Genomic DNA, 57,671 nt, shown 5'->3' with positions numbered 1-57,671 from the left:
TAACTTCAGATCCGGAAATGCCGTTCCGAAAGGTGATTCGCAATGGATCATTAGGAACGGAAAGAAGATGTATGAAGAACTGTCTCCGGAAACAGGCGAATTTTTTCATTTCATGATCGACCGCCATCTGATGGACCTTCTGGCAAAAAAAGGAAAGGCAGGAGGCGGTTACTGTACCTATCTTTTCGATTATGAGTCTCCGTTTATTTTTTCTAACTTCAATGGAACATCCGGCGATGTCGATGTTCTGACTCATGAGGCGGGCCATGCGTTTCAGGTTTACTCGACACATTTCGCCAGCCCTGAATATTGCTGGCCGACTTATGAAGGAGCCGAGATCCATTCGATGAGTATGGAGTTTTTCACGTGGCCGTGGATGAATCTGTTTTTTCAGGAGGATACCGAGAAACGTAAATTCTCTCATTTGAGCGGTACACTCTTATTTCTGCCTTACGGCGTCGCTGTCGATGAATTCCAGCATGTCGTCTATGAACATCCTGAACTGACGCCGGCCGCAAGGAAACAGGCATGGAAGAAGATAGAGGAAAAATATTTGCCGCAACGGGACTACGACGGTTTTGATTTTCTTGAGCGCGGCGGCTTCTGGCAGAAGCAGGGACATATTTATGAATCTCCGTTCTATTATATTGATTATACATTGGCGCAGGTGTGCGCCCTGGAGTTCTGGATGAAACTGCAGAAAGATTACAAGGGAGCCTGGAAGGATTATCTTCATCTTTGCAAGCTGGGGGGAAGCCGCCCGTTTTTAGAGCTCGTGAAGGAGGCGGGGCTGGTCTCTCCTTTTGAAAAGGGCTGTGTGGAATCCGTGATCGATGCCGCCGCCTCATGGCTGGAGCGGATTGACGACCGTGCCTTTTAAGGTCCTCAGTCAACCGGTTTTTCAATGGCATACAGTAAAACGGCCGGTATCGGGAGCGTGTCTGCAGCTTCCCGTACCGGCTGTATTTGTGTGCGATCAGTATAAAATTAAAACGGCCGGACAGAATTGATGCGTTCCGCACCTGCAAAGGAAGCTTCGTCTGTGCAGCCCGGCGCAGCTTTTTCCTGTCTGCCGGATCATACGGACGCCTGCCGGCTTTCCGAGTTAAATCCGTTCAGCACGCGTTTGACATAGGCCTGTGTTTCGGCGAAAGGGGGAATCCCGCCGTACTTCGATACATTGCCGGCGCCGGCGTTGTATGCGGCGACGGCCAGGCTCGTGTTCCCGCCGAACTGATTCAGCAGTTTTCTTAAATATTTTGTGCCGCCTTCAACATTCTGAACAGGATCATAGGCGTTGGAAACACCGAGAGATCGGGCGGTTCCCGGCATTAACTGCATCAGGCCCTGTGCCCCGGCGGCGCTCGTTGCATTCGGATTGCCGCCGGACTCCGCCGCGATTACGGATGAAATCAGCCGTGCGTCCACCGAATATTTTTTGCTCATCGCGTCGATGATTCCGCTGTAGGAAGGCGACCCCGCCTTCGCCGTGTTTTCCGTTCCGGCGGCAGCAAGCGTCGCTGCATTCACCGTGCCGTTCTGCTGTGTCCGGCTTGCCGCAGCAGCGGCTGCCGTGCGGCCGGAAAGAGGAACGGAAGCAGCGAGCTGCCGCCACAGCTCGTCTGCCGTACCGGCGGCACTGCTGCCGGAGGAGGCCGCTGCTTCCGTCGTACCGCTCTGCCCCGTCACAGGCATTTCCATAAGAAACATCAGTTCATTCAGAATAGCCGAGAAATCATTGTTTCCTGTCTGAGACGAAAAAGTATCCGGTGCAGCGGCATTTCCGGATATCTCCAGGGACAAAAGCTGTGATAAAGTGCCTGGATCGATCGCCATCAAAGATCAGCTCCCTTTTCCCGAAGTGCCTGATAAAGACGCATCATTTTGTTCTTTGAAGGCCTGCGCGGAATCGAGCATTGCGACAGCAGTTCCTCGAAAAGAAGACAGCCTGTCCGGCGATCTTCTGCCTCAAATTCCAATTCATAATCATTGTGCTCAAAATAATAACTGTGATCGATAAATAATTGGCCGTTTTTGTAAGGAAACTGTGTGCGCAACGTCGTCAGTTCGCCGATATGGATCAGATGATCCACATTAATATCCATATCGGTGATCGCCTGCTCGACATTTCCGGCCGGTATGACGCCGAAATGAATCAGATTAAGGCTTTCTTCGTCAGAGAGCCACTGATGTGTCTCCAGAATAGCGCTCTCATGAGGCTGTTTCAGGGTCAGATCGTGCCGGCCGTCGATATGCCGGATGCGCAGCGCCGATTTTTTCTCGCGAAGTGCAAAGGTCGGCGTATCGAAATAGTCATTGACCTGTTTGAAAAAAGAAGAAGCGTCCAAACTGAACTTCCGGCAAAGAGATGAGAACTCTTCCGGAGTCAGCATGTTTTTAAATTCTATTTCCAATTCCTGAGCCATGCGTGATTACTCCTTGACGGCTGCGTTCCGTACGTTCAATTTGATAAACTCGTAAGTTCTCTTAAATTATGACATAATGGTGATGAAGAAACAACCGTTCTTAAAGTTAATTTTCGACCGGGGAGGATGCATGCCTGCCTTTTAACATAAGATGATTGTTGCGTAATTTACAGCTGGAGTGATCAGGAATGGAATGGGACGTTTTTCTTGCACCGTACAGACAGGCGGTTGATGAACTTAAGGTCAAACTGGGCGGGTATCGTGATTTTTACAGGATCGCGCTGCGGGATTCACCGATTGAAAGCGTTACCGGACGGGTGAAACCGGTAGCAAGTATTCTTGAAAAAGCCGGACGCAGAGGCATTCCGCTGAGCCAGCTGAGCACTCGGATGCAGGATCTGGCCGGCCTTCGCGTAACCTGCCAGTTTGTCGACGATATCATGAAAGTGGTCGAGATGATTCGCAGCCGAACGGATATGCATGTCGTTGAGGAAAAAGACTACATCAAAGAAAAAAAGGAGAGCGGTTACCGCTCTTATCACGTCGTTGTTCAATATCCGCTTCAGACCATCACCGGCGAGAAAAAAATTCTTGCGGAGATTCAGGTCCGGACACTGGCCATGAATTTTTGGGCGACAATCGAGCACTCATTGAACTATAAATATCAGGGCAATATTCCGGCCGATGTAAAGACCCGCCTGCTGAGGGCCGCGGAGGCGGCCTTTCGGCTCGACGAAGAAATGTCGCAGATCCGTGAGGAGATTTTGACAGCTCAGCAGCATTTTTCACAGAAAAAGACAGATGAAGAATAGAAATAAAGAAAAGAGCAAAAGCCCGGCATGAGGCATTCACGCTGCGTGCGGAAGGAGTTCGGAGAGGAATGGACGAAAAAGAAGAGACAACACTGGCGGCCGGCATCCCCGCGGGCCGGCTTAAATCATTTGCCGTGGAGACAAGAGACGACTCGTTTTCAAATGAACTCAGGAAACGGATCTGCGACTATCTGACCGATTTTCAATTAAGATATGACGAGAAAGAGCCGGACATCGTGATTTCGGTGGGCGGCGACGGGACGATGCTGCAGGCTTTTCACCGGTATGTCCACCGGCTGAACGACACCTCCTTCGTCGGCGTACATACCGGCCATCTGGGCTTCTATGCCGACTGGACGGCGGCGGAGGTCGAAAAGCTGGTCATTTCGATTGCCAGAAACAGTTTTAAAATTGTGGAATATCCGCTGCTTCAGGTCGCGGTCAGCTACACGGACGGCAATAAGGAAGCGAGCTATCTTGCCTTGAATGAATGCACAGTCAGGAGTGCCGAAGGGCTGCTCGCTGCCGAAGTGCTGATCCGGGAGGAGAAATTTGAGACTTTTAGGGGAGACGGACTCTGTTTTTCGACGCCGACCGGGTCGACTGCTTATAATAAAGGCCTTGCAGGGGCGATTATCCATCCGTCGCTTGCATCGATACAGCTTGCGGAAATTGCTTCGATCAATAACCGTGTATACCGGACGCTTGGCTCTCCGGTTATTCTGCCGAAACATCATCATTGTCAGGTCAGGCCGGTTACGGACGAGCGTTTTAATGTGACGATTGACCATTTATCGACGCTGCATCATCATGTCAGGCAGATTGAATTTGTCGTCGCAAGAGAAAAAATCCGTTTTGCCAGATTCCGTCCGTTCCCGTTCTGGCGCCGTGTCAGAGATTCATTCATCGGATGAACCCGGGGAAGCGTCCGCGATCATGACCGGCAAAAACAAAGGAAAGGCGAGTGAATCAGGATCGGACCGCCCGACGGTCCCAGAATCGTATGGAAGAACCTAGCTATCGCATTGAAAAGAGAATCGATGCATCGTATCACGGTGTGCCGATGCTGGACTTTTTAAGAAAAGAAATGAAAATATCGCACCGGACACTTTCCGCCATTAAATACAAGGGCGGCCATCTGCTGATTGACGGCGAAGACCGGACCGTTCGCCATGTGTTGAAGGAAGGGGAGGTGCTGACGATCCTGTTTCCTCCCGAAACGCCGAGCCATTTTCTGGTTGCCAGCAGCATGCCTCTGAAGATCGTGTACGAAGACGACTGCCTGCTGGTGATCGATAAGCCGGCGGGAATACCTGTGATCCCGTCACACCAATATCCATCGAAGACACTGGCCAATGGACTACTTGCCCATTTTCAAAAAGAAAATCTGCCGTCGACCGTTCACATTATTAACAGACTGGACCGCAATACATCGGGGCTGATGCTGGTCGCGAAACACCGATTCAGTCATGAACGATTCTTCAGGATGCAGAAACGGAAGGAAATTCAGCGCCGCTATCTGGCGTTTGCCGACGGGGTGCTGGAAGAGTCCGAAGGGACAATTGACGCGCCGATCGGGCGTAAAGACGGAAGTGCGATTGAACGGGCAATCGACTGGCAGTCGGGCAAGCGTTCAATCACGCACTACAAAGTACTGAAACGCTATGCCGACAGAACACTGGTTGCCGTCCGTCTGCAGACGGGGCGGACGCATCAGATCCGCGTTCACTTTTCATCGATCGGCCATCCGCTGCTTGGAGACGATTTGTACGGGGGACCGGCCGATAAAATCGGCCGACAGGCACTCCACAGTTTTGAACTGGTTTTTGTCCATCCATTAACCGGCCGGCCCTTTCATCTGCACGCACTGTATCCCGAGGATATGGCGCGTCTCGCCGGCGGGACGATTAATCTGGAAAAGATATAAACGGGCCGGCTGCAGTCGGCCCGGAAGAGGGGACAAAAATAAATCCGCTGTTCGGAAAACAGATCGCGAGCCGGGTCCGATGTTCTTTCAACCGGGTTTTTTGACCAGCCCGCCGCGGCCGCCTCAAAATGCTTTTCGGCTGCGGCAATCGAAAAGTCCGCATTCCTCGGTCCGCTCCGCCGTACAGGATCAAAAAAACACCCGGTGCTTTTTTATCATGCACCCGGTGTTTTTCATGTGAACATATAAGTCTGTGTCCGCATTCGCACGCTTTGCACAAGCCCGACGGCGATCATGCTGGAAAGCAGCGAACTGCCTCCGTAACTCAGAAAGGGGAGAGTGATTCCCGTAACCGGCATGAGCTGGATGGTCATGCCGATGTTTTCGAAAACCTGAAACATGATCATGCCGACAATGCCTGTGCAGATATAGCTTCCGAACGGATCATGCGTCCGGATCGCCGTCTGAATCATCTGGTAGATCATAATGAAGTAAAGCAGAATGACGACCACGCTGCCGATGAATCCGAAACTGCCGCCGATAATTGCGAAGATGAAGTCATTATAAGCTTCCGGCAAAGTAATGGATGTGTTAAAACTGTGATTGAAAAATTCGCCGGAACCGATCGAATTCAGAGACTGGATCAGCTGGTATCCTTCCTGGTTCTGATATTGGTAAGGATTGGTCCAGGCAAGAAAACGGTCTTTCTGGTGCGCCTTTAAAATCAGATCGATAACGGCCGGGAACTTGATCCAGCAAACGACAAAAAAAGCCAGCCCGCTTCCGATCGCGGCCACGATGCCGGCAATCCACTTCCAGCCGATTCCGCTCACTATAATCATGGAAAGGATAATGCTGAACATGACCAGCGCGGTCCCCAGATCAGGCTGGATAAAAACGAGCAGGAGCGGCGGAAAAGAAACGAGCGCCATCTTTCCGAGCAGGAGCAGGTCTTCATACCGGCCTCTGATCGGGTACAGCTCATGATGCCTGTCAATAGTTGAACCGAGAGACACGATTAAAAAAAGTTTCATAAATTCCGATGGCTGAATGGCGCCGACAGCGGGAATGTTGTACCAGCTCCATGCGCCGTTCGTCGTATTGGCAAGGGGAACCGGCACGCCGAGCTGTGCAAACGTCAGACCGAGCAGCAATATCAGCCCCAAAGCATAAAAAATCCAATGCATCTGTTTGAATTGATCGTAGTCCGCCAGCATGACAAGGAATGCGGCAACGGCGCTGAACGCATACCAGCCGATCTGCTTATAAGCGAGTTCCGTCGCGCGTCCGCCCGATTCGAGCGGAGCATTGGCAATCGAGATAAAGCTGATGCAGGCCAGTATGAAAATGATCAGCACAAGCGTATAGTCCACTTTTGAGAGAAGATTTTTGTTCATGGTGTTAACCTCTTGTTCGTATATTGCGATAAAAATAAGGAGGAGAGGACGCTATATATATAATAATATAGATTAGCGCTCTGCGGGGAAAAAGAATTCGGCGCCGCCGTGCAATGGCATGTGCGGGCCTCAGGCCGGCGGACGGCTGCGGCCCGAGTGAGGCTGGCTGTGGCGGCCCGGCCTGGCAGCAACCCGGATGAGGCTAGGCCCGGCAGCACGGCGCAGCGGGCCAGGCGCGGACCTGAAACCGAGCCGGAAATCCGGATCTGCTGCATGAGCGGCACATCCCCGGAAAGAACGGAGACTCGTCCGACTATTCATGCTATAATATTAACAGCAGCTGAACGATAAGAATTTGCAGGAGGTCTGACAATGGATTTAACTCTTGAGGGACGTACATACGTGGTCATGGGTGTGGCCAACAAGCGGAGCATTGCCTGGGGGATAGCCCGGGCTCTTGATAAAGCGGGAGCGCGCCTGATCTTCACTTATAACAATGAGCGCTTTCGCGAGAGTGTGGAAAAACTGGCCGCCACGCTCGACGGAAAGGACAGCCTCTTTTTCCCCTGTGATGTTACCAGCGACGAGGAAATTGAAGCGACTTTTTCCAAAATTAAAGAGGAAACCGGTGTGATTCACGGCATTGCGCACTGTATTGCCTTTGCCAGGAAAGAGGAACTTGAAGGCGACTATTTGAATACGACAAGAGAAGGCTTTCTTCTGGCTCAGAACGTCAGCTCTTACTCCCTCACGGCCGTGCTGAAAGCGGCCGAGGGCCTTATGACCGAGGGCGGCAGCGTTGTGACGATGACTTACCTGGGCGGTGAGCGGGTCGTAAAAAATTACAATGTCATGGGGGTCGCGAAAGCGAGCCTCGACGCCAGTGTGAAATACCTGGCCAATGATCTCGGCAAAAAAAATATTCGGGTCAACGCCATTTCTGCTGGACCGATACGGACTTTATCGGCCAAGGGAATTTCTGATTTCAATAGCGCTCTTAAAATCATTGAAGAAAAAGCGCCTCTCCGCCGCTCGATTACTCTGGAAGACGTCGGCGATACGGCGCTGTTTCTGTTCAGCGATCTATCGAGAAATATTACCGGCGAAACGATTCATGTCGATGCCGGGTTCAACATCATCAGCATTTGATGAAGAAAGGATCGGATCCGTTCTGAGACGGCTCCGATTTTTTTTATTATCAGTATCTCTTTAGCTTATTTTCCTGCTGTACCCCTCAGATGATGATCGACTTTTCCTGAGTCCGTCAATCTCTTGAAAGACAGAGAGTGTTTCCGCGATTGATAAACTTCCGCACGACCGAAAAACGGCTTCTAATGACCGATAAAACGGCCGTAACGACCGATAAACTCCCTTCGTCGACCGAAAGATCTGGCGTAACGACCGAAAAACGGCTTCTAACGACCGATAGGCTTCCGGCCACTCCGTGCCGGCCGATAAACTTCCGGCCATGGTCGATAACTCGGGCGGCCGGAAAACAGCTGCTATACCGGTCGATAAATCCAGCATCGACCGAAAAGCTGCCTCTAACGGTCGAAAACCTGGGCGCACCGACCGAAAAACTCGCTGCACCGACCGATAAATCCCCTGCGCCGGCCGAAAAACGGCTTCTAACGATCGAAAACCCGGGTACCGCGGCCCGACTGGATACATGAGCTGGGGGATACCCATTTTTTATTCATTTACCCCTGATCCGGCCGCCAGGCTGTTTTCCCGCAGGTGCCGCATTTCCCGGCTTTCCCGGCCGTGGATTCCTCGCTGTTTTGTTCGGAACCGGCCTTTCGCTGCTTTATCTGCCGATAGAGCGCCTGAAGATCCTGTTTATTCATGATTTGACTCCTTCCGATCCGGCGTCGTTCAGTTTATTCCGATTTTGTCGAAAAGGTGCACGGACCTTCCTTTTTTTGCTTTCTTCGGGACGTACGGGACGTCTGAAACTGATCCGCCGATCGTCCCCTTTACGAGTTTCCGGCTGCTGCCGTTTAAAAAAATGGGCGCGGGAGATGTGCCAATCCCTATGTCCGATCCATACAATGTAGGGAAACAACTAACCATGCTCTGATAATGGCAGGAAAGGAAGGATTTTATGGGAAATAAATCGATCTCCAAGCCGATCGGTGAGCTGCAGGACGAGTGCATCCGCGTTCCCAAAGTTTATGATTGGGTCACGGATGCGCTGAAAAAGGAAGTCGAAGTCCGCTTTACCGATGAGCAGCTTGAAAAGATTGAAGAAGCGCTCGAGGATCCTCACCGCAGGCCGCTGCGCATTACCGTAAAGACGCCGAAAATACCGCCTTTATTCCCGCTCGGCGGCGATTCGGAAGGAGCCGCAGGCGAAGGATTCTATTGTGAACAAATTGGTGAAAAGCGCCAGGTGACGGTATCGGTTTCAGGAAAACTTGTCGAAGCTGAACTTGTCGATCTCCTGTTTACTTCTGATATCAGCGTTCTCGTTCTTGACCGGCAGGGAAAGACGATCGTCCAGCAGCAGACAAACGTCAGTATCCTGGAATCTTTTGTTCTCTGCTATCCGGACGGCACCGATCTGCTGTGCCGGGTCTCGAAAATCTGGTCGCGTGTTTCCGGCGGTTCGCTTATTTTGAACGGGCCTTTTAAACCGACCGTAAAACTGGAAGTCATTCTGTGCGTTGACGTTCAGGTCGAAGCTGAAGTCAAGCTGGAAGTACTGGCGAAATACAGCGACCCGAGAGGCAATGATATCAAGCCCCCCAAAGAAGAAGAACACTGCCCGCCGCCGTCTTTCCCGGGACAGCGTCCGGCGATCTATCCGGGATACCTGAAAACGGATGAGGATGAGACAGAAGAAAGCGAAAGCTGAAGCGCGCCGGAGCTCTCCCCCGTTTTTCCCGGATGGGCTTCCCGAGTAAAACGCAAAGTGAAAGCATCAAGAGCGGAAGATGATCCTGCCTTGATGTTTTTTACTTGAGCGGCGCGTTCCGCTGCCGGCCGGCGACTGGTGTCCTTCTGAAAGGCCGCAAGCGGCGGCAGGCCGGAAAAAAATGGGCAGGCAATGATAGGAGACAGCTTTCATATAATGAATTCAGAAGAAGACACTTTAAGGGGGGCGCCGTTTTGGCTGATCATGGGAACACGCTGAGCATGGCTTCGCTGGCCGACAGACAGAAATTCTACCGGGATAAGGCGCTGAGGCTTGAACAGGAAATCATTTTTACCAGGGAAGAGGCGCTTCAGCTCCAACAGGAACTGAAGGAGCTGAAACTGAAAGAAAAGCAGTCCGGCAGCGCGCTTCAGGAAGCCGAAGGCCGCCTCGCCTCACTGAAAAACGATTACCGCGATCTTCTGCAAAAGCATCAGGAAGCACAAAAACAGCACGACGAATCGGAAAAACGGATCGCCGATCTGGAAAAAAATCAACGGTCGGACTCCGATATGTCGATCGAAACTTACCGCTATCGGGTGAAAGGATACGAACAGCTCCTTTCAGAAGTTCAAGAGCAGCTTAATGATAAAGAAAAACGGATTGCCCTGTATGAAAGACGGCTCGCCATCCTTGAAAAGCGGCTGAAAAGCGAAAGGGAGAAGCCGAAGGAACCGGAGGGGCAGGACGTAGAAAGAGCAGAGGGACGGTTTGAACATCGGGCGACCGCACTTTTGGATTATACGTGGGTTCTTGATGAAAGAAAAAGTCTCGTCCGGGGGCAGGTCCTGATTGAAAATACAGGAACAGCCTCCCTGGAATCGCCGGTGCTCTGCTTTTCTTTTCAGCCGGAAGACGCCGCTGATCTGAAAGGACGCGTTTATCGGGAAGAGGATCCGCTGACGGATGACGATGCGGGAGGCCGGATCAGATGGCTGATTATGGACGGCGACGGAACGGGCGGGGAGGAAAGAGAAGGCGAAATCTGGATCCGCCCGTCCGATCATCTTACGATCGCTCCGGGCGAGACGATCGCGTTTAACGACTTCCAGATCCCGTTTGATTATCAATATTCTGAGACACTTCACGTCGATTGTTTCGTTTTTTTCAGCGGGGGTGCCTATAAGATTAAAAGCGCTAATCAGATTCTGATTAACGCCTCATTTCATCACGGTTTGGGCGGCTGACCGCACGGTTTAAAGGGCATCAGCATATAGTGTCACGAGAAACCATCCCAGGAGGAGATAACAGTGTCAGAAGATAAGAAGAAGGAACCAAAGACCATTCACGTGGATAAATTGGTGATCAAAGCGGATGAAGTGATTTTCCAGCCGGAAAGGGAAAACCGGCCGTTTTTCGGAAGGCCCGGTTTTCAGGGCCCTGACAATGAAAGAGGCCGGGTCGCCCGCGATTTCTGGGGATTCCCGCTTCCAAGAACGGCAGAAGAAACCGAGGAGCCCAAGGAAGAAAAGCACGAAACGGAAGAATAATTGCAAAGATTAAATAAAGGGCGGGCCGGAGACTTTGGCTGCGTCCTCTTTCTTTGGGCCTTTCAGGATGGGTGCACGGTCTGGACAAAAAGCCCGTCTTCCTGCCGCCATTCGGCAATCATCACTCGTTTCGGGTCCTCTATTCCTCTGTTTTTTAATTCATCGCGCAGCCACTGTTCGGTTTTTCCCGCTTTTTTAAGATTCCTTTGAATGATGACGCCGTCGCTGATCAAGGTGGAGGGCAGAGATACCGCGCGGCCGTGAAGATGAAAATCGGCTCTTATCGTCGTCTCGAATTCCGGCTTCCTGATGACGGATATCTTTCCGTTCGGCTCAAGAACGGCATATTCAATTTCACGAAATGAAAAAATACTCCGGTCGCGAAGCAGCATCTGAAGGTGATTCATGTCCACTTTATTCTTTTTCAGGACATTCCGGTCAACAATCCCTTCGCTGATCACAATTTCCGGCCGGCTCTCAAAAAAGCCGCGTGAGCGATCGAATTTCAAAGTAATAAAATCGATCAGAAAAATCAGAATGCCCCAGAACAGGATCGCAAACAGTACTTTAAAAATGTTGGCTTTCGGATCGTAAATTGCATCGCTTACAAAATCGCCGACAACGATCATGGCGATAAAATCGAAGGGCGTGGCTTCGGACATCGATGCCCTTCCCATCACTTTTGTGAGCAGCAGCAAGCCGAATAAACCGACCGTCAGCTCGACAATGATCGATAAAAACGATTCCATTTTCCTGTTCCCTTCTTTTTCAGGCATGCCGCAAGGATCGGCTGCGCGGTTTTCAATCGTCGAATTTAGGATGAACCGCGTCATTTTTTTTATTCAGAGCGGCGTCCTTGCGTGGCAGCGCTGCTGTCGGAAAGGGCAGTCATTGATTATGGACAGAGTTTCTTTGCAATGATCGATTCTCTTTCTTGATTCATGAGAGGCTTTTGCGCTATGATAGCGATGCAATTACGCATCGGCATAAAACCTTTCAAGCAGAGCGCTGCGGACATCAGGCTTCCATGAACGCCATGTATGGCCGCCGTCCAGTTCATGAAAGGTATAGTGGTTCGGCCCGGACCGGCTCAGGGCACGATGAAGCATCCGGTTCGGGAGAAGAAAATCCTCCACCGTTCCCCGCGTGGTTTTGACAGCCGTTTCTTCTCTGCCGATGGAGTGGTAAATAGACAAAGCGCGGATGGCTTCTGTGGATCCGATTTGTTCAATGATCCGCTCATTGACGTAGGGAGATTGCATGATGACGCCGCGGAACAGATCGGGCCGTTCCAGTGCCGCCGCCAGCGAGACTGTTCCGCCGAGCGAGTCGCCGATCAATGTGCGGCTCTCGGGATCGGGGTCGATCGAAATCCGCCCGGCGATCTGCGGCACGATTTCTTCGGAAAGCGCACGTAGATAGGAGCGGTTCTTCGGGCCGTCGGGATGGTATAATTGCCGCCGTGATTCCAGATTTTCATAAGGAATGGCGATGACAATGATCGCCCGGATGATGTTCTTGCCGATCCAGTCATCCGCCGTGCTGAAAAGCCGGCCGATCTGCAGATAGTCGCGCCCGTCCTGTGCAATAAGTAAAGGATATCTGCGATCCGGATCGTAGTCCGGAGGGAGATAGCTGATTACGGGGAGTGTTTGCATCAATAACTTGCTTTCGACCGCTATGTCCGACATTTTTCCCTGAAGCTTCATCTTTTTACCCCTCCAACATTCATTTTTTCTTCCATATTAGCATAAAATGGACAACGGGGAGCCGCGCGTTGTTTTGATCATTTTGATGCGATGCGAAGGAATAAAAAACCGGACCGCATTCGAAGAATAATAATATGAGCGACACGTAACGAAAGGAGAAATCTTTTTTTATGAACAAACAAGAATTTACGAAAAGCCTGACGTATGCTCCCGGATTGCCGAAAGATGCCACCTTCTATTCGGGCGATAAAAAGCGGGTTACCTCCCGCGCTGTGGCTGAAGCAGCGGAAAATACGCTGAAGGAACGCGGTGTAACTGTTGAGGATATAGCCGAAATTGTTTTTGATCTGCAGACGCCGTTTATGGCGGGGCTGACGATGGAAGCCTGCATAGAAAATGTGAAAGGGGCCCTTGCCAAACGCGAACTTCAGCATGCCGTTCTTGTCGGTGCCGAACTCGATAAGCTGGCCGAGAAAAAAATGCTGTCCGAGCCCCTGCAGTCTCTGATCGATCAGGATGAAGGCCTGTTCGGCGTCGATGAAACGATTGCGCTGGGAGCCGTTTCCAGTTTCGGCAGTATCGCAGCAACAACGTTCGGTTATCTGGATAAAGTCAAGCCGAAAATTATCGGGCGGCTTGATCAGGCAAAGAAAGGAAAAGTGAACACATTCCTGGATGATATTGTCTGCAGCATTGCCGCCGATGCGTCGAGCAGGCTGGCTCATCGCGTCCGGGATCAAGAGGAGCGGCGCCTTCCGCGGGGAAAATAGAAATAAAAAAACGTGATCCGGAATATCGGGATCCGTTTTTTTTATGTTATAATAATTTTAAATTTATTGTAAACAGACTTGCTGAAATTTTAAAAAATGAGGTGCTGGTGATGACGAATTTCCTGATCCTGCACGGTCTGGGCGGAAGTCGGGGCGGCCACTGGCAGGAATGGCTGTTTCACGAATTGAAGGCAAGGGGGGAGCGTGTCTGTTTTCCCCAGTTTCCCGACTGGGACTGTCCCCGGAAAGCGGTCTGGCTCGCCCGGCTGAATAATATCATGGCGTCCGTCCCCGAAAATGAAAAAACGGTTGTTATCGCACACAGTCTCGGGTGCGTCCTCTGGTTTCACTATGCGGCACAGCCTCTCAGAAGAAAAGTGAGGAAAGCCATTCTTGTCTGCCCTCCCTCGCAGTTCCTGAACGAAAAAGCTATTGAGGATTTTTTCCCGCTTCCCGACAATACGGCATCTCTGGCGGAAGCCGCGGACAGAACGCTTATTGTGACCTCTTCAACTGATCCCTTTTTTCCGCAGAGCACTGTTTCCCAGTATTATAAGTACGGGGTTCCCTGCCTGACGTTTCCCGGTATGGGGCACATCAACGTTAAATCCGGATACGGACCGTGGCCATGGATCATGGATGCCTGCCTTGACGGTTCGCTGCCCTTTCCGGACGGTCCGGCCCGGATAGCGGTGCAGGAAACGCCGGCGGGAAGGACGGGCATCTGAATGAACGGACGGCTGCTTCAGGAGGAGGACCGGTTAAATGAGCAGACTTTATATTTTTGCCTATCAAACGCCCGTAGCGCCTATGGATGCCTATGCGGGGTATTTTGACGGCGTTTTTCATCCGAAACTGGGTGTACTGAATTCTTTTGAAGAACTGACGGATCAGGATTACGTTGAGTTTTTCGGCGGGGGCGGTTTTCTGGAACACATTCCCCGGCGCTTTTTCGGGGATCTCTATGAGAAAATGACGGCCGCCTATGCAAAGCTGAACGGAGGGGAAAAGCAGCTGAGTCTTTTTGAAAAATAATCCGTGCTCATGATATGAAACAAAGCGCCTCATCGTAAAATCGATCGATGAGACGTCTTTTCTGTCTGCTTAATGGGTTAATTTGTCTTGGACAGCTGCCGGTAGGCACGTTCCAGTTCACTTAAAGATAATTCATACAGCTGATGATTTTTGGTTTTATATATGCCTCTGTCCAGTAATTTTACGATTAGATCATCTTTTTTCTGCTCAAGTGCATTCTGAAAATGATTTGGCATCGCATGATCTCTCCTCTTAAATTCCTCTTGACCGGTTCGGGGACGGCAGGACGCGGAAGTGGCCCGTTTTCCGGGCGCGGTCAGTGATTTTGCACCGACCTGAGGATTTCCGCCGCGCGTTCGCCGCTGATGGCAATCAGTTCTTCATATAATTCGTCACGTTTGATATCAAGCTGAATAATTTTTTCAGCTAAACGCCGGACTTTTTCCTGATTCATGATTCTGCCTCCCGAAAAAACTGAACCGCAGTTTTTTGATTTTCCTCTTTCCCCTTTTTATTTTAATAAGAATTTCCGGAGAAGTCTAATAATGTGTCAGAATATATGACAATGTGATTGCGAAGCAGTTTTTGTAGATGTAATATTATCTTACAATGAATGATGCGATGCTTTAAAGCGGAAGCGGAATGGAAAGGGGGGGCCGTTGAATGGCCGCGCATTCTCAAAAAGACGCTTATCTGTTTAAAAAGGTGATTTCAATCGGGACAGTCTGTGAACTGACCGGTCTGAGCGAACGTCAGATCCGCTATTATGAGAAGAGGAAGCTGATATTTCCTGAACGTTCTGATCGGGGCAACCGCAAGTATTCTTTTACGGATGTTGAGACATTAATGGAAATCGCCGATAAAATGGAGGACGGCATGCAGACGTCCGAACTGCGGAGAGAAATGCTGAAGAAACAAAACAAACGGTATGACAATAAATTCAGGGAACGGATGATCCGCGGGCAGCTGAATGCCTATTTCAATAAAAGGGATTAAGCAGCTGCCGCTGTTTGCAACGCCGGGAATCCTCGATGAATGACAGACTTGTTTCCTGCCGGCCGCCGTGCCGGCTTTTTTGTACTGTTGGAAGCATAGATTATTAAGGTGTAGAACCGGCGGCCTGTCCGGCATGAAGGCGTCCCGGTCCTCCGCAACCCGGCCTCGCCGAGCCTTTGGCAGATGAGGCCGGGTTTTTTCCGGCGGGAATTCTATGGCTTTCGCCGCTTCTTGCAGTGTGACATCATTCATTTACAGTTGAGAAAAAATTATTTCTTTTGCGCAGCCGGCAGCGCACATTTTGTTTTGTTCATTGGATTTTTAATAGCGGATACCGTCCCGGTCCGGCCGCTTTATTCTCATTTACCGAATGCTCCGGATTTATTTTTCTTTGCAGCCGAAATATACAAAATGGCTTAATGAAAGGGCTTAAGAAGCGATTAAATAAGCGGAGCCGGGGCGGTGCCGCATAACAGATACGCAGATTAGAAAAAGCCGGATCATGTCCGCGGGCTTTTTTCATCATTCATACTTACGGGACCTGTTTGAATCGGCCGGTATTCATAAATCAATGAAATGGCTGCGGCGTCACAGAATAGATAGATTATAGGCACAAATCGTTCACTGAATTGCCATGATGTGGTCATAACAGATGGCTGAAGAAGTTGTAAAGTAATAAGTGGATGTGTGACATCTGTTACACCTGTAGAGGACTTTGTTATTTTAACCGCTTACAAAAATTCCGGAATCCATTTCCCGGAGAAGAAAAGAGGAAAGAGTATGGATGTATTGAGCCTGGCAAGATTTCAGTACGCGGCAACAACTATTTTCCACTTTTTATTCGTGCCCTTATCGATCGGCCTCGTACTCATCGTGTCAATCATGGAAACGCTGTATGTTGTCAAAAAGAATGAGATCTACAAAGAGATGACTCAGTTCTGGGGTAAACTGTTTCTGATCAACTTCGCCATCGGTATCGTAACAGGAATTTTGCAAGAGTTTCAGTTCGGTATGAACTGGTCGGAGTATTCACGGTTCATGGGGGACGTATTCGGCGCTCCTCTGGCCATTGAGGCGCTTCTTGCCTTCTTTATGGAATCGACGTTCATCGGCATCTGGCTCTTTGGATGGGACCGGTTGTCAAAAGGCGCTCATCTCGCCTGTATCTGGCTGGTCACTGCAGGAACCACGCTTTCGGCTCTCTGGATTCTGACGGCCAATTCCTTTATGCAGCATCCGGTCGGATTTGCTGTTCAGAACGGCCGGGCAGTGATGAATAACTTTTTCGCGCTGATTTCCAATCCGCAGCTCTGGGTAGAATATCCGCATACGGTTTTCGGTTCATTCGCAACGGGTGCGTTTGTTGTGGCCGGGATCAGTGCCATTTGTCTTCTGAGAAAGCGAAATATTGACTTTTTCAAAAGATCGTTCAAAATAGGGATCATTGTCGGCCTTATTGCCGGTCTGGCGCTTGCCTTTTTCGGCCATTTCCAGGCGCAGTACCTTGTCCGGACTCAGCCGATGAAGATGGCGGCAAGCGAGGCGCTGTGGAAGGACAGCGGCAGCCCAGCGGGATGGACGGTCGTTGCCTCGATCAACGCGCAGAAGCATCAGAATTCGGGAGAAATCCAGATCCCTTATTTACTGGACTTTCTTTCCTACGGGACTTTCAACGGCAATGTCCAGGGGATAGATACGCTGCAAAAGCAATATACGGCGAAATACGGAGCCGGTAATTATATTCCTCCTGTTGCAACTACATTCTGGAGCTTTCGCATCATGGCTCTGATGGGCATAGTGCTCTGCGTTTTTGGAATCATCGGCGCTATTCTTGCATGGAGAGACAAGTTGCTGAAAAACAGATGGTTCCTGCATGCGATGGTCGCTTCAATTTTTATTCCATACATCGGCAGCATCACCGGATGGCTGATGACCGAAATCGGACGTCAGCCGTGGACCGTCTTTGGCTTCATGCAGACGGCGGCCAGTGTGTCGCCGAACGTATCGGCAGGGGAACTGCTGTTTTCAATCATCGCTTTTCTGACAATCTATACCGCTCTTGGAGTCGTCATGGTCTATCTTTTTGCCAGGGTCATCAAACAGGGACCGGCGATCGGCAATAAGGACATAGTTGAATCAAACGATCCGTTCGATGGGGAGGGATTTCATCATGTTGCTGAGTGAATTATGGTTTCTGCTGATTGCCGTGCTGTTTATCGGATTCTTCTTTTTGGAGGGGTATGATTTCGGCGTGGGCATGGCTACCCGCTTTGTCGCTCACGGCGAGCCGGAGCGGCGCGTGATGATCAATACGATCGGACCTTTCTGGGATGCTAACGAAGTATGGCTGATTACGGCAGGAGGAGCGATGTTTGCGGCATTCCCGAACTGGTATGCCACTCTGTTCAGCGGTTTTTATGTCCCGCTTGTTGTCATGCTGCTTCTTTTAATTGCCCGCGGAACGGCCTTTGAATTCAGAGCGAAGGTCGGCAGCGTGAAATGGGTGGAGACGTGGGACTGGGCTATATTCATTCCGAGCCTGCTCGTTCCGTTTCTCTGGGGCGTCGTCTTTTCCTCTCTTGTTTACGGGCTGCCGATCGACAAAAGCATGAACATGCACGGCGTGTTCACCAGCTTTGTCAATCCTTATACAGTGCTCGGAGGGATAACGATTACACTGCTGTGTTTCTATCACGGCCTCGTCTATCTCTGCCTGAGAACGACGGCCGATCTGCAGCAGCGCGCACGTGCGCTTGCGTCTAAGGTTTTCTGGCTGCTTGCCGCCGCTTTGCTCGCCTTTGTCATTGTGACCTTCTTTGTCACCGATATCTTTACCGTTCGGGGCGCATGGCTCTATCCGATTTATATATTGGCTGTTCTGGCTCTTGTGCTTTCGCAGATTCTTCTGGTCAGGAAGCATGACGGATGGGCGTTCGGTATGAATGCGGGGCTGATTGCGCTGACCATCGCATCGCTGTTCATCGGACTGTTCCCAAGGGTTATGGTCAGCAATATCAAATCTGCCTACGACCTGACCGTGTATAATGCGTCTTCAGGCTCCTACTCGCTCGGTGTGATGACGATTGTCGCCGTGGTTTTGCTGCCGTTCGTTATCGGCTATTCCATCTGGAGCTACTATGTTTTTAGAAAAAGAGTAACGAGCAAGGAAAAACTGCAATACTAAAGAGAGGATGTGAACGCTTGGCCCTCCTGACAAAGGTCGCGAGTTTTTGCCAAGCCTGTTTATGGATCGCGAAATATTCACATACAAAGGTGCCAAGCGTCTCATTGCTTTAACGGCCTTGCTGACGATCGGGCAGGGGATCTGCACCATTTTTCAGGCGATTTTGCTTGCCGATCTTGTCTCCGGCCTGTTTGCGGGCCGGCCCGTATCGGCGATCGGCAGCGAGGCTCTTCTTTTTTTGGGCGTGCTTGTCTGCCGCTATTTCTTTGTTTTTTTGATCAAACACTTTTCTTACCGTTTCGCCGAACGCACCAGTTCGGATATGAGAAAGAAATTTCTGGCCAAGCTTTTTGAGCTTGGCCATGGATTTATCAGGGGGCAGGGAACGGGCAATCTCGTGACGCTGACGCTGGAAGGGGCGGCCCAGGTCAGACAGTATCTGGAGCTCTTTATTCCTAAGATGGCGGCCAACGGCATTCTTCCGCTGATGATTCTTATTTATGTTTTTACAGAGGACCGGATGTCGGCCCTGATTCTTTTGCTGACCATGCCGGTTTTGATTATTTTTCTGATTCTGCTCGGGCTTGCGGCGCAGAAAAAGATGGACGATCGCTGGGCATCGTACCGCGTGCTGTCGAATCACTTTATTGATTCCTTGCGCGGACTTTCAACATTATGTTATCTCGGGCTCGGCAAACGCCATCAGCAATCGATCGAACGGGTGAGCGACAAGTACCGCGTGATGACGATGAAAACGCTCCGTCTGGCGTTTCTCTCCTCATTTGCCCTCGATTTCTTTACCATGCTGTCGATCGCTTTTGTTGCGGTGTCGCTCGGTCTCAGGCTGATTGACGGTCATATTCTGCTCGACCCGGCCCTGATCGTTCTGATTCTGGCGCCCGAGTATTTTCTGCCTATCAGGGAGCTGGGCCAGGATTATCATGCGACCCTTGACGGCAAGGAAGCGGCGCACAAGCTGAACGCCCTCGCCTCCCGCCCGGAAAAGGAACGTCCGCAGACGGATTTAATCCCGGAAACCTGGTCCGATCATTCCGTACTGGCCCTTGAAGAGAGTTCCGTTTGTTATCGGGAAGGGAAAAAAGAAAAGGCGCTGGATGCCATAACGTTCACTACAGTCGGGTTTGAAAAATTCGGCATCATTGGGACGAGCGGGGCGGGGAAATCAACGCTGATCGATTTAATCGGCGGATTTCTGGCGCCGGCATCGGGTTTGATAAAAATAAACGGGCGGACAGCCGATCTGACTGATCCGAGGTGGCGGAAGCTGATTACCTACATTCCTCAGCATCCGTATCTTTTCAGTGCGTCTCTCAAGGAAAACATTGCTTTTTATGCGCCTGAAGCTACGGATCGGCAGATCGTCGGAGCCGTCCGCTCTGCCGGCCTGGAAACGCTGATCAGTCAGTTCCCGCAAGGACTGGACGAGAAAATCGGCGCCGGAGGAAGACAGCTGAGCGGCGGACAGGAGCAGCGGGTCGCTCTGGCACGCGCCTTTCTTTGCAATCGGCCGATTTTGCTGCTCGATGAACCGACGGCCCATCTCGATATCGAAACGGAGTATGATCTGAAGGAAGCGATGATTCGTCTGTTTAAGGGAAAACTGGTCTTTCTGGCAACGCACCGCCTTCACTGGATGGATCAGATGGATCGGATTGCCGTCATTCAGCAGGGAAGGCTCGCGGAGGTCGGAACACAGGAAGAACTTCTGAAGAAGAACGGTTCATACTGCAGCCTCGTCCGGTCACAATTGGAGGGGATCCAATGAAAACATGGTTTGTTCCGTACATGAAGAAACATTGGCGCGGTCTGTTCCTTGCCGCTTGTTTCAGTGTTGCCGCGCTCCTTTGTGCGGCCGGGCTGCTTTTTACATCCGGATATCTGATCTCAAGGGCGGCTCTCAGGCCGGAAAATATATTGATGATTTATGTACCGATTGTCGGCGTGAGGACCTTTGGCATATTCAGGGCCGTTTTTCAGTATGCAAGCAGGCTGTCCGGGCACGACACGATTCTCAGAATTCTGTCTGAGATGCGGACACGTCTGTATAAGATGCTTGAACCGACGGCCTTTTTTTTCCGTTCCAAGTACAGAACCGGCGATGTTCTCGGTATTCTTTCCGACGACATCGAACATCTGCAGGACATTTATCTGAGAACGGTGATTCCGGGCGTATCGGCGCTGATGATTTATGTCCTTTGGATCGGTCTGCTTGGTTACGTGGATGTTTCCTTTGCCTTTTTAACAGCTTTATACCTTCTTATTCTGCTGGTTGTCTTTCCGGCGCTGTCTCTTCTGTGGAGCGGGCGCAGCCATGAACGCCTTTCACGGACCCGGCATCTTCTTTACGAAAAACTGACGGATGCCGTTCTCGGTGCCGAAGACTGGATGATGTCGGGCCGCCAGAAATCGTTTCTCAGCAGCCACGAAGTTCTTGAAAGTCAGGTCATGGTTCTGGAGCGCCGCCTCCATGCGATGAGAAGATGGCGTGATTTGATCAGCCAGGTCGTCATCGGCGTCTGCGTGATTTCAATGGTCTATTGGACCGGCAGCATGGCTGCGGACCATCGCATGGACCGGACGCTGATCGCCGCCTTCGTCCTGGCAGTCTTCACCATAACAGAATCGCTGGTGCCCGTGTCTGAAGCGGTGGAAAGATATCCTCAATACAAAGATGCGTTCAAGAGGCTGCGGACCATCGAGACGGGCCGGCCCGCCGATCTTCAGGAAGAACCGCCGCAGGCCTGGAAGAAAACAGCGGAACGCATTGATATCCGCGCGGATCATCTCTTCTATCGGTATGGAGAAGACGGCCGCTGGGCGATCCATGACGTCTCGCTGAATATTGCCCAGGGACAGAGGGTTGCCCTGATCGGAAGAAGCGGTGCGGGCAAATCGACCTTGACTCACCTCATCTACGGCTCTCTCGTGCCGGAGCGCGGCCGCGTGACGCTGAACGGAACGCCGGCCCACCGGATCGGCAGCCTGATGCCGAAACAGATATCCGTTCTAAACCAGAATCCGCATCTCTTCGATACGTCGGTGATCAATAATCTGGCGCTCGGCAGCGAGAATGCGAGCGAGAAAGAGATTATGAATGCCGCCAGGCTGGTCGGACTGCACGACTTGATTCTCAGTCTTCCGAACGGCTACGAAACGCAGATGCATGAAACCGGCGATATATTCTCGGGCGGCGAGCAGGAACGGCTGGCCCTTGCCCGGATTCTTTTAAGGAAGGCTCCGGTGGTGATTCTTGATGAACCGACAGTCGGCCTGGACCCGACTACGGAAAAAGAACTTCTGTCGACTATTTTCCGAACGCTGGCGGGGAAAACGTTGATCTGGATTACGCACCATCTGGTCGGGGCGGAGAAGATGGATCAGGTCGTTTTTATGGAAGACGGAGAGATCGTGATGGAAGGGACTCACGACCGTCTGCTGCAAACGAACAGCCGCTACCGCCGTCTCTATCAGCTCGATGTCCCCGAACACCTGAAACAGATGCTCTAGGGACCGGCCGGATAAAGAAGGCCGCTTTATATAAACTCCTTGCAGGAGCGAAACACCGGAGGATACAGACACCCCGGTGTTTTTTTCATCCTTGTTTCCGCAGCTCTTTTTTTTTCGGCAAAGCTGTCCGGATTTTCTTCAAAAGGCGGTCAGCCGCCGGCCGGAACGTTTTCAGACATGTCCGATTCGTTTCCATAACCCGGCGGATTCCGGCGGGAAGGCCGCCCATCCCGGGTGAATATTCAGGATGGTTTTTGCTCATGCAGAGCGATCAATTTCTTAACAACGATTTTTTTTATCTGATGAGCGTCCATTTCTGCGACTTTGAAGGTGACATGGTCGTATTGGAGCGTCGATCCGACTTTGATATTGGGATCTTCCGCAAGCATCCATCCGCCGATCGTATCCAGCCCCTCTTCCTCGATATCAATCTGAAACTGCCTGTTGACGTGGGAAATCAGCAATTTTCCGTCGACCAGAGCCTGGTTTGCGTCGATACGCTTGATTAACGGTTCTTCACCTTCGTCGAATTCGTCGCGAATTTCCCCGACGATCTCTTCAAGAATGTCTTCAACCGTCACCAGTCCGGATGTTCCCCCGTATTCATCGGTCAGGATGGCCATGTGAATGCTTTCCTTCTGCATCTTTTCCAGCAGGCTCCGGATGGGCGTCGTTTCGAGAACGGAAAGGATCGGGCGGACATAGTCATCCAGAGAATGGATTTCCTTCGTTAAAATGTCTGTAAAAATATCCTTGATATTGATCATGCCGATCACGTGATCTTTGTCTTCTTCCACGACAGGAAAGCGTGTGAATTTCTCATTGTGAAGAATCTTAAGGCTTTCTTCAAACGGGTCCTCTTTATAGACGCAGACAATTTCGGTTCTCGGAACCATGACTTCTCTGGCCGTCCGTTCGTCAAAATCAAAAATACGGTCCATATAGCGCAGCTCGCCCTGGCTGATTTGACCGCTTTTATAGCTGTCGGAGAGAGTCAGTCTCAGTTCTCCTTCAGTCAGCGCCCGATCATGTCCCGAATCCGGACGGATTCCAAAAAGGCGGATAACGCCCGAAGAAAGTGTATTAAGAAGCCAGACAAACGGGAAAAGGATTCTGTGAAACCAGATCAGCGGAAAAGCAAGGGCGAGAACAATCTGTTCCGCTTTTTGAATGGCAATACCTTTTGGGGCCAATTCGCCGAGGACGACGCTAAGAAGCGTCACGATAAAAAAACCGGAAAGCGTGGAACAGGTCGCCGACAGAGTCCCGCTCAGGCCGATCCATGTGTAAAACGGCTGAAGCAGATGGGAAACGGCAGGTTCTCCGATCCATCCTAAAATAAGCGCGGTAACTGAGATGCCAAGCTGAGTCGTCGACAGATAAGCGTTCAGGTCGTCGACGATTTTCTTTGCGGCCCGGGCACGTCTGTTTCCCCGTTTGATCAGTTCATCAAGCCGGGTGGAACGAATTTTCACAATGGCAAATTCGGCAGCGACAAAAAAAGCGGTCAGTAAGATTAAAAAAATGACGATCAGTATCCCCAGGGTATCGTCCAAATGATTCCCGCGCACCGCAATCAGTGTGCGGGTGTCACCTCCACACGTATTAGGATAATTTTATTATACATAAACGGGGACCTGTTTTGAATTGAAAACGAAAACAAGATATCGGCGGAATCGGGCTCTTCCGGGACCTGTCACTGATTTCTCCGCTGGGCATAAGGTGTAGATGGAAGGCGGAAATGCTGCAGAGAGAACGAAAGCGGATGAAACGAAAAATGCTCGGACGGAATAGTACCGCCGGGCATTTTTAAATTTTTTTAGCAAACGAAAGCAGCGCCAACGATTATTAAAAGAATGAACAGCACGACAATCAGTGCAAACCCGCTGCCGTATGAGTAGCCTCCGACCGGATAATGAGGTTGGCATCCGTACCCATATCCGTATCCTCCGTAAGCCGCATTGGACGGGTTTCCGCCCAGACCGTAATAGCCCATTCAAGTCACTCCTTTATCACGAGATATGATATTCTATGTTATCCTGGGGCAATTGGCGATGAATAAATGTCCCGGCCGGCGGAGATGTGCGATAGCCCAGATTCAGCAATCAGCTTATTTTCTTTGTTAAAGAATGATTTTTCGGGAAATGAATAAGATGCAGAGGAATGTCCGTTTGAAAGGACACGCTGAGACAACGACTGCAATTTGGAGAAAGGAATGAGTGACATGTATCCCTATTATCCGTTATTCGGGAAAAGAATGGTTTCCAAAGAACAGATTCTGACCTGTCCGCCGCAGCACCAGGACCGTCAGCCCGGGTTTGAATATATGATGAATCCGCTGCCGATTTCGGAAAATCCGGACTATAAGGGAAGCGGGAAACTCGCCGGGAAAGTCGCGATCATATCGGGAGGCGACAGTGGAATCGGCCGTGCCGCGGCTCTCGCTTTTGCCAAGGAGGGTGCCAGACTGTCGATTGTTTATTTGAATGAAGACCGCGATGCCGAATGGACGAAACGGCGTATTGAAGCACTTGGCGGTGAAAGCATTCTGATAAGAGCGGATTTGAAAAATCCTCAGTCTTCAAAGTCGGCGGTTGCCCGGACCGTCAAAAAATTCGGAAGGCTGGATATCGTGGTGAACAATTGTGCGGTCCAATATGTCAGAAACAGTCTGCTGGATATCAGCGACGAACAGCTGATGACGACGTTTCAGACCAATATTTTTTCTTATTTCTACCTGACAAGGGAGGCTCTCCCCCATCTGAAACCGGGAAGCTCGATCATTAACACGGCTTCCGTCACGGCATACCGCGGCTCAAAAAATCTGATCGATTATTCCGCGACCAAAGGGGCGGTCGTTTCATTCACCCGCGCCTTATCGCAGAATCTCATTGATCGGGGCATCCGGGTTAATGCCGTCGCGCCCGGCCCGATATGGACACCGCTGATTCCGGCAACATTCACGGAGGAGAATGTCGGAATTTTCGGTTCGGATATGCCGATAAAGCGGCCCGGGCAGCCGTTTGAACTGGCGCCTGCCTATGTCTATCTTGCTTCGGATGATTCGGGCTATGTTTCCGGCCAGACCCTCCATGTCGGCGGAGGGGAAATGGTTGAATCGTGAACGATAAATAACCGTTTTTTTCAAAACAGGTCTGTTCATCTCTTCAAACATCTTGACAACGGCCTGAACTTCAATCACTCTTACTAGAGAACGGTTTATTTGGGGGATTGAAATGGGGAAAATGGATGAACAAATTATCGTTGTTAAGCGGGACCTGCTCTTCGGCGCAGGGACAAGTCATGATCTGACATTTCAAGGAACGGAGAAGGCTCCGGAGAAAGTTGAAGCGCTTGAAAAACGAATGGCTGCCCGCTACGAAGTCATGCGCCGCGGCGACGCAGAGGAGAATCCGGCCTATAAGCAGCCGATTCCGTATGCCGTTCTGCGCCGCGGCACTCGCTTTTTTACCTATAAGCGGCTCGGCGGAGGCGGCGAATCCCGCTTACACGGCAGGATTTCTCTCGGAGTCGGCGGCCACATGAACCGTGTGGATAAAGCGGCGACTTTTAAAGAGGTGCTCTCGGATAATCTGAGACGTGAACTGGGTGAAGAACTGGAAATCCGCAATGCCGGGCAGCCGGGATTGCGGATGATCGGTCTGATCAATGACGATGCCGCCGCGGTCGGCCGCGTACATGTCGGCGTTTTGATTGTCATCGACCTGCCCGCATCGGCAGAGATTACCGTCCGCGAGCGGGAGAAACTGGAAGGAAAATGGATGAATCAGGACGAGCTTGCCGCTCCGGAAGTCTATGAACGGCTCGAAAGCTGGTCGGTATACGCACTTGACGCACTTGAGCGGCGGAACCTGTAACCGGGACTGACTATACAATCGGTAAAAAGCGGGTGCAGAAGGCAGAACAACGGTTCTGTCTTTTTTTTGCAAAAACAGTAATGCCGCTCACTCCATATGAAAACTTTCCCATTATTCGTAAGATACGTCGGGATTAAGGTATACTACTATTGCCGGACGGGACTGCGTACAGACAAAAAAAGCGCGGCGATCTTTTTCTCTTTCCCGTACGGGAGACAGAGGGTGTTTCAGCCGGGCATTCGCACGGCCGGCACGGAGAAGCACCTGTGCCAAACATAATCAGAGGTGGAATGGGACATGCAGAGAGTACGAAAGGCAATTATACCGGCTGCGGGGCTCGGAACCCGTTTCCTGCCGGCCACTAAGGCGATGCCTAAGGAAATGCTGCCGATCGTCGATAAACCGACGATCCAGTATATTGTTGAAGAGGCGATCCATTCAGGCATCGAAGACATCATTATTGTTACAGGCAAAGGAAAACGTGCGATTGAAGATCATTTCGATAACGCTTTCGAACTGGAAGAAAATCTGATCAGCAAACAAAAATACAACTTGCTGGAAAAAGTCCGCCAGCCGGCTAAAGTGGATATTTATTATATCCGGCAGAAAGAGCCGCGCGGGTTGGGCCATGCGGTCTGGTGCGCCAGAAAATTTATCGGAAATGAACCGTTTGCCGTTTTACTCGGCGACGACATTATTCAGAACGATCCACCCTGTCTGAAACAGATGATGGATCAGTTTGACCAGGTGCAGTCCAGCATTGTCGCGGTGAAAAAAGTCCCGAAAGATGAAACGAATCGCTACGGCATCATCGATCCGTCCGCACAAAAGGGCAGACTGTACGACATCCGCGGATTTGTTGAGAAGCCGGCTGTCGAAGAAGCTCCTTCCGACGTGGCGATCATCGGCCGATATATTCTGACTCCGGCCATCTTCGGCTTTCTCGATAAACAGCAGATTGGATCGGGAGGAGAAATCCAGCTGACCGATGCAATTGCCCGGCTGAATGAAATCGAAAAAGTATACGGCTATGCTTATGAGGGCAAACGTTATGATGTCGGCGAGACACTGGGATTCATTAAGTCTAATATTGAAATGGCGCTCTCGCGGGAGGACCTGAGGAATGCTATGCTTCATTACCTGGAAGACCTCCACCAAAAGCTGGTTAACAAGCAGCTGTGAACGTTCCGCAAAAATAGTGGGGCGGCTCATCGGTCCGGCTCCGATCTAGTGTCTGCCGGCTGCAGCAGGCCTCGGACCCGATAAATTTAAGAGAGTGGTACAGGATTCATGTTCCTTAAATTTAACAGAAAGACATTTATGGATCTGGATGTGCAGGAAGGGCTTACGATCGGTTTTTTGTTTTTGTACGCCTTTTTCATCATGCTTTTTTTTACACAATCTTCTCCTTTTTTTGTTTTGAATAATTGGGACGACGCGAATGCCTTTTTTACAGTGGGGAAGGGAATGGCCCACGGGCTTGTGCCGTACAAAGATCTTTTCGAGCAGAAAGGGCCGCTGCTTTATGCGCTGTACGAACTGGCTTATTTCGTATCGCATACGAACTTTTTCGGTGTCTATCTGCTGGAAAGCCTGGCCATGTTTTTCGACCTTCTTCTGGCGTTCAAGACGGCCTGCCTCTATCTGCAGAGGATGCCGTCTGCGTTCATTTCACTTTTGTTTCCGACTTTTATTCTCGATCAGTCCGTGTTTTATTTAGGCGGCAGCGCCGAAGAGTTCGCGATCCCGTTTGTCATGCTCTTTCTTTATTTAATGCTGAAGCACTTTAAATTATCTCACGGAGAGCCGTTCGGCAAAACCTTTTATTTGATCGGCGGCCTGACATCCGGCTGTGTCCTCTGGATCAAGTTCACGCTTCTCGGCGGCTGGATCGGATTTTATTTGGTTGTTCTGCTGATCAGTTTGCAGAAAAGGAAATGGCGCGAGCCGGTGCGGGCGCTGCTGTATACTTCTGCAGGGCTTGTTCTGGCCAGCGCGCCCTGGATTGTCTATTTCGGGATTCATCACGGAGTTCGGGCGCTGATTGACGTTTATTTCAAATTTAATCTGTCTGCTTATTCCTCGCAGGACAGTATGGCGGAGAAACTGATCAATTGCGCGCTGACGGTCGGAACAGTACTTGATCACAATCCGGTCAGCGGAGCCGTCATGCTGACAGGGATGATTTTTTTTCTGTTTACTTGGAAATATTTGCGGTCTATGGAGGAAAAATGGGCCTTTTTCTGCTATGCGGCCGGTCTTGTGCTGGGTGTTTATATTGGCGGAAGACACTATGTTTATTATTTTCTGATCGTTCTGCCGCTGACGTTGTTCGGCCTTATTGCAATCGGAGGGCTGCTGCAGAAGTCCGGGAATAAGCCGGCCGCTTATAGAGGCAAAAGGAATGAATGGCCGGCGCTGATCATTTTTGCGATGGCTGCCTTTTTCCTCTGCTTTGGTTACAACACGAACATTCTGTCGTCAAAGTTTTTCGTCAGAAAGCCGCCGGTCCAGGAAAATTTTGCAGCGATCATCGATCGGGAACGGCATCCGACGCTGCTGAATTACGGCTTTCTGGACGGAGGATTCTATCTTGCTTCCAATATTGTTCCGAACACCCGCTACTTTGAAAAACAAAATGTTAAGTATAAAGTGTATCCGGAAAATATGAATGAACAAAATCACTATGTCAGAGCAGGCTTGACCCAATTCGTTGTCGTCAGAGCTCAGAAACGCATGGCACCGTGGCAATTGAGGATCCCGGCGATTTTTAAAAAATATCATATAGCCGCTCAGCAGTTTCAAAGGGCCGTCGGCAGGACTTATCGCTATATTCTGTTCAAAAAAAATTGACACCCGGGCGGATGGCGGGTAGTATCTTATAAAGACTGTCAGACCGGCCTGAAATTTTTTTAGAATCATGATTATTTCTCTATTTGTAACAAAACAGCGGCTATAATTAAAGCAGGAGTGTTTAATCGTGAGAAAAGAATTACCACTTTTGTCCATTGTCGTTCCGTGCTGCAATGAAGAGGCAGTTCTCGATGAAACAACCAAAGAACTCACGGAAATCATGAGCAACCTGGTCCGGGGCGAAAGAATCAGACCGGACAGCGTCATTTTTTTTATCGACGACGGAAGCAAAGACAGGACATGGGCAATCATCGAACAAAAGGCTAAGATCAATCCGTTCGTGCAGGGGCTGAAACTGAGCAGGAACTTCGGCCACCAGGGGGCGCTTGTTGCCGGAATCGAGACAGCGGGCCGGTTTTCCGATTGCGTCATTTCGATTGATGCCGATCTTCAGGATGATGTTCACGCAATCTATGAATTCATCGATAAATATCACGAGGGCTGTGACATCGTTTACGGAGTCCGCGACAAACGGGAAACAGACACTTTCTTTAAGCGGAACACAGCGCTGGCCTTTTACAGCCTGATGAACAGAATGGGCGTGAAACTGGTCCCCAATCATGCGGACTATCGGCTGATGAGCAGGAAGGCAATCATCGAATTTGGGAAATATAAGGAAGAAAATATTTTTCTTCGCGGCATCATTCCGCTTCTCGGTTTCAAAACAGCGAAAGTTTATTATGATCGCAAAGAGCGGTTTGCAGGCCAGTCAAAATATCCGCTGAAGAAAATGATTGCTTTCGCCGTCGACGGCGTCACTTCATTCAGTATCGCTCCGATAAAGATGGTGACATGGCTTGGTTTTTTCATCGTCCTGATCGGCGCCGTCATTGCCGTCTATTCGATTGTCGTCTGGCTGCTCGACCACACGATCAGCGGCTGGACATCCCTGATTCTGTCCATCTGGATCGTCGGAGGCATGCAGCTGATTGCCATCGGCGTCATTGGCGAATATATCGGGAAGATATTTAAAGAAACGAAGCGGCGTCCGAGGTATTCGGTGGAAATCAACACGATGGAAGAGCTGAAGGTAAAGGAAACGATCAGCCATGAGTGAAACCCGGTCGCAGTCTTCACAAGAACGCTCAGGCCTGCAGTTCCGGCTTCGCCTGATCAAGCAGGCGGCTGCGTTCGGGACGGTAGGCGTATTGAATACGGCGGTTGATTTTATTGTTTTCGTACTGCTCACACACTTTTTCTCACTGTTTTATGCGCTTGCACAGATACTCTCGTACGGCGCCGGCATGCTCAACAGCTATTTCCTCAATTCCCGGTTTACATTCTCGAACTCGGCGAAAAGCAAGTCGCGTTTCATCAGGTTCACGATCCTCAATCTGGCGGTCCTGCTGATGACGCTGCTTGTGATGCACGGCCTGCTTTTCCTGCCGCTTTATGCCGATAAACTGATCAGCACGCTTGTCGGCCTTATATTTAACTTTGTTCTTAGCAAATTCTGGGTATTTAAAGCATAAGCAGGCACAACCCGGCCGTATGTGATCGCGGTTTCGGAGCTGTGCCTGTTTTTTATTGCCCGCAGTCAGTTGCCGCCCGTCTGATCCTGCTCGAAGATAATCCTGTCGAGTTCGCGAACCAGTTTCCGATAATAATCGGGTTCATAGTGATTGGTCGATTGCCCATCGGGATGGTCGAAGCGGCCGATATACCCGTAGCGGTTCAGGTCGATGGTATGAATGTGCGGCAGCCGGTGCAGGAGGTAGGATTCCATAAATTGAAAATACATATTGCTTCTTTTCACCAGATTCAGCTGATCGCTAAAAAATTTGATCTGATAATTCGGATCGTAGTAACGATTGATCATCCGCGCTTTTTGCAGGATGATCCGTTCTTGCGGAAAGAAGCGGACGATCGCGTCGGCAAACGCATCGGCAGCCGGGCACCAATAGTTTAAAAACGCCTGTTCGTCATCATGGGAAATGAAACGGGCTTTCCCGGTCAGGGACTGCAGAAACGGGCGATTTCTTAAATAAAAGTTGCCGGTGACGATGTGCTGATCGTCATAAACGACGAGGTCGCGGACCGCGTCCGGATAAAGATCGAAAAGAAAATACTCGGCTTTTGCTTCGGACAGCTTCTCAAAGAAAAGTTTTTCAAAATCACTTTTCAGATAGTCTTTCTCAATAGCTTTTTTGTCCCTGAAAAAGTCGTCCGGAAAAGAAACAGGCCGGCTCATCAGGCTGGGAATGCTGGAGTGAAACTGTGTAAACGTGATCGTGTATTTATCCTTATAACCGGGATTGAAATAGGGACTTGAGTTAAAAGCCCCGCGTGTATAGCAAGATCCGAGAATGGCCAGGTTCACAGGCCCTTTGTGATAAGAGGCCGGTGAGACATAGTTCATGATCATCACTTCGATTTCATGCCGGGCATTCGCCTGGAGGACGGCCGCCAATTCCGAAGTCAGCCTCAGCCGGCCGGTTCCGACGGCAGGGCCGCCGTTGATCAACAAAGGCATCCATGTCTGCACGCCCGTCGCTGCATCTTCAATCCGGATCATCACGATAAACCGGTCGTTTTTTTCAATCTTGTAAAGATCGTTCAGATGTCCGGCCGGAAACGTGAGACGAACGGACGTCATTTCTTCTTCGACAGAACCGTTCAAGGAGAAGCCGTTGAAGGATTCCGACCATTTTTCAGTATCAATCTCCAGCCTTGCTCCGACGACTTTTTCATGCTGCGGCTTTTTGCATACGATGTTCAGTTGCCCGCTGCCGCTGAATGTTATATTTTTTGCTTCAAAATAACGGGGAATCCTTTTCACCCACAGGCCGACGCAGCCCTTTTTATTGATATAAAATTTTGCCTGATAGAAAATATTTCGTTCGATGACCGCATAATCATCCGCGAACGCCGCCTTATTTCTAAGCGGGAGATAGAGCGAACGATCATCCGGACCGTTTTCAAGCTTGACAGATAAATCCCATACTTCTTCATGGGCAATTGCGGCATCCGGGAAAATGGACTGCTTGCTGATGCCGGCGCTCCAGCGGCTGTCGGATTGAAAATCAAGCGGGAAGACGGTCTCGTGTTTATACAGGACCGAATTTTTATTATCCCTTTTTCTGACAGTCAGGCTGGCGTGCCGGAATGATCGGCGGTTCACTCCGGTCAGTTCTCCGCTCAGCCTGTAGTGACCCGAATCGTCCGTCGCCGCATGGAGGATCGCTTCGCCGGCATCGCTTTCTCTGACGGAGACTGACAGGTTCCTGTTTGCGTTTTTGTAAAAAACGATCGACAGGGCATCGGCTGAAAACGGATACTTTTCCTCACCTTTTGTGAAAAAAGAGACGGCCTGTTTTCTGTCTCTGCCGACAAAATAGCAGTCCCAAAAATCGATAGTACTTTTCAGATCGGACAGAAGCGACAGGTCCAGATCGGCTCTGAACGCGCCGCGCTTTACCCTGCAAGGGATCCGCACGTCCCTCGGAATAAACAGATCATTTCCTTTGATGCGTTCTTCAAGAAGCAGTGTACCTGCCTGTATATCCTTGTCGCACGTGCCTTCGATGAGAACGGTCTGATTTTTGGAAAAAATTTTCAAGCGAGACAGGGAGGCATTCAAAATACAATCACTCTTTTCATCAATTTATTGACTTTTGCCATTTATGTTTCTTCTATTTTACTACAAGCAGACAGGCTCCGAAAATAATCAGCAGGACACCGAACATTTTGCGCCGGCTGATTTTCTCCGACAGAAAGAAATAGGAAAAGACAAGGGTCCAGATGTAGGTAACGGCGGTCAGCGGGTAAACGATCGTGTACGGCAGCAATTTCAGCAGCCAAATGTTGAGCAAAGCGCCGGCCACGTAAAAAATGCCGCCGATACCGAGATTGACGATAAAGTAAAGCGAAAGCCTGAGTCCCCGTGCCGTGCAGCGTTTAAAGAAAAAACCTCCCAGAGAGCCGAGCAGGGTCATAAAGATCAGCAGGGACACTTCTTCAGCCATTGTCGCCGCCCCCGATCAGAGACGCGCCGGCCAAAATAATCAGAATGCCTGCTATCTGCACGATTGACAATTTTTCCCCGAGAAAAAGACCGCCGAGGACGATGGAAAAGATATAGCCGACACTGAGCAAGGGATGGAGAACGGACAGATCGCCGAATCGAAAAGCGACAATCATCAGAACGGCTCCGCAGAAATAAAGGAGGAAGCCGATGATCAAAAAAGCGTCGGGGAAGTGCTGCGACAGCTTCCAGAGCATTTGTCCGACAGCCGTCGACAGCGCCGCCGTCAGGATAAGAATAATCCCCGTGCGGTTTTTAGCAAAGGAATGGATCATTTCTTTAAACATGTGTTTCCCCCTTTTTCCCGATCAGAGAAATCAGAAAGAAAAACGGCACGATCAGCAGATAGTTGCTGAACAGATAGCGCGGGTCCTGAGCCGGAATGGCCGCGAAAATGGTTCCCAGATTGAGTGCGGCCGGCAGAGCGGCAAGAAGCAGTTTCCACTGACCCTTCAGCACGACGACGAACAGCAGCACGATCGTCAGGTAGAGGTAGAGCGCCGGAAGCACGAGTATCCTTGCCATCCCATGAAGGAAGACAGAATCATAATCCTCAATGATCGAGGCAAGTCCCGTGTTGGCGTATTGCGTGCCGTATTTCGAATAGTAAAAGGTTTGATAATGAATATGATAACGTTTGACCGTTTTTGGCGACAGGAAATAGACTGGCCGGTAGCTGTTGAATGCTTTGTAACGGAAAATCGGACGCATTTCGCTTTGCGGGATATTCAGTTTGTAAACAAGCTGCTCCATGCTCAGAAATGATTTAGCGGCGATGACCGGGTTCTGCCGGACAATTGCCGACCAGTTCAGGGCGAATGCTGCCGTATTCTGCCTGATATAGTTTTTGTTGAATCCGGTCGAAAATTTAACCGAGTCGACCTGCGTCGGCTGATACTTTTGTTTCCAGCGGCTCAATGGAAAAATATGATTGAAGTACTGTTTCTGCGCCGCAGTCATTTCGCCGTTGCCTTTAATAATGCCGCCTGCCTGCTGAACGGGTATGGCGAGCGATTCAAGTTTGTCCGCCGGGAATACCTTAAAATAACTGAATACGGGAACGGTCACGATCAGGAAAGAAACGACCGCCGCCAGAAAGACCGCATACATCCGCAAATAATTTTTCCGGAAAAAAAACGGGAAAATGACAAACAGGGCCAGAAGCACCGGCCAGCCGTTGTGCCGGAAAAAGATCAGGCCCGCAATCGAAAGATACAGAATCAAAAGATGGATAGACGATTTCAGCCATTTTCCTTCCGAGCGGATGATCTGTATCAGCACGGTCGTCAGCAGGAGCAGAAAATAGCAGTACAGCGTATCTTTCCAAATCGTTACCGAATAAAGCGCGCTGAGCGGAAAGAAGGTGAGAAAGAGCCAGCCGGCCGTAATCATCCATTTGTTCGTGCCCATTTTTCTGAAGGCATAAATGACGTATCCGCTGATCAGGTCCGCGCATACGAGCTGCAGAATGACAAAGGCCGCGGGATTATCCCATAGTTTAGTTGTCAGCACGATGATCCAGGTCATCACGACAGGATGCCAGTCGTTGAAGAAAATCGAATGAGCCTGCTGCCACTGATTGACGGAATCAATGACGAGAATACCCGGAAAGAACGCCCAAAGATAAAGCAGGGACAGCAGCATCGGCGGAGCGGAATAGAGAAACACGGTCCGCTTCGGCGGGCCGGCGGCTTCATCCGGCCCGGGCAGCAGTGTACTTAACCAGACAATCGCCAGCAGCGAGAATAGAAGAAACAGGAAAGCCGCCGCGTAAACAGCTGCCGCCGCGAAGAAACCGGCATCGGATAAATAGAAGCGGGGCACTTTTAAAGCGACGGTCAGCACGGCGGCAAACAAAAAAAGAAAAAGAAAAGCAAATTCCTTCATTTTTTTGTTTAATGAACGGTAGGGCCCGAAAAAAGCCTGGCCGGCCACGCCGAAACAGAGGAAGCCGCCGATGATCGCAAAAAAGAGCACGAAAACGGGAGAAAGCCGCCCTGCCTGATGCGAAAGCAAAGAAAATCCTGTTCCGACAATCGGGCCGCCGATCAGGCTGGCGGCGATGCAGTGTAACGTTTGCTTATTCATCGGTCATGACCTGCTCTTTTCCAATTCATGTCTGCTTCCCAGCGAATCGTAAATACGGTGCAGTTCCATTTCGTACTGTTTCCTGGCATTATTGACGACGGTATCGAGAACGAGTCCGCAGACAAGCGAAAGCATGGCCATCATCATCAGTCCGACGGCCAGCACAGCGGACGGGACTTTATAAATATAGTGAAATTTGATAAATTCGACGATGACGGGAATTCCGGCAACAAAACTGAGAACGGCCAGCAGAGCGGCCCAAAGGGAGAAAAATTCCAGAGGTTTATAATCCTTAAAAAGAGCGAAAATAGTTTTGATCACTTTGATGCCGTCACGGACCGTATTCAATTTCGATTCGCTTCCGTTCGGCCGGTCGCGGTAGTCAATCGGAATTTCTTTAATTTTGAAACGCTTGTCCAGTGAATGGATGCTCAATTCCGTCTCAATCTCAAATCCGGTGCTTGTGACCGGAAATGAGCGGACAAACAGCCGGTTGAACCCGCGGTAACCGGTCATGATGTCGTTGATACTGCTTTTGTAGAGCCGGTTGATCAGGTTTTTAACGAGCGTGTTGCCGAAATTGTGAAAAGCCCTTTTATTTTCATTTTCATAGGTGCCGTTAGACAGCCGGTCGCCGATCGTCATATCGGCTTCACCGCTGATCAGCGGCTGAATCAGTTCGTGCACGGCCTCGGCGGGGTAAGTGTCGTCGCCGTCCACCATGACGTAATAATCCGCATCGATATCGAAAAACATCGACCGGACGACATTGCCTTTTCCCTGACGGTATTCCTCGACAACAATGGCTCCTTTCTCTCTGGCGATTTTATTTGTCTGATCCGTTGAGTTATTATCGTAAACGTAGAGATCCGCTTCCGGGAGCTCCCGTTTAAAGTCGTCAATGACCTTGCTAATTGTCAATTCTTCATTATAGCAAGGGATCAGTACAGCAATTTTCATCGTTTACACTCCTCGTCCATACGACTATTCAGTCAATCATTATAGATTATATCATTAATAGGCGTGCAGAATATGTATATTTTTAATTCTGTTTGTGGGCGGCGGGATGTTGATTTATAATACCATTAGCAATCATAAAATCGGTGCCGGCTTGCTGCTTTTTAATCCGGTACACGGATTTAAGTGTGGAGAAATTATTTTGAGAGAGAAAGAGGTTTTTGCCGACATGAAAGTCCCGAAAATCAGCGTTATCGTTCCGATATATAACGTGCAGCGCTATCTGGAGGACTGTCTGGATTCTTTAAACAAACAGACTTTCAAGGATTTCGAGGTCATTATGGTGAATGACGGTTCCACCGACAGGAGCGGCAGGATCATGCACCGCTATGCGGATGAGCACGCCAATTTTTTTGCCCATGACAAAACGAACGGGGGTCTTGGACAGGCAAGAAATTTCGGATTGCAGTTTGCAAGGGGCGAATATATTGCTTTTATGGATTCGGACGATCTTCTCGATTCGGAAGCCTATGAAAAAATGATCGCTCTTGTCGAAGAAACACATTCGGATATGGTGATCGGAAACGTCGTCCGTTTCAATTCATTCAAAGAATTTCCTTCGGTCCTCCATCAGAAGGTCTTTACGAAGAAGAAGCTGAAAGCGCATATTACAAGAGATTATGAACTGGTTTACGATACGACCGCGTGGAACAAGCTGTATCGGCGCTCGTTTTGGGAGGAGCACCGTCTGTCGTTTCCGGAGCACATGCTTTATGAAGATATTCCGGTGACTTTTCCCGCTCATTATCTGGCAAATTCCGTGGACGTTCTTGACGATGTCGTTTATTATTGGCGCTCCCGCGATTTCGGCGACCAGTCGATCACGCAGAATCGAACGGATATCAAAAATCTGACAGACCGGCTGAAAGCCGTCGACCTGCTGAACGCTTTTTTCGAGAAACATCATATTGAAGGCGGGCTGAAAGCTGCAAAGGACTATAAAATCCTAAATACCGATCTGCTATTATATCTGAACAAACTGGATGAAGCCGACGATCCCTATGTCGACATGTATCTGGAGCGGGTGTCCCGTTATCTGCAGACCGTTCCGGATGAAAGCCTGCTTCAGCTCTGGCCGATCGACCGGATCAAGTATTTTTTTGTAAAAAAGAGGGACAAACAGCGAGTGCTTCGTCTGCTCGGCTATCAGCACAGCGGCGAAATGAGCCGGCTGAAAATTGCGCGGCGCGACGGCCATTATTATGCCGACTATTTGTATCATGAACAGGTGCCGCAGCCGCTGCTGCTGATCGACGACAATCTGCAGATAAAGCGGAAGACGCGCAAAGTGTCCTGGCAAGGGCGGCGGCTGACCGTCGAAGGATACGGATACATTGAAAAAATCGATGTTCCGCACCGGTCGGCTGTCGCAGTGCAATTTTCCCTGCTGAACGAAGAGAGCGGACTGAGGCTGCCGATTGAAAAGGCCGAAGTGAAGCGATACCTGCCGAACACGATCATGCACGGGATTCTGGCGAAAAAAAAATACATGCCCTTTAAGTTTGTCTATAATTATAATTGGTCCGGTTTTGCACTCTCCATTCCGTTCGACCGGGCACCGTTCGATCAGATTCCCTACGGCAGTTATGTGATTGAAGGGAAGATCATCGCGGGCGGACTGACACGCACCTTCTTTGTCGGGTCTCCGGTGAGAGGGAGCAGAACGCGGCCGGATTTTATCAATGATCAAAAACAGACGATCCATATTGCTTACAGCGGCAACTGGGATCTGCATATTATCAAGGAAAAAATAGACAACGTCATTAAAAGCGTGGAAATCGGCTCATCTGAAATCCGTCTGGCCGGCCGCGTGTCCGATCCTGATCAGGCAGACACTCTGAACATCAAGAATAAAGAGAGTGGTGTACGTCTCAGTTTCCAGCCGGCATCCGGGCAGTCTCCGTTTGAGATCGGCATTCCGGCCCGGACGTTTGCCGCAGAAGAGCATCTCGGCGAGTGGGATGTCTCCCTATCGATGATTGACGGGACAAAAAGCCCGGTCGTCTTCGGGAAGGGCAATGAAACCATCGGCGACATCGGTTTTGCCGAAGCGGCGGTCCGGGTGCGGCCGAGCGGGCATATGTACCTTCTTATTCAGAAATACGGAGCTGAGCTGCTCGACGTGGCCGCTATTAATAGAAAAATGATCAGGCTGTCTGTGGCGGCTCCCTTTCCGTTTGCCGAACGGGATGGGGTGGCGGACAATCTGATGCTGACACTGCAATCACACGATCAAAATGAAGTGCGCAGCTTTTCCCTGAGCCGGACCGGCCGGACGGATCCGGTCGGCCGGCCGATTCTTGAAGGGCGGATCGATCTGAGTCAGGAAATGAATCCGGAAAACCTGAAATATCGGGATTTCAGCCTTTTTCTGACCGATCGCCGCAACGATGGAAATCCTTCCTGCAGTTATGAGATCTATTCGGATCAATTGCTCAAAGAACCGGTATCCATCGTGTTCAACAAGGTTATCTATGCATTCAGGCACACAAACGATCGTACGCTTTCGCTCAGCCTTGCGGCGAAATGGGGCTGGATCGAGCGGGGAAGATTACGGCGCGCGGTTCTGAGAAAGCTGTTCTACCCTGCGGCGCGGCGGCTGTTTCCCATGAAGCAAAAAACGGTCATTTTTGAAAGCTACTGGGGCAAAAATTTTGAATGCAATCCGAGAGCGCTGTATGAATACATCGATGCCCATTACCCGCAATATAAAACGGTGTGGAGCCTGCGCGACCCATTGACGCATATTGAAGGGCACGCCGTCAAAGTCAGAATGCATTCATTAAAATATTATTATTACATGGCGACTGCCAAATACTTTGTCAATAATGTCAATTTCCCGGATTTTTATCGGAAAAGAAAACAGGCGGTTGAGCTTCAGACGATGCACGGGACACCCCTGAAAACGCTCGGACTTGACGTTCCCGGAGAAATCAAACCGGGGAAACAGATGGAGATCTATCTGGCGAAAAACAGGCGCTGGGATTATTTATGCGTCCCGAGCGACTATGTCGGGAAAATCGCCGAGCGGGCTTTTGCGCACAGGGCTGAAGTGATTGAGACAGGCTATCCGAGAAATGACAAGTTATTTTACGATAATTCCGCGGAGAAAATCCGTGAAATTAAAGTCCGGCTCGGCATACCGACGGATAAAAAAGTGATTTTCTATGCACCGACGTGGCGCATAAAGAACCAGTTTAAAATGGAAATGGATCTTTCGAGATTAAAAGATTGCTTCAGCGGCGAATATGTTCTGCTCGTCAAGTTTCATCATTACGTGGCCGATGCCGTGCAAATCGACGAAAGGCAGACGGCCGGTTTCGTTTACAATGAAACGTCCTATGACGATATCAGGGATCTTTATCTGATTGCCGATGTCTTAATCACAGATTATTCGTCGGTGATGTTCGACTATGCCATTCTTGCACGGCCGATTATTCTGTTCACGTATGATCTGGAGCAATATCGTGATAACCTGCGCGGTATGTATTTCGACATCATTGAGAAAGCACCCGGTCCGGTCTGCCTGACCAATGACGAATTGATCCGCGAACTTCGGAACATCGGCCGTTTCAGAGAGAATTACGGCGACAGGCTGGATGCGTTCAGAGCGATGTTTACTTCCTATGATCACGGAAACGCCAGCGAAAAATGTTTTAATATCGTCTTCCAAAAGTGATCCGCTTTGCCGGCGGTTTTCCCGCGGCGGATTGAATTTTTTCAGAGAGGGAACTATAATGGCTTAACGGCCGGAAGGATTTATTTGCAGGACAGGCTGCCTTGAAAGGCAGCCGGAGAGGGGGAGCGGTATCATTGAAAAGGGTACTGACCTACGGAACGTTCGATTTGCTGCATTACGGGCACATAAATCTGCTGAAGCGTGCCCGGGCGCTCGGAGATTATCTGATTGTCGGCCTTTCAACGGATGAATTTAATGCTTTGAAACATAAGGAGGCTTACCACAGCTTTGAACATCGCAAATTGATTCTGGAAGCGATCCGCTATGTGGATCTCGTCATCCCCGAGAAAAACTGGGAGCAGAAAATTGATGACGTACAAAACTATCATGTCGATGTTTTTGTCATGGGCGATGACTGGAAAGGAAAATTTGATTTTCTCAAGGAGTACTGCCAGGTCGTTTATCTCCCGAGGACTGTCGGCATTTCGACTACAAAAATAAAACAGGATCTCTATTCGTTAAAAAATGATTAGAGAATGGTTGGTTGAAATTTATCTGTTTCTTTTTAAGATTTTTTTTGCTTTTTTTAAACTTTTTCCAAAAAGGGACAAAGTCGTTTTTGTCGCATCTTTCAGCGGAAATACAAGATATGTGGCCGAGGAATTCAGACGGGAACGCGTTCCCTGCAATCTCGTGTTCCTTTGCAGGAAAAACTGCCTTGCTGATTTTCGTGCGTGCGGCGGACGCGTGCTTCCTTTTGAAACAGCCGGTTTTCTTTCCCTGCTGCGTTCAGCCTTTCATCTGGCTACGGCCAAAACGGTTTTTGTCGATAATTATTTCGGCTTTCTTTCCGTCGTCCGCTTCAGAAAGGGCGTCTGCTGCATTCAATTGTGGCACGCATCCGGAGCACTGAAAACCTTTGGTCTGGAAGATCGGTCGGCCGCTCTCAGAACGAAGCGTGCGAAACGGCGTTTCAGACGTGTCTATCGCCGTTTCGACAAAGTGATCGTCGGATCCGATAGGATGGCCGGCATATTCATGCGCTCTTTCGGCATCGGAGAGGGGCGGATGCTGCGTACCGGAATACCGCAGACTGATTTCTTCTACACTTTTCACGACCGCCGCCGGCTATTTTCGGAAGACAGAGCCTGCATGGCACGGCTGCAGTCCAACGCCGTTTCAGCGGACGGCGCGGACGGATCGCTCCGGCCGGGGGAAAAAGCAGCTGAATGGGAAAGGGCAGCCAGCCTGAAAAAGAAAATCTTATATGCCCCGACTTTCCGGGAAGATGAACGGGATCATTTTCAGCTCCGGCTTGATCTCGAGCTGATGAAACGTGCGCTCGGCGAGGATTATATGCTTCTGATCCGCCTGCACCCGGCCGTCCGTGCTTCCTTTCGGATACCGGAACGCTGCAGCAGCTTCGCCTTTGATTGCTCAAACAGCGGGGATGTGAATGAATGGCTGCTGGCAAGCGATCTTCTGATTACCGATTATTCTTCGCTGCCCGTTGATTTTGCTTTACTCGGCCGCCCGATGATTTTCTATCCCTATGATCTGGAAGATTATGAAAAAAAGAGAGGTTTTCAGGGAAACTATCTGGACTGGGTTCCCGGTCCGGTCGCCTTCTCAACGGGCGATATCGTTTCTTTTATTAAAAAAGGGAGCTGGAATCTTGATAAGGTGGCCGCTTTTTCGGATCAGTGGAATACCTATTCGAAAGGGCATTCAAGCCGCAACGTGGTTCATTATGTAAGGAGGATAACGGACTTCGGCCAGTGACCGGGCGGAAACTATTCAGCGGGCAAAGGGTCCGGAGTTCTTATCAGGTTTCCGGAAAACGGGAGAACCGATTGTCGTGCGGAAGGTGAAAAATGGATGAAAACGGAAGGATCAATAAGGCTTCGTTTAAAGACGCACGCTGCCTTTCTTTTTAAAAAATGGGGACGTTTTGTCTTCCGCTGTGTCTACAGAGAATGTTTCAGGCTGTTGGGGCATCTTCCCGCGGACAGAAATCTGGTCATATTTGAAAGCTTTTTCGGAAGACAATACAGTTGCAACCCGCGGGCGATCTACGAGTACATGAGGGAGAACTGCCGGGATTACCGGCTGATCTGGAGCGCAGACCGGCGGCACGGGAGACTGTTTGAGCAGCACGGCGTGCCCTATGTCCGGCGCTACTCATTGAGATGGCTGCTGCTGATGAGCCGTGCCCGCTACTGGGTGACAAACATCCGCTTCCCGTCGTGGTTCTGCAAATCGAAGCACACGATTTATCTGCAGACATGGCACGGAACACCGCTCAAGCGGCTCGGGACGGATATTGAGCACGATCTGGCACCGGGTAAGGATGTGGAAAAATATAAACGTGATTTTGTGAAAGATTCCGGAATGTGGGATATTCTGATCTCTCCGAATCGTTATTCTTCCGATATTTTTACGCGTGCATTTGCCTTCGGGAAAACGCTGCTTGAAACGGGTTATCCGCGGAACGACTGCCTTTATCGAATGAATCGGAGCGATACCGTCCGGGCCGTCAAAGATAAGTGCGGACTGCCGCGGGATAAGAAAGTGATTCTTTATGCGCCGACATGGCGCGACGATCAGTTTGACGGCGCGGAACGCTACCGCTTTGACCTTCATCTCGATCTGGAGCGGATGCGCGGCCAGCTGGCGGATAATTATGTAATTATCCTGCGGATGCATTATCTGATCGCGGGCCGGCTTGACCTTGGGGCGTATGCCGGTTTTGCCTTTGATTTTTCGCACTATGACGATATACGCGATCTTTATCTGATATCCGATCTCCTGATCACCGACTATTCGTCCGTGTTTTTTGATTATGCGAATCTGAGGCGGCCGATGATTTTCTTTGCCTATGATATAGACAGATACCGTGACTTTCTGCGCGGATTTTACTTTGATTTCGAAAAGACGGCTCCGGGTCCGATCGTCAGAACGACTGACGAAGTGATTCAGGCCGTCAGAGAAACGGAACGTCCGGGCTTCCGGTTATCGGAAAATTTTGAACCTTTCTTTCGAAAGTTTTGTTCCCTTGAAGACGGCCGGGCAACGGAGCGGGTCGTCAGACGCGTGTTTGGCAGCGGCCCGGCCCAAACTGATTTTTGACGTTGTGAAGGCTGCCCATTTGTAAAAGTAAAATTAAATTAGAATTATTAAATAATATTCATTTTGAAATAAGACTTATCATGCCGGAAACGTGGTATAGTATAGATGTAAGAGGAATTAATATTAATTATTAAAGAGTATGGGAAGGTTGGTGGTGAGGATGTACAGAATACTGGTACCAGTCGATGGTTCCGAGCCTGCTTCACGCGCTTTACGGGAAGCGGTTACAATTGCGGAAGGCAAGCAAGAAGCAGAGATCACGTTGATTTATGTCAGCCCTTCTCCTGTGTATTTTCCGTTTTATTCGATGGTCGGGCCGTCATTGGATGCAGATGTGAAGGAAGTTGAAGAAAAAGAAGGCAACCAAATGCTGGATGAACTGATTGAAAAAGAATCGGCAAACACGAATATTAAATTTCACAAGAAACATTTATACGGAATTGCCGCGCAGGAAATCTGCGATTATGCGAATGATACGAAAATAGACATGATTGTCATGGGGAATCGCGGAATGGGAGCCTTCGGGCAAGTGATTCTGGGAAGCGTCAGCAATAAAGTGCTTCATCTGGCGGATTGCCCGGTCATGATTGTGAAGTAAGGCCTGCAAAGGGCGGCATGTACTCCTGCAAGCGAACATTGCTGGCAGGGGTTTTTCTATTGAAGCTTCGATTAAATGGGTGGGCTTGTGCAGGGAACCTTGAAATCGAAGTTATTTTTTTTGCCTAAACACTTGAAAGTCAAAAAAGGTCAGACTATAATAAAAGCATAAGGTCAAAGATGGTCAAACAAAGAGATGATCACACTGACCGTTGGAAAAGTGGAGGAGGCATAGCAAGTATGGTGCTTTGTGATGAATGCAAAATCAATCCGGCAGTTATAGAAATGAATGTCATTATTAATGGACAGCAGAAACATCTGCACTTTTGCGAGGAATGCTATATGAAAATGAGAAACAATATGAGTATGCCTTCGTTCTTTCAGGGCGGGGGAGCTTCACCGTTTGACGATCTTTTCAAAAGTTTTATGCAGCCGTCTTTTGCGGACCGGGAAAATAAGGCCCAGGAAAACGGAATGGCCTTTGACGGCGGACAGGCGCGGCCGTCGGGAGGCGGGCGCCGGGGCGGTTTCCTTGATCAGATCGGCCGCAATCTGACGGAAGCGGCCCGCAGGGGGAAAATCGATCCTGTCATCGGCCGCAACCGCGAGGTCCAGCTGGTTATTGAGACGCTGAACCGCAGAAATAAAAACAACCCGGTACTGATCGGCGAACCAGGTGTCGGCAAAACAGCGATCGCGGAAGGGCTTGCCCTTAAGATCGTCGAAGGGAAAGTGCCGGCCAAACTGGCGAATAAGGAACTTTATCTGATCGACGTTTCTTCTCTGGTAGCCGGCACCGGCATCCGCGGCCAGTTCGAACAGCGAATGAAACAGTTATTGTCCGAACTGGAAAAACGTAAAAATGTCATCGTCTTTATCGATGAAGTGCATCTGCTCGTCGGCGCCGGTTCCGCAGAGGGCGGCTCGATGGACGCAGGCAATATCCTGAAGCCGGCCCTTGCCCGCGGCGAACTTCAGATCATGGGTGCAACGACCTTGAAGGAATACAGAAAGATCGAGAAGGATGCCGCTCTTGAACGGCGTTTCCAGCCGATTATTGTGAATGAGCCGACGCAGGAAGAGGCTGTTCAGATTTTAAAGGGTCTTCAGTCAAGATATGAAAACTATCATCACGTCCGTTATAGCGATGAAGCGATCCGGGCCTGTGTCGCTCTGTCCTCACGTTATATCCAGGATCGTTTCCTGCCCGACAAGGCGATCGACCTGATGGATGAGGCCGGTTCTAAAATGAACCTCAATCTGACGCCGGTCGATACGGAAAGTGTTAAAAAGAAAATCGAGGAGATCTCTGCAGCTAAAACGCAGGCGACGAAGAATGAACGGTTTGAACAGGCGGCAAGGCTTCGCGATCAGGAACATGCCTATCAAAAGCAGCTCGAACAACTGGAAAAAATCAAGGCGAACGGCGCCGAGCCTCCGGTAACGGGCAATGAAGCGGTCGTCAATGAAGAACTGATTCAGCAGATTGTGGAGACGCGTACGGGCATTCCGGTCCGTAAACTGCAGAGCGATGAACAGAACAAGATGAGAAACCTGGCTGAGCATCTGAACGAGAAGGTGATCGGCCAGAAGGAAGCCGTTGAGAAAGTGGCCAGGGCCATCCGCAGAAACCGCACAGGCTTCCGCAAAACGACCCGTCCGATCGGTTCATTCCTGTTTGTCGGCCCGACCGGCGTCGGCAAGACGGAACTTGCCAAGACGCTCGCTTATGAAATGTTCGGTGAACGCGATGCGATGATTCGTCTCGACATGAGTGAATACATGGAGAAACATTCGGTCTCGAAACTGATCGGTGCGCCTCCCGGCTATGTCGGTCATGATGAGGCGGGTCAGCTGACGGAAAAGGTACGCCGCAAACCGTACAGTATTATCCTGCTTGACGAGATTGAGAAGGCGCATCCGGATGTAATGCATATGTTCCTTCAGATTCTGGATGACGGCCGCCTGACGGACAGCCAGGGGAGAACGGTCAGCTTCAAAGATACGGTCATTATCATGACCAGCAACGCCGGAATCAACAACAAATCGGCGACGGTGGGATTCGGTGCGACGGACAGCCGCGAGGATATGATCAAGCAGCTGGAAAACTACTTCCAGCCGGAATTTCTGAACAGGTTTGACGCGATCGTCAAGTTCAATTCTCTGACAAAAGACGATCTGCTGGCGATCGTCGACCTGATGCTGAAGGATATTGAAAGTGCGGCACAGACACAGGGCCTGACGCTGACCGTGACAGATGCCGCGAAGAAGAAGCTTGCCGAACTCGGTTATAATCCGGAATTCGGGGCACGGCCGCTGCGCCGCGTTCTTGAGGAAAAAGTCGAAGACAGCATCTCCGATTTGCTGCTGGAAAACAGCGGGGCCCAATCGATAACTGTAGATGAAGCCGGCGGCGAAATCAAAGTCGCAGCAAATCGTTAATATAAAGAAGGATTCTCCGCAAGGAGGGTCTTTTTTTGGAGAAAAAACGGCCGCGTGCCCTTCTGCGGCAATTTCCGTTTGACATTGTACAGAAAACGTGGCAGAATGGCTTTACAATCACGAAAAAGCGATGAAGGGAATCAGTAGCGGCTGTTTCTGTTTTCAGAGAGCGGGCGGTTGGTGCGAGCCGGCGGCAGACAGTGCGGCGAATTACCTCCCTGAGCATCTTCCGCGAACGAAGAGTAGCGGGAGACGGCCTTGACCGTTATGGCAATTGAGAGGCGGCACTTTGCCGCCAGAAGGATGGTACCGTGCATAAAAGCGCTCCTTAAGGGAGGGCTTTTTTATTTTGCCGATATCGGACAGATTAAAACGAAAGGTGTGGCAAGGATGGACATTATTGATGATTTGAAATACCGCGGCCTGATTAACCAGGTGACGGATGAAGAGGGGCTGCGCGAGGCGCTGAAAAAGCCGATATCCTTTTACTGCGGCTTCGACCCGACGGCCGACAGCCTGCATGCCGGCAATCTGCTGATCATCATCACGATGATGCGTTTCCAGCGGGCGGGGCACCGTCCGGTCGTCGTCGCCGGCGGCGGGACGGGCATGATCGGCGACCCGAGCGGCCGTTCCAGCGAACGCCGGCTAAACACGAAAGCAGTTGTCGACGGCTATGTCCGTCATTTTAAAAAGCAGTTTTCCTGTTTTTTCGACTTCGACGGCGCCAAGGCCGTTTACGTCAATAATGGCGATTGGCTGGGCAGCCTGTCGGCGATTTCATTTTTGCGCGATGTCGGCAAACATTTTTCGCTCAATTACATGCTCTCCAAAGATTCCGTTCAGTCGCGGATGGATGCCGGTATATCGTTTACGGAGTTCTCCTATATGCTCCTGCAGGCGTTCGATTATTTGAATCTTTATGAGAAATTCGGCTGCCGGCTGGAGATCGGCGGCAGCGACCAGTGGGGAAATATAACGGCAGGCCTGGAGCTGATTCGAAGAAAGGGACATGAGGAACCGGCGTTCGGGCTGACGTTTCCGCTGATCACCAAGAGCGACGGAACAAAGTTCGGCAAATCAATGGGCGGCGCCATCTGGCTGGATCCGGACAAGACGACTCCTTATGAATGGTATCAGTTCTGGATGAACACTTCGGATGACGATGTCGTCAATTACCTGAAATACTTTACTTTTCTTTCGAAAGATCAGATAGAAAGCCTGGCTGCGGAGACGGCGCGGCACCCCGAAGAAAGGAAAGCGCAGAAGACGCTTGCACAGGAGCTGACAAAACTGGTCCACGGCGAGAAAGCGCTGCGGGAAGCGGAACATATTTCCGAGGCACTCTTCAGCGGCGACATTTCGCGGCTGACCGCCGAAGAAATCAGTCAGGGATTCAAGGATGTTCCGACTTATGAGGCGGCTTCGGACGCACCGGAAGGTCTGATTGATCTGATTGTCGCCGCGGGCGTCACAACTTCCAAACGTCAGGCGAGAGAAGACGTTAAGAATGGGGCGATCTATGTTAACGGCATCCGCCGGACGGAGCTGTCCTATGTGCTCTCGGAAAATGACCGGATTGACGGCATGTACACGATCATACGACGCGGAAAAAAGAAATATACGCTGATCAGGTACTGAGCACACGTGAAGGCCGGCATAAAAATGCGGTGAATCGGTATGTCCCTGCGGCAATTGATGCACACTAGTGTCGAATAAACGACCGAATATTAGACGACGTATGGCGAAATTGGTATACTGATAATAGTGGTTTTAATCTGCAGAAAGTTGAGAATAGAAACGCTTCATACTGTGAATTCGTCACCGTAAGAGATCAGCAATCGAAGGAGGAATAGATCATGGCTACGGAAAACGAAAAAAAATCATGCAGCGGTCTTGGTGCAAAAGAACTTTTTATCGGGGGCGTTATCGGAGGAATGATCGGAGCCGCCGCGGCGCTGTTTCTTGCGCCCAAGTCCGGAGAAGAGCTGCGCCGCGATCTGTGTGCCAATAATGCGATCGGGAGCGGCATCGAAAAGATTAAACAGGCGGCGTCGAATCTGATCAAAAAAGACAGCGAACCGTACAGCTGACCCTGTCTGGGCCGTTCATCAGCTCTTTTGGCGTCAGGGATGCGAAATAGAAATAATCCGCATCCCGGCGCTGAAGGGGCTTTTTATGTTCCCGGACGGAGAGAAGGCCGTGCGGGCGGCCCGCCAGCGGAAAGACCTGTTTCCAATCCGGATTTTCTTAAACGTGATAGGTATTTCCGGACGGCAGTTCCAGACAGTTGAGCTGGCCGCCGAAGACGCAGCCGCCGTCAATGCCGATAATATTATTCTGACCGAAAAAAACGCCGCTGGAAGACTGAAGGGTCATAGTCGGCGTATGGCCGAAAACGACCGTTTTTTCTCCGTGATAATGGGTCAGAAATGGTGCGCGTGTCCACAAAAAGGTTTGATCGTCCGTTTCATCCGGGGATTTTTCCGGATCGACCCCTGCATGGACAAAGAAATAGTGTTCTGTCTGCGTATAAAAGGCAAGATGCTGAATCCATTCCAGATCGTCGCGCAGTTCTTTCGGCAGATCCGCCGAACCATTCTGGAGACCATGATAAAAGGTTTTGAACGTTAAGCCGTAGCTTGCAAGTGTCCGGGCCCCGCCGTTCGCCGCCCAGTTAGCGAGCGTATCCGGGCCGGGGCTGGCCAGCGCTTTTTCCATCATGTCTTCGTGATTGCCTTTCAATGCAATGGCTCCTCCGCTTTCCAGCTCCCGCGCCTTTTTAATGACGGCTTTCGGATCCTGTCCGCGGTCGACATAATCGCCCAGCAGAATCAGGAGATCCTCGTCCGGGTTATAGTGCGTTAAGTCGAGGAGGGCGTTAAATGGATCAATTTCGCCGTGCATGTCGCTGATCGCGAGCAGGCGTCTGATTGTTTGCAATAAAATCCCCCCGCTTTCCTGTCTCTATCATAGACAAATCGGCAACGGTTATGCAACCGTGAAACGGCGGTTTCCGAGAGTGATCATCGTCACTTTATTACTATTCACGGCCCAAATCGTTATAATGATAGTGTAAGCGAATTCATCGGCAAAATCATTGAATCGATTCAGTTTACAAAAAAGAAGGGATGAGACGGATGGAATATCGGACAGAACACGATACGCTCGGTGAGGTCAAGGTGCCGGCCGACCGGCTGTGGGCGGCACAAACGGAGAGAAGCAGGCATAATTTTCATATCGGGTGGGAAAAAATGCCGCTCGATATTATCAGGGCTTTTGCCGTGCTCAAAAAAGGAGCGGCACTGGCCAACCGCGATCTCGGAACGTTGGATGCTGAAAAGGCCGCAGCTATCGTTACGGCTGCCGATGAAATCATCGCCGGAAAATGGGATGACGAGTTTCCGCTGATGGTCTGGCAGACCGGGAGCGGGACACAGTCAAATATGAACGTGAACGAAGTGATTGCGAACCGCTCCAATCAGCTTCTAAAGGAAAAAGGATCGAAAACGCGTGTTCATCCCAATGACGACGTCAATAAGTCGCAAAGTTCGAACGACACGTACCCGACGGCGCTGCATATTGCCGCGCTTCTTGCTGTCGAAAATGAGGTGCTGCCGGCTCTTGACGAACTGAAGGAAACGCTTGACAGAAAGGCCGCGGCTTTTCAGGACATTATTAAGATCGGGAGAACCCATCTGCAGGATGCGACGCCGCTCACTCTCGGCCAGGAAATCAGCGGCTGGGCCTACATGCTGGATCGTTCAAAAGCGCTGCTGCTTGCCGACAGCGATTATTTGCGGGATCTGGCGATCGGCGGAACGGCGGTCGGAACCGGGCTCAATGCACACCCTGAATTCGGGGAGCGCGCCGCACGGGAAATTGGAAAGATCACGGGAAAAACGTTCCGGTCGTCTAAAAATAAATTTCATGCGCTGACCAGCCATGATCAGATTGTTGCCGTTCACGGCGTTCTGAAAGGGCTGGCCGCCGATCTGATGAAAATCGCTAATGATGTCAGATGGCTGGCGAGCGGACCGCGCTGCGGAATCGGCGAGCTTTCCATCCCGGCAAACGAGCCGGGCAGCTCGATCATGCCCGGGAAGGTGAATCCGACACAATGCGAAGCGGTGACCATGGTCGCCGTCCAGGTTATGGGGAATGACGCGGCTATCGGCGTTGCCGCCAGCCAGGGAAATTTTGAACTGAATGTATTTAAACCGGTAATCGGCTATAATTTTCTGCAATCGACCAGACTGCTGGCCGATGTGATGCACTCGTTCAATGAACGCTGCGTTGCCGGCATCGAACCGAATCGTGCAAAAATCAAGGAAAATCTCAATCGTTCGCTGATGCTTGTGACGGCGCTCAATCCCTACATCGGTTATGAGCAGGCTGCCAAAATATCGAAGCTGGCATTCAAAGAAGGGCTGAGCCTGAAGGAGGCTGCCGTTAAGCTCGGCATTCTGACCGCCGGACAGTTTGACGACTATGTCAAACCTGAAGCGATGATCCATCCGCACGCTTAATAGAAAGCAGGGGCGGTCCCGAAAAGGTGGCCGCCGCTGAGGACCGGATTCAAAAAGTCGGCCTGTCAACATTTTAATCAATTCAAGAGACTGCCTCATAAACGGGTGATCAACCTTATGATGCAGTCTCTTTTCGGCTTTAATTCTCCTTATATGCCGGCGGCCCTTTGGCTCAGGCTGTTTCTTTTGTCTGCCGTCCCCTGCTTTTTCAGCAGACAAACGGCTCAGCGGGCCTCCTCCATTTTTTTGATCCGCTGTTCATTCTGCCCCGCCTTTTTAACAAGAGCGGGATATCTGAAAAGAAGCATCGTGTAACGTCCCAATAAAAAACCGGCCATGAAAATGAAGTAAATCACAAAACTCGACGATCCGTTTAATGAGGGCGCCAGCGACAGGAAATGAACGGATGCGTATTTCAATGCGTAGCGTATCGGAATGGAAAGAAACCAGACCAGGACAGCCATGACGGAACCTGACAAGTACCAGGCGCCGTTATGATTCACGAGCGGCGTGTAACGCCCCTGTATCAGGCCGAGTCCGAATGACAGAAGGAAGCTCGCCGCAATGATGCACCAGTCCGCCGGCGGCAGAGCGGGCAGGATTGAGAGCGAATAGCCTGAGAACAGCAAGAGGGCGAGCGGCTGCCGGTACAGTCTGCCCGTCAGCGGTATTTCGCGGAGCTGGTTGATCAGCACGGCAGCCAGAAAAAGTGAACCGATAACAAGGATCAATGAATTCCACCTCCATCTTGCTTATGCGCATTTTCAGTTTATGAAGGGCCTGATTTGTCCTACAACGCCGATCTTCTGACTTCAGCAAACAATTTTCTTAGAAGTTTATTAAATTACAATGGTGTTACAAATAAAAAGCGACAAAATATACCATTTTTCTGCCTTATGTTACATTTATGTTTCATCAAGAAATAAAAGCTTAATATCAGCCGTTAAATTGTTAATGTTATAATGAAAAAGTCGATGAAATGTGTAAAAAAAACGATAAGTTACTGAAATAAAATAAATAGAAAAACAGAAAATTGACGCATTGGGGAGGACATTAGCTAATCATGGCAATGAGCAAAAAGAAAGTGGCAGTGACAGTCGCACTGACGGTCGGACTTACATACACGGCAACAGCCCCATCGGTTACATACGCAACGTCCTTACAATCGCTTCAGAATCAGACGGCTTCGCAGCAGTCACTCAGCGGGCAGGTGAGCGCGCAGAAAAAAGCACTTCAGGCGCAGCTCGATCAGATGATTCAGCAGCAGCTGAAGCTGACCGGGCAGATCAGCGATGCCCAGGCACAAATTAACACGACAAACGACCAGATCTCGACACTGAAGAATGATATCCAGGTCCTTCAGAAGAGGATCGATGCCCGCAAGAAACTCCTCGATACCCGCTTGGTTTCGATCTATAAGAACGGCGGATCGGTGGATGTGATCGACTTTCTGCTCGGTTCCAAATCGTTCGGCGATTTCATCGACCGGGCGACGACTTTGAACATGATCACGACGCAGGATCAGAAAATCATCAACGATCAGAAAAATGATCAAAATGCGGTCGCGGTAAAGAAACAGAGCGTCGAAAAGAAACAGGCGGCCAATGTAGCTAAACTGGCCGATCTGCAGAAAAACCTCGGCAAGGTGAATGCACTTCAGGCTCAGAAAAAAATTGCGGTCAGCGCGCTGAATGACAAGCAGGCCAATATCTCGCAAACACTGACTGAGCTTGCGGGCGCCGCCTCAAACCTTAAAAATGCGAAGCCGGTTGCGGCGGCTGCTTCGTCTTCGCCTGCTGCCACTCCGGTATCGCATCAAAGTAGCACGTCGAATGCCAATTCAGGAAACTCGGGAAGCTCTTCTTCGTTTACATTATCGTCTTCGGTGTCCTCGGGCGGTATTGCCGGTATTTTGAACTACGGAAATCAGTTTATCGGTCGTTCTTCGTACGCCTGGGGTGTTGAGAGCCCGTCGACCGGCCGCTTTGACTGCTCCGGATTCGTTCAGGCCGCGTTTGCCGCGAACGGCATCAGTCTTGGAAGAACGACGGGGGCTCAGGTGAATGAAGGCACGCGGGTCAGCTACAGCAGCGCCCGGCCCGGCGATCTTGTCTTCTTCGATACGGACGGCGTCAACGGCCATGTCGGCATTTACCTCGGCGGCGGCCGTTTTATCGGTTCGCAGTCGAGCACGGGCGTAGCTGTTGTCAGCATGAGCAATCCATATTGGAGCGCGCACTTCAGCGGCGTCGTCGTCAGAATCCTGAACTGATCGAACAGAGACTATTTTATACTAAAGAAAAAAGCCGCAGGGACCGATTTCCCTGCGGCTTTTTTCGTTCATATATCATGTGCGGCTGAAAGCGGCGCAGCAGCTGTCAAAAGTCCCTTTTATGATCCTGATTATTTGCACTTATTGATTCTTTAGCCGTTACTGCGGATATTCTGCACTTTATTGATGATCCTCGGCCTGCAGCTGTTGATATGGGTCCGCTTACGGTTGATAAAACGGCGGTTGCCGTTGAGGGGAGGCCGCTTATCGGTGATTTTCATCAGGAGGCGCTGAATAGCGGCAGGCGAAGAAAAAAACGGGCATGTCTGCCATTCCATGCCGAGCCGCGCAGAAGGTCGCCTGCAGAGAAGTCGATCGCCGCCTGCATCGCTCAAAAGGCGTGCCGGCGTTAGCTAACGGAAGCTCCCGTCATTCTCGGCTTTGCGCGGATCGCGGGGCGAACGCGGTCATCTCTTAAAATCAGAATAATCAATTAATGATTGTGATAAAAAGGAGCCGCCTTAAGAACCGGGCGGCGTTCTTCTTTTGGAAAGCGTGCAGTCAGTTTTTTTTAATCTCGCGAATGGCGCTCATTAAACGACCGATATAACGGATTTCGGATAAAGATAAAACCTGATGATTGGGGCCGTACTTATTTTCTATAAGCAGTTCACTGCCGAGATATTTTGCCTCCCCGAGATAAATAGCCCCATTGACTGTCTGGACGATGATGCTGTCGCCGTCCATGAATAGGTCCCGGTTCTCGATAATAAGAATTGTCGCATGAGAAGTCCCGAAGAAGTCATGAATCGGCGGCAGCCCGCTAATATCGAACACAAAAGTCTTTGGGTAAATGGGCCGGCAATCGGTTATGGGGTAATTGAAATAATCCAGGATATTCTCAGGTGCCAGAACATGTCTCTGTTTCAGTCGCCGGACAATCGGCAATTTAATATAATGTATCGGTTTAAGATTCATATTTTTTTAAATCATCCTCCAAAAATCACAGCACGTTTTCCCGGCTGAATCTTATGAATCAGTCAGCCGATTATTATTGCCTTCCTCTCTTTTTCGGCCGGACCGGGCATGGCCGCTGTTCAGAGGAGCACTTTGATCGATTCCGATCCATGCACTTGGCCGGTCTGTCCGCTTACAGCGTATGATTTTATCAGTCTATTAACGTGCTGTCAATATTTTTGCAGAACGTGTGTCCCGGTCCGGCTGATTTCCGAACGCAGCCGTCTCAGATGCGGGCATGGGCATGGCATAGGCACACCGGAAAAAAATCATCATACGGAAGCATGCCTTTTTTTGCTGAATGATGCGGATGCCGGGCCAGGCGTAAGAAAGACGGCATATGCTATAGAAAACAAAGAGGAGGATGTGGAGATGTTTATTCTCATCGTCGTCATGTTTATTCTCCTTGTCATTGTCGGTTTGTTCTTCTGAAGGGAAATATAAGAAGAACGGTCTGACCCTGAAATTCCATGTGTGCCAAGAGCCGTGAAACCGGAAGTGCTTGGCATTTTTAATTCGTCCGTTCAACAATTTTTTACGGGAAACTTCTTCCAAACTAGTGGAACATCGACAAAAAAACCCGGTTCAGTATTTGGCGAAAATATGTGACAATAGAGATACACAATAATACGAAAGGAAGTGCAGCGGTTGTGAGAAACATCATCTCGTTCAAATTCAATCCTTCGAAACTCAGACTGAATAAGTTCATTGACTTTTACGGGTATTGCTCGCACTTAGAGCAGAACATCTATGTCTATGGGAAAAAAGAGGCGCATAAAATCCACCGTCTGTCCGAACTTCTTTCGTTCATTTTATTTACTCATGATGAAGAGTGCCTGATTGTTATTGAAGGACAAGGGATCAGCCAGACGAAAGAGTATATTTCAAAGAATATGGCAGAAGTATTGTCTGCATAAGTAAGCGTTTACATCAGCGATACGATGCCGGAATTCTTGCCGCTTCATTCGCAGCCGTCTTTCTACTATAATGAATAGAGTCATCGCAAAATGAATACTTATTGGAGGACGGCAGGAAATGAACACGAAAATGACTGAATTGACGGCGCCGATCAACCCGTCGAATGACCCGTGGGAAGCCTATCGCGACATGGAGACGTACGGCCGTCTTGAACTGACAAATGTGGAACTGACAACGACGACGCTCTGCAATATGAGATGTGAGCATTGTGCGGTCGGCTACACATTGCGGAAACGCGACCCGCAGCCTTTGCCGCTGGATCGGATCATTAAAAGACTGGACGAGGCATCCCATCTGCACGCGCTGAGTATCACCGGCGGAGAGCCGATGCTTTCAATGAAGGCAGTCAGGGAATATGTCGTTCCCATCTTAAAGTATGCCCGCGAGCGGGGCCTCAGAACACAGATCAATTCAAATTTGACACTGGATCTCGCCCGATACGAATTAATCATTCCTTATCTGGATGTACTCCATATTTCTTTTAACTATGGAAGTTTTGAAGACTACTCGACGATCGGTTTTGCAGTTATGGAGAAGAAGCCGAAACGGGATCAGCAGAAACTCTTTTTCGACAGGATGGTTGAAAACGCCCGGGAATTATCGGCAAGAGGCGTTCTTGTTTCGGCGGAGACAATGATTAACAAGCGTACTCTGCCGCATCTCGAACGCATTCATGAACAGGTCGTCGCGATGGGATGCAGGCGGCATGAGATTCATCCGATGTACCCGAGCGACTTTGCCGGAGCACTTCAGGTGGCGACACTCGACGAAATACGTTCGGGGATCAGCAGGCTGCTCGATGCCCGTGATGAGAATGTCTGGATGCTTTTCGGTACGCTGCCCTTTTATCCGTGCAGTTCGGACGATCGGGATCTGGCTCTTTTAAAAAGGCTCTATGAAGCGAAAAATGTAACGATACGAAATGATCCGGACGGCCGTTCGCGCCTGAACGTCAACATTTTCAGTGGCGATATCATCGTTACGGATTTCGGCGATACGCCGCCGCTCGGCAACATTCGGACGACCGCTCTTGAAGAGGCCTACCGGCAGTGGATGAAAACGCCGCTGGCCGAATCTTTGAACTGCCACTGCCCGGTCGTAAAATGTCTGGGTCCGAATGTGCTTGTCAAGAATACTTATTATCGGGATATCGATTTTACGACCCGGACTGCCCGGATCGCCCGGGAATAAATAAAATGAATTGCTTTTTCCGGGCGGAACGAAAAAATCTGCAGAGAGGAGCGGAAATCCTGCCGAGCTTCCGTCTTAAACATTCGGCACGTTTTCCGTCTTTGCCTGCTCCCGATGCCTCAGAGCTTTAGACAGTGACATTTGTCATCTCAGAGTTGACAAAAGGTCACTATTTTTTTGCCTTCCCGCTTGGTAGACTATGGGTAGACCGGAAGGGGGATGCTGAAATGATTATTGAGGTTTCCGATCTTGTGAAACGTTATAAAGACAATCTGGCGATTGATCACCTGAGCCTGCAGGTGAAAGAGGGCGAGATCTTCGGACTGCTCGGTCCGAACGGCGCAGGAAAGACAACCTTAACCAATACGATGCTCGGTCTGACGACAGTTGATCAGGGAACGATTAAGATCTTCGGGAAGGAACTTCGGAAAAACGAACGGGAAATAAAGAGGCACATCGGGCTCGTGCCTCAGGATATTGCCGTTTATGAGGAGCTGTCGGCGCTGGAAAATGTCCGGCTTTTCGGCAGGCTCTACGGTCTGAGCGGGAATGCGCTGAAAGAGGGGACGGCCGATGCCCTTGAATTCACGGGACTGACCCACTTGCAAAACAAAAGGCCTGCACAGTTTTCCGGAGGCATGAAGCGGCGGCTGAACATTGCCTGCGCGCTTGTCCATAAACCGAAATTGATCATCATGGATGAACCGACCGTCGGCATCGATCCGCAATCGCGCAATTATATTCTGGAATCGGTCAAAAAGTTAAATGCAACGGGCTGTACAGTCATTTATATTTCTCATTACATGGAAGAAGTGGAAGCAATCTGTTCGCAAATTGCCATTGTCGATAAAGGAAGGATCATTGCCAAGGGCACTAAAGAAGAATTAGCCAGACTGATTATCGACGACCATGCCCTGTTCGTCGACATTGAATCGCCCGGATTTTCTATCGTCGACGCATTAAAAAAGCTGCCTTCCGTTAAAGATGCGGTGATCGATGACCATACGGTGCGCATTATCTCTGCTGCTAAAAATATCAATGAGGTTCTGTCGGTGTTCCTTGATGAGGGTGTCATTGTGACCAAAGTGTCGACGAATACCCCGACGCTGGAAGATGTGTTTCTGACGCTGACCGGCCGTGCGCTTCGGGAGGGATCCATTTGAAAACGATTATCACCGTCTGCTTCAGCACGATCAAACAAAACTTCCGCGATCGGCGAGGCCTCCTGCTGATGCTGCTCCTGCCGGTGGTTTTAACGCTGATTCTGGGAACGGCGCTCAGCAACGCCGATTCAACAACGGCGTCCCTGGATATCCGCGCCGGAATTGTCAATCAGGACCGGGGATCCCTGGCGATGTCAATGGTTGACTTTTTTCAGGAAAAACAAATCCGCACGGTTATGAAAACACGCATTTATAAAACGGAAGCCGAAGCCAACAAGGATTTAAAGAAGCAGAACCTCGATGCGGTGATCGTCATCACAAAAGGATTTTCCGCGGCCGCCGTGCGCGGCCAAAGCCATCATCTCGACTTCATTACAAGCGGAGATCTGGAGAGTTCGGCCGTCCGAAGCATTGCCGACAGTTTTCTGAAGCGGATGAATGCTGTACAGGCACTGGCCGCGGCCGGTGTTTCTCCCCAGAAAGCCGCCGGTGCGCAGCTGGTTCCGCTTTTGTCGAACCATGCTTTGAGCGTTAAAGGAAAGGTGCCGGATGCGAGCAGTTAT

55 protein-coding genes and 1 other annotated feature (2 of these 56 cut by a window edge) are annotated in these 57,671 nt (G+C 50.2%); of the genes, 36 read left to right on the top strand and 19 right to left on the bottom strand.

Annotated elements, in window-relative coordinates; translation table 11 throughout:
- Nucleotides 1–880, top strand: partial view of a M3 family oligoendopeptidase gene (locus Q6A92_RS07505; protein WP_332237528.1) — the 3' portion only. Its footprint begins 815 nt before the window's first position; 880 of the gene's 1,695 nt are visible here — the last part of the coding sequence; the start codon falls outside the window, past its left edge; it ends in the stop codon at nucleotides 878–880.
- 197 nt (nucleotides 881–1,077) lie between these two features.
- Here Q6A92_RS07505 and Q6A92_RS07500 read toward each other — a convergent pair whose 3' ends face one another.
- Complete coding sequence (locus Q6A92_RS07500; protein ID WP_332237527.1) at nucleotides 1,078–1,836, bottom strand: lytic transglycosylase domain-containing protein; 759 nt, start codon at nucleotides 1,834–1,836, stop codon at nucleotides 1,078–1,080.
- On the bottom strand, nucleotides 1,836–2,426 hold the full coding sequence (locus Q6A92_RS07495) for a CYTH domain-containing protein (RefSeq protein WP_274397625.1): 591 nt from the start codon (nucleotides 2,424–2,426) through the stop codon (nucleotides 1,836–1,838). The genes Q6A92_RS07500 and Q6A92_RS07495 overlap by 1 nt, the downstream gene beginning before the upstream one ends.
- A gap of 188 nt (nucleotides 2,427–2,614) precedes the next feature.
- On the opposite strand from Q6A92_RS07495, the gene Q6A92_RS07490 reads away from it, so the two are divergent.
- From Q6A92_RS07490 to Q6A92_RS07480, 3 genes are all read left to right on the top strand, one after another.
- A complete protein-coding gene (locus Q6A92_RS07490; protein ID WP_274397624.1) occupies nucleotides 2,615–3,238 on the top strand; it encodes a GTP pyrophosphokinase in 624 nt (207 codons plus the stop codon).
- 68 nt (nucleotides 3,239–3,306) lie between these two features.
- Nucleotides 3,307–4,152, top strand: a complete 846-nt coding sequence (locus Q6A92_RS07485; RefSeq protein WP_332237526.1) for an NAD kinase — start codon at nucleotides 3,307–3,309, stop codon at nucleotides 4,150–4,152.
- 89 nt (nucleotides 4,153–4,241) lie between these two features.
- The gene (locus Q6A92_RS07480; protein WP_443029702.1) at nucleotides 4,242–5,165 is read left to right on the top strand and encodes an RluA family pseudouridine synthase; all 924 of its coding nucleotides are present in this window, start codon (nucleotides 4,242–4,244) and stop codon (nucleotides 5,163–5,165) included.
- Between the two features lie 233 nt (nucleotides 5,166–5,398).
- On the opposite strand, the gene Q6A92_RS07475 is transcribed toward Q6A92_RS07480, so the two are convergent.
- Nucleotides 5,399–6,562, bottom strand: coding sequence for an FtsW/RodA/SpoVE family cell cycle protein (locus Q6A92_RS07475; RefSeq protein WP_274397621.1), 1,164 nt, complete (start codon nucleotides 6,560–6,562; stop codon nucleotides 5,399–5,401).
- Nucleotides 6,563–6,934: 372 nt separating this feature from the next.
- Between Q6A92_RS07475 and fabI the strand changes: the two genes are divergently transcribed.
- Nucleotides 6,935–7,711, top strand: a complete 777-nt coding sequence (gene fabI, locus Q6A92_RS07470; protein WP_332237524.1) for an enoyl-ACP reductase FabI — start codon at nucleotides 6,935–6,937, stop codon at nucleotides 7,709–7,711.
- A 551-nt stretch (nucleotides 7,712–8,262) separates the two neighbouring features.
- Here the strand turns inward: fabI and Q6A92_RS07465 are convergent.
- The gene (locus tag Q6A92_RS07465; RefSeq protein ID WP_332237523.1) at nucleotides 8,263–8,409 is read right to left on the bottom strand and encodes a hypothetical protein; all 147 of its coding nucleotides are present in this window, start codon (nucleotides 8,407–8,409) and stop codon (nucleotides 8,263–8,265) included.
- Nucleotides 8,410–8,666: 257 nt separating this feature from the next.
- Here Q6A92_RS07465 and Q6A92_RS07460 point away from each other — a divergent pair, with 257 nt between their 5' ends.
- From Q6A92_RS07460 to Q6A92_RS07450, 3 genes are all read left to right on the top strand, one after another.
- Nucleotides 8,667–9,419, top strand: a complete 753-nt coding sequence (locus Q6A92_RS07460) for a hypothetical protein (protein ID WP_332237522.1) — start codon at nucleotides 8,667–8,669, stop codon at nucleotides 9,417–9,419.
- 254 nt (nucleotides 9,420–9,673) lie between these two features.
- Nucleotides 9,674–10,666 (top strand): hypothetical protein, encoded by a 993-nt coding sequence (locus tag Q6A92_RS07455; protein WP_332237521.1) that lies wholly within the window; start codon nucleotides 9,674–9,676, stop codon nucleotides 10,664–10,666.
- Between the two features lie 63 nt (nucleotides 10,667–10,729).
- On the top strand, nucleotides 10,730–10,969 hold the full coding sequence (locus Q6A92_RS07450; protein WP_274397615.1) for a hypothetical protein: 240 nt from the start codon (nucleotides 10,730–10,732) through the stop codon (nucleotides 10,967–10,969).
- Between the two features lie 62 nt (nucleotides 10,970–11,031).
- On the opposite strand, the gene Q6A92_RS07445 is transcribed toward Q6A92_RS07450, so the two are convergent.
- Both Q6A92_RS07445 and Q6A92_RS07440 read right to left on the bottom strand, forming a co-directional pair.
- On the bottom strand, nucleotides 11,032–11,718 hold the full coding sequence (locus tag Q6A92_RS07445; RefSeq protein ID WP_274397614.1) for a DUF421 domain-containing protein: 687 nt from the start codon (nucleotides 11,716–11,718) through the stop codon (nucleotides 11,032–11,034).
- 225 nt (nucleotides 11,719–11,943) lie between these two features.
- The gene (locus Q6A92_RS07440) at nucleotides 11,944–12,678 is read right to left on the bottom strand and encodes an alpha/beta hydrolase (protein ID WP_332237519.1); all 735 of its coding nucleotides are present in this window, start codon (nucleotides 12,676–12,678) and stop codon (nucleotides 11,944–11,946) included.
- Nucleotides 12,679–12,848: 170 nt separating this feature from the next.
- On the opposite strand from Q6A92_RS07440, the gene Q6A92_RS07435 reads away from it, so the two are divergent.
- From Q6A92_RS07435 to Q6A92_RS07425, 3 genes are all read left to right on the top strand, one after another.
- Entirely contained in the window at nucleotides 12,849–13,448 is a 600-nt protein-coding gene (locus tag Q6A92_RS07435; RefSeq protein ID WP_274397612.1) for a phosphatidylglycerophosphatase A family protein, read from the top strand.
- Nucleotides 13,449–13,558: 110 nt separating this feature from the next.
- Nucleotides 13,559–14,176: an RBBP9/YdeN family alpha/beta hydrolase gene (locus tag Q6A92_RS07430; RefSeq protein ID WP_274397611.1), complete on the top strand. Its 618-nt coding sequence runs from the start codon at nucleotides 13,559–13,561 to the stop codon at nucleotides 14,174–14,176.
- Nucleotides 14,177–14,213: 37 nt separating this feature from the next.
- The gene (locus tag Q6A92_RS07425; RefSeq protein WP_274397610.1) at nucleotides 14,214–14,483 is read left to right on the top strand and encodes a hypothetical protein; all 270 of its coding nucleotides are present in this window, start codon (nucleotides 14,214–14,216) and stop codon (nucleotides 14,481–14,483) included.
- A gap of 77 nt (nucleotides 14,484–14,560) precedes the next feature.
- On the opposite strand, the gene Q6A92_RS07420 is transcribed toward Q6A92_RS07425, so the two are convergent.
- Entirely contained in the window at nucleotides 14,561–14,719 is a 159-nt protein-coding gene (locus tag Q6A92_RS07420; protein WP_274397609.1) for a Fur-regulated basic protein FbpA, read from the bottom strand.
- Nucleotides 14,720–14,799: 80 nt separating this feature from the next.
- Nucleotides 14,800–14,937, bottom strand: coding sequence for a hypothetical protein (locus tag Q6A92_RS07415; RefSeq protein WP_274397608.1), 138 nt, complete (start codon nucleotides 14,935–14,937; stop codon nucleotides 14,800–14,802).
- A 209-nt stretch (nucleotides 14,938–15,146) separates the two neighbouring features.
- On the opposite strand from Q6A92_RS07415, the gene Q6A92_RS07410 reads away from it, so the two are divergent.
- The 5 genes from Q6A92_RS07410 to cydC all read left to right on the top strand — a co-directional run bounded on the left by Q6A92_RS07410 (nucleotide 15,147) and on the right by cydC (nucleotide 22,191).
- Nucleotides 15,147–15,479, top strand: a complete 333-nt coding sequence (locus Q6A92_RS07410; protein ID WP_274397607.1) for a MerR family transcriptional regulator — start codon at nucleotides 15,147–15,149, stop codon at nucleotides 15,477–15,479.
- Between the two features lie 780 nt (nucleotides 15,480–16,259).
- Nucleotides 16,260–17,663 carry a cytochrome ubiquinol oxidase subunit I gene (locus Q6A92_RS07405; RefSeq protein WP_274397606.1) on the top strand — a complete coding sequence of 468 codons (1,404 nt, stop codon included), beginning with the start codon at nucleotides 16,260–16,262 and terminating at the stop codon, nucleotides 17,661–17,663.
- Nucleotides 17,647–18,663: a cytochrome d ubiquinol oxidase subunit II gene (gene cydB, locus Q6A92_RS07400; RefSeq protein WP_274397880.1), complete on the top strand. Its 1,017-nt coding sequence runs from the start codon at nucleotides 17,647–17,649 to the stop codon at nucleotides 18,661–18,663. The genes Q6A92_RS07405 and cydB overlap by 17 nt, the downstream gene beginning before the upstream one ends.
- 61 nt (nucleotides 18,664–18,724) lie before the next feature.
- Nucleotides 18,725–20,449 carry a thiol reductant ABC exporter subunit CydD gene (gene cydD / locus Q6A92_RS07395; protein ID WP_332237562.1) on the top strand — a complete coding sequence of 575 codons (1,725 nt, stop codon included), beginning with the start codon at nucleotides 18,725–18,727 and terminating at the stop codon, nucleotides 20,447–20,449.
- Nucleotides 20,446–22,191 (top strand): thiol reductant ABC exporter subunit CydC, encoded by a 1,746-nt coding sequence (gene cydC / locus Q6A92_RS07390; RefSeq protein WP_332237515.1) that lies wholly within the window; start codon nucleotides 20,446–20,448, stop codon nucleotides 22,189–22,191. Before cydD ends, cydC begins: the two co-directional genes overlap by 4 nt.
- Before the next feature lie 242 nt (nucleotides 22,192–22,433).
- Here the strand turns inward: cydC and Q6A92_RS07385 are convergent, their stop codons facing one another.
- Together Q6A92_RS07385 and Q6A92_RS07380 are read right to left on the bottom strand one after the other, a co-directional pair.
- The gene (locus Q6A92_RS07385; protein WP_274397604.1) at nucleotides 22,434–23,747 is read right to left on the bottom strand and encodes a hemolysin family protein; all 1,314 of its coding nucleotides are present in this window, start codon (nucleotides 23,745–23,747) and stop codon (nucleotides 22,434–22,436) included.
- 263 nt (nucleotides 23,748–24,010) lie between these two features.
- Nucleotides 24,011–24,187, bottom strand: coding sequence for a YjcZ family sporulation protein (locus tag Q6A92_RS07380; RefSeq protein ID WP_274397603.1), 177 nt, complete (start codon nucleotides 24,185–24,187; stop codon nucleotides 24,011–24,013).
- Between the two features lie 228 nt (nucleotides 24,188–24,415).
- Between Q6A92_RS07380 and Q6A92_RS07375 the strand changes: the two genes are divergently transcribed.
- The 6 genes from Q6A92_RS07375 (at nucleotide 24,416) to Q6A92_RS07350 (ending at nucleotide 30,454) form a co-directional block, all read left to right on the top strand.
- Nucleotides 24,416–25,315 carry an SDR family oxidoreductase gene (locus tag Q6A92_RS07375; RefSeq protein ID WP_274397878.1) on the top strand — a complete coding sequence of 300 codons (900 nt, stop codon included), beginning with the start codon at nucleotides 24,416–24,418 and terminating at the stop codon, nucleotides 25,313–25,315.
- A 112-nt stretch (nucleotides 25,316–25,427) separates the two neighbouring features.
- Nucleotides 25,428–26,069 (top strand): hypothetical protein, encoded by a 642-nt coding sequence (locus Q6A92_RS07370; RefSeq protein ID WP_274397602.1) that lies wholly within the window; start codon nucleotides 25,428–25,430, stop codon nucleotides 26,067–26,069.
- Nucleotides 26,070–26,366: 297 nt separating this feature from the next.
- Complete coding sequence (gene galU, locus Q6A92_RS07365; RefSeq protein WP_332237513.1) at nucleotides 26,367–27,251, top strand: UTP--glucose-1-phosphate uridylyltransferase GalU; 885 nt, start codon at nucleotides 26,367–26,369, stop codon at nucleotides 27,249–27,251.
- A 108-nt stretch (nucleotides 27,252–27,359) separates the two neighbouring features.
- On the top strand, nucleotides 27,360–28,922 hold the full coding sequence (locus Q6A92_RS07360) for a hypothetical protein (RefSeq protein ID WP_332237511.1): 1,563 nt from the start codon (nucleotides 27,360–27,362) through the stop codon (nucleotides 28,920–28,922).
- A gap of 127 nt (nucleotides 28,923–29,049) precedes the next feature.
- Nucleotides 29,050–30,039: a glycosyltransferase family 2 protein gene (locus tag Q6A92_RS07355; protein ID WP_274397599.1), complete on the top strand. Its 990-nt coding sequence runs from the start codon at nucleotides 29,050–29,052 to the stop codon at nucleotides 30,037–30,039.
- Nucleotides 30,032–30,454, top strand: coding sequence for a GtrA family protein (locus tag Q6A92_RS07350; RefSeq protein WP_274397598.1), 423 nt, complete (start codon nucleotides 30,032–30,034; stop codon nucleotides 30,452–30,454). The genes Q6A92_RS07355 and Q6A92_RS07350 overlap by 8 nt, the downstream gene beginning before the upstream one ends.
- A 65-nt stretch (nucleotides 30,455–30,519) precedes the next feature.
- Here Q6A92_RS07350 and Q6A92_RS07345 read toward each other — a convergent pair whose 3' ends face one another.
- From Q6A92_RS07345 to Q6A92_RS07325, 5 genes are read right to left on the bottom strand one after another with little or no spacing between them, the layout of a single operon-like run.
- Nucleotides 30,520–32,562, bottom strand: a complete 2,043-nt coding sequence (locus Q6A92_RS07345) for a DUF6270 domain-containing protein (RefSeq protein WP_332237508.1) — start codon at nucleotides 32,560–32,562, stop codon at nucleotides 30,520–30,522.
- A 52-nt stretch (nucleotides 32,563–32,614) separates the two neighbouring features.
- On the bottom strand, nucleotides 32,615–32,947 hold the full coding sequence (locus Q6A92_RS07340) for an EamA family transporter (protein ID WP_332237507.1): 333 nt from the start codon (nucleotides 32,945–32,947) through the stop codon (nucleotides 32,615–32,617).
- Entirely contained in the window at nucleotides 32,940–33,293 is a 354-nt protein-coding gene (locus tag Q6A92_RS07335; protein WP_274397595.1) for an EamA family transporter, read from the bottom strand. The genes Q6A92_RS07340 and Q6A92_RS07335 overlap by 8 nt, the downstream gene beginning before the upstream one ends.
- On the bottom strand, nucleotides 33,286–35,094 hold the full coding sequence (locus Q6A92_RS07330; protein WP_332237505.1) for a DUF6020 family protein: 1,809 nt from the start codon (nucleotides 35,092–35,094) through the stop codon (nucleotides 33,286–33,288). Before Q6A92_RS07330 ends, Q6A92_RS07335 begins: the two co-directional genes overlap by 8 nt.
- A gap of 3 nt (nucleotides 35,095–35,097) precedes the next feature.
- The gene (locus tag Q6A92_RS07325) at nucleotides 35,098–36,054 is read right to left on the bottom strand and encodes a glycosyltransferase family 2 protein (protein ID WP_274397593.1); all 957 of its coding nucleotides are present in this window, start codon (nucleotides 36,052–36,054) and stop codon (nucleotides 35,098–35,100) included.
- A gap of 199 nt (nucleotides 36,055–36,253) precedes the next feature.
- Here Q6A92_RS07325 and Q6A92_RS07320 point away from each other — a divergent pair, with 199 nt between their 5' ends.
- The 8 genes from Q6A92_RS07320 (at nucleotide 36,254) to Q6A92_RS07285 (ending at nucleotide 48,051) form a co-directional block, all read left to right on the top strand.
- Nucleotides 36,254–39,790, top strand: a complete 3,537-nt coding sequence (locus Q6A92_RS07320; RefSeq protein WP_332237503.1) for a bifunctional glycosyltransferase/CDP-glycerol:glycerophosphate glycerophosphotransferase — start codon at nucleotides 36,254–36,256, stop codon at nucleotides 39,788–39,790.
- Between the two features lie 134 nt (nucleotides 39,791–39,924).
- Nucleotides 39,925–40,323: a glycerol-3-phosphate cytidylyltransferase gene (gene tagD / locus Q6A92_RS07315; RefSeq protein WP_274397591.1), complete on the top strand. Its 399-nt coding sequence runs from the start codon at nucleotides 39,925–39,927 to the stop codon at nucleotides 40,321–40,323.
- 7 nt (nucleotides 40,324–40,330) lie between these two features.
- Entirely contained in the window at nucleotides 40,331–41,572 is a 1,242-nt protein-coding gene (locus Q6A92_RS07310; protein WP_332237501.1) for a CDP-glycerol glycerophosphotransferase family protein, read from the top strand.
- Nucleotides 41,573–41,668: 96 nt separating this feature from the next.
- On the top strand, nucleotides 41,669–42,919 hold the full coding sequence (locus Q6A92_RS07305; RefSeq protein WP_443029697.1) for a CDP-glycerol glycerophosphotransferase family protein: 1,251 nt from the start codon (nucleotides 41,669–41,671) through the stop codon (nucleotides 42,917–42,919).
- Nucleotides 42,920–43,079: 160 nt separating this feature from the next.
- A complete protein-coding gene (locus Q6A92_RS07300) occupies nucleotides 43,080–43,517 on the top strand; it encodes a universal stress protein (protein WP_274397589.1) in 438 nt (145 codons plus the stop codon).
- 242 nt (nucleotides 43,518–43,759) lie between these two features.
- Entirely contained in the window at nucleotides 43,760–45,958 is a 2,199-nt protein-coding gene (locus tag Q6A92_RS07295; protein WP_332237560.1) for an ATP-dependent Clp protease ATP-binding subunit, read from the top strand.
- Between the two features lie 121 nt (nucleotides 45,959–46,079).
- Nucleotides 46,080–46,290, top strand: a binding site (T-box leader).
- A gap of 58 nt (nucleotides 46,291–46,348) precedes the next feature.
- Complete coding sequence (tyrS, locus tag Q6A92_RS07290; protein ID WP_332237499.1) at nucleotides 46,349–47,599, top strand: tyrosine--tRNA ligase; 1,251 nt, start codon at nucleotides 46,349–46,351, stop codon at nucleotides 47,597–47,599.
- Between the two features lie 218 nt (nucleotides 47,600–47,817).
- The gene (locus Q6A92_RS07285; protein WP_332237498.1) at nucleotides 47,818–48,051 is read left to right on the top strand and encodes a YtxH domain-containing protein; all 234 of its coding nucleotides are present in this window, start codon (nucleotides 47,818–47,820) and stop codon (nucleotides 48,049–48,051) included.
- Between the two features lie 157 nt (nucleotides 48,052–48,208).
- On the opposite strand, the gene Q6A92_RS07280 is transcribed toward Q6A92_RS07285, so the two are convergent.
- Nucleotides 48,209–48,892 (bottom strand): metallophosphoesterase family protein, encoded by a 684-nt coding sequence (locus Q6A92_RS07280; protein WP_274397876.1) that lies wholly within the window; start codon nucleotides 48,890–48,892, stop codon nucleotides 48,209–48,211.
- Between the two features lie 206 nt (nucleotides 48,893–49,098).
- Here Q6A92_RS07280 and fumC point away from each other — a divergent pair, with 206 nt between their 5' ends.
- A complete protein-coding gene (fumC, locus tag Q6A92_RS07275) occupies nucleotides 49,099–50,487 on the top strand; it encodes a class II fumarate hydratase (protein ID WP_332237497.1) in 1,389 nt (462 codons plus the stop codon).
- Nucleotides 50,488–50,711: 224 nt separating this feature from the next.
- Here fumC and Q6A92_RS07270 read toward each other — a convergent pair whose 3' ends face one another.
- Nucleotides 50,712–51,218 carry a hypothetical protein gene (locus Q6A92_RS07270; protein ID WP_274397585.1) on the bottom strand — a complete coding sequence of 169 codons (507 nt, stop codon included), beginning with the start codon at nucleotides 51,216–51,218 and terminating at the stop codon, nucleotides 50,712–50,714.
- A 332-nt stretch (nucleotides 51,219–51,550) separates the two neighbouring features.
- Between Q6A92_RS07270 and Q6A92_RS07265 the strand changes: the two genes are divergently transcribed.
- Entirely contained in the window at nucleotides 51,551–52,759 is a 1,209-nt protein-coding gene (locus tag Q6A92_RS07265; protein ID WP_274397584.1) for a C40 family peptidase, read from the top strand.
- A 561-nt stretch (nucleotides 52,760–53,320) separates the two neighbouring features.
- Here the strand turns inward: Q6A92_RS07265 and Q6A92_RS07260 are convergent.
- Both Q6A92_RS07260 and Q6A92_RS07255 read right to left on the bottom strand, forming a co-directional pair.
- Nucleotides 53,321–53,737, bottom strand: a complete 417-nt coding sequence (locus Q6A92_RS07260; RefSeq protein WP_274397583.1) for a hypothetical protein — start codon at nucleotides 53,735–53,737, stop codon at nucleotides 53,321–53,323.
- Between the two features lie 198 nt (nucleotides 53,738–53,935).
- Nucleotides 53,936–54,331, bottom strand: a complete 396-nt coding sequence (locus Q6A92_RS07255) for a hypothetical protein (protein ID WP_274397582.1) — start codon at nucleotides 54,329–54,331, stop codon at nucleotides 53,936–53,938.
- 95 nt (nucleotides 54,332–54,426) lie between these two features.
- Between Q6A92_RS07255 and Q6A92_RS07250 the strand changes: the two genes are divergently transcribed.
- From Q6A92_RS07250 to Q6A92_RS07235, 4 genes are all read left to right on the top strand, one after another.
- On the top strand, nucleotides 54,427–54,693 hold the full coding sequence (locus Q6A92_RS07250; protein ID WP_274397581.1) for a hypothetical protein: 267 nt from the start codon (nucleotides 54,427–54,429) through the stop codon (nucleotides 54,691–54,693).
- Between the two features lie 130 nt (nucleotides 54,694–54,823).
- Nucleotides 54,824–55,945 (top strand): radical SAM/CxCxxxxC motif protein YfkAB, encoded by a 1,122-nt coding sequence (yfkAB, locus tag Q6A92_RS07245; RefSeq protein WP_274397875.1) that lies wholly within the window; start codon nucleotides 54,824–54,826, stop codon nucleotides 55,943–55,945.
- 227 nt (nucleotides 55,946–56,172) lie between these two features.
- Nucleotides 56,173–57,108, top strand: a complete 936-nt coding sequence (locus tag Q6A92_RS07240) for an ABC transporter ATP-binding protein (protein ID WP_332237496.1) — start codon at nucleotides 56,173–56,175, stop codon at nucleotides 57,106–57,108.
- A protein-coding gene (locus tag Q6A92_RS07235) for an ABC transporter permease (RefSeq protein WP_274397579.1) crosses the window boundary here: on the top strand, nucleotides 57,105–57,671 show its 5' portion. The gene runs 597 nt beyond the window's last position; only the first 567 of its 1,164 coding nucleotides appear in the window; it begins with the start codon at nucleotides 57,105–57,107; its stop codon lies beyond the right edge, outside the window. The genes Q6A92_RS07240 and Q6A92_RS07235 overlap by 4 nt, the downstream gene beginning before the upstream one ends.

The sequence above is a fragment of the Sporolactobacillus sp. KGMB 08714 genome (assembly GCF_036598985.1).
Classification (GTDB): domain Bacteria; phylum Bacillota; class Bacilli; order Bacillales; family Sporolactobacillaceae; genus Sporolactobacillus.
Note: the sequence above shows the minus strand (reverse complement) of the source record. Positions and strands in the feature narration are given on the sequence as shown.

Bases quoted from the DNA above. Each gene is read 5' to 3' on its own strand.
- Q6A92_RS07305 (WP_443029697.1), top strand. From the start codon at position 41,669: ATGAAAACGGAAGGATCAATAAGGCTTCGTTTAAAGACGCACGCTGCC.
- Q6A92_RS07370 (WP_274397602.1), top strand. From the start codon at position 25,428: ATGGGGAAAATGGATGAACAAATTATCGTTGTTAAGCGGGACCTGCTC.
- Q6A92_RS07330 (WP_332237505.1), bottom strand. From the start codon at position 35,094: ATGAATAAGCAAACGTTACACTGCATCGCCGCCAGCCTGATCGGCGGC.
- Q6A92_RS07265 (WP_274397584.1), top strand. From the start codon at position 51,551: ATGGCAATGAGCAAAAAGAAAGTGGCAGTGACAGTCGCACTGACGGTC.
- fumC (WP_332237497.1), top strand. From the start codon at position 49,099: ATGGAATATCGGACAGAACACGATACGCTCGGTGAGGTCAAGGTGCCG.
- Q6A92_RS07325 (WP_274397593.1), bottom strand. From the start codon at position 36,054: ATGAAAATTGCTGTACTGATCCCTTGCTATAATGAAGAATTGACAATT.
- cydD (WP_332237562.1), top strand. From the start codon at position 18,725: ATGGATCGCGAAATATTCACATACAAAGGTGCCAAGCGTCTCATTGCT.
- Q6A92_RS07240 (WP_332237496.1), top strand. From the start codon at position 56,173: ATGATTATTGAGGTTTCCGATCTTGTGAAACGTTATAAAGACAATCTG.
- Q6A92_RS07410 (WP_274397607.1), top strand. From the start codon at position 15,147: ATGGCCGCGCATTCTCAAAAAGACGCTTATCTGTTTAAAAAGGTGATT.
- Q6A92_RS07350 (WP_274397598.1), top strand. From the start codon at position 30,032: ATGAGTGAAACCCGGTCGCAGTCTTCACAAGAACGCTCAGGCCTGCAG.
- Q6A92_RS07260 (WP_274397583.1), bottom strand. From the start codon at position 53,737: ATGAATCTTAAACCGATACATTATATTAAATTGCCGATTGTCCGGCGA.
- tyrS (WP_332237499.1), top strand. From the start codon at position 46,349: ATGGACATTATTGATGATTTGAAATACCGCGGCCTGATTAACCAGGTG.
- Q6A92_RS07335 (WP_274397595.1), bottom strand. From the start codon at position 33,293: ATGTTTAAAGAAATGATCCATTCCTTTGCTAAAAACCGCACGGGGATT.
- fabI (WP_332237524.1), top strand. From the start codon at position 6,935: ATGGATTTAACTCTTGAGGGACGTACATACGTGGTCATGGGTGTGGCC.
- Q6A92_RS07465 (WP_332237523.1), bottom strand. From the start codon at position 8,409: ATGAATAAACAGGATCTTCAGGCGCTCTATCGGCAGATAAAGCAGCGA.
- Q6A92_RS07340 (WP_332237507.1), bottom strand. From the start codon at position 32,947: ATGGCTGAAGAAGTGTCCCTGCTGATCTTTATGACCCTGCTCGGCTCT.
- Q6A92_RS07480 (WP_443029702.1), top strand. From the start codon at position 4,242: ATGGAAGAACCTAGCTATCGCATTGAAAAGAGAATCGATGCATCGTAT.
- Q6A92_RS07380 (WP_274397603.1), bottom strand. From the start codon at position 24,187: ATGGGCTATTACGGTCTGGGCGGAAACCCGTCCAATGCGGCTTACGGA.
- Q6A92_RS07300 (WP_274397589.1), top strand. From the start codon at position 43,080: ATGTACAGAATACTGGTACCAGTCGATGGTTCCGAGCCTGCTTCACGC.
- Q6A92_RS07495 (WP_274397625.1), bottom strand. From the start codon at position 2,426: ATGGCTCAGGAATTGGAAATAGAATTTAAAAACATGCTGACTCCGGAA.
- Q6A92_RS07405 (WP_274397606.1), top strand. From the start codon at position 16,260: ATGGATGTATTGAGCCTGGCAAGATTTCAGTACGCGGCAACAACTATT.
- Q6A92_RS07375 (WP_274397878.1), top strand. From the start codon at position 24,416: ATGTATCCCTATTATCCGTTATTCGGGAAAAGAATGGTTTCCAAAGAA.
- Q6A92_RS07360 (WP_332237511.1), top strand. From the start codon at position 27,360: ATGTTCCTTAAATTTAACAGAAAGACATTTATGGATCTGGATGTGCAG.
- galU (WP_332237513.1), top strand. From the start codon at position 26,367: ATGCAGAGAGTACGAAAGGCAATTATACCGGCTGCGGGGCTCGGAACC.
- Q6A92_RS07420 (WP_274397609.1), bottom strand. From the start codon at position 14,719: ATGCCAAATCATTTTCAGAATGCACTTGAGCAGAAAAAAGATGATCTA.
- cydC (WP_332237515.1), top strand. From the start codon at position 20,446: ATGAAAACATGGTTTGTTCCGTACATGAAGAAACATTGGCGCGGTCTG.
- Q6A92_RS07415 (WP_274397608.1), bottom strand. From the start codon at position 14,937: ATGAATCAGGAAAAAGTCCGGCGTTTAGCTGAAAAAATTATTCAGCTT.
- Q6A92_RS07285 (WP_332237498.1), top strand. From the start codon at position 47,818: ATGGCTACGGAAAACGAAAAAAAATCATGCAGCGGTCTTGGTGCAAAA.
- Q6A92_RS07500 (WP_332237527.1), bottom strand. From the start codon at position 1,836: ATGGCGATCGATCCAGGCACTTTATCACAGCTTTTGTCCCTGGAGATA.
- Q6A92_RS07425 (WP_274397610.1), top strand. From the start codon at position 14,214: ATGAGCAGACTTTATATTTTTGCCTATCAAACGCCCGTAGCGCCTATG.
- Q6A92_RS07475 (WP_274397621.1), bottom strand. From the start codon at position 6,562: ATGAACAAAAATCTTCTCTCAAAAGTGGACTATACGCTTGTGCTGATC.
- Q6A92_RS07440 (WP_332237519.1), bottom strand. From the start codon at position 12,678: ATGAAGCTTCAGGGAAAAATGTCGGACATAGCGGTCGAAAGCAAGTTA.
- Q6A92_RS07490 (WP_274397624.1), top strand. From the start codon at position 2,615: ATGGAATGGGACGTTTTTCTTGCACCGTACAGACAGGCGGTTGATGAA.
- Q6A92_RS07430 (WP_274397611.1), top strand. From the start codon at position 13,559: ATGACGAATTTCCTGATCCTGCACGGTCTGGGCGGAAGTCGGGGCGGC.
- Q6A92_RS07435 (WP_274397612.1), top strand. From the start codon at position 12,849: ATGAACAAACAAGAATTTACGAAAAGCCTGACGTATGCTCCCGGATTG.
- Q6A92_RS07460 (WP_332237522.1), top strand. From the start codon at position 8,667: ATGGGAAATAAATCGATCTCCAAGCCGATCGGTGAGCTGCAGGACGAG.
- Q6A92_RS07485 (WP_332237526.1), top strand. From the start codon at position 3,307: ATGGACGAAAAAGAAGAGACAACACTGGCGGCCGGCATCCCCGCGGGC.
- yfkAB (WP_274397875.1), top strand. From the start codon at position 54,824: ATGACTGAATTGACGGCGCCGATCAACCCGTCGAATGACCCGTGGGAA.
- Q6A92_RS07445 (WP_274397614.1), bottom strand. From the start codon at position 11,718: ATGGAATCGTTTTTATCGATCATTGTCGAGCTGACGGTCGGTTTATTC.